50 protein-coding genes and 3 pseudogenes (1 of these 53 cut by a window edge) are annotated in these 56,866 nt (G+C 65.3%); 28 read left to right on the top strand and 25 right to left on the bottom strand.

The genetic code is table 11. The features are described from left to right. On the top strand, positions 1–1,371 hold the 3' portion of the coding sequence (locus tag HG262_RS18585; RefSeq protein ID WP_169272415.1) for a tetratricopeptide repeat protein. Its footprint begins 201 nt before the window's first position; only the last 1,371 of its 1,572 coding nucleotides appear in the window; its start codon lies beyond the left edge, outside the window; the stop codon is at positions 1,369–1,371. 110 nt (positions 1,372–1,481) lie between these two features. On the opposite strand, the gene HG262_RS18580 is transcribed toward HG262_RS18585, so the two are convergent. After that, a complete protein-coding gene (locus HG262_RS18580; protein WP_248293405.1) occupies positions 1,482–2,357 on the bottom strand; it encodes an alpha/beta hydrolase in 876 nt (291 codons plus the stop codon). A 122-nt stretch (positions 2,358–2,479) separates the two neighbouring features. Here HG262_RS18580 and HG262_RS18575 point away from each other — a divergent pair, with 122 nt between their 5' ends. Continuing rightward, on the top strand, positions 2,480–3,364 hold the full coding sequence (locus HG262_RS18575) for a LysR family transcriptional regulator (RefSeq protein ID WP_169272414.1): 885 nt from the start codon (positions 2,480–2,482) through the stop codon (positions 3,362–3,364). An 11-nt stretch (positions 3,365–3,375) separates the two neighbouring features. Here HG262_RS18575 and HG262_RS18570 read toward each other — a convergent pair whose 3' ends face one another. The 4 genes from HG262_RS18570 to HG262_RS18555 all read right to left on the bottom strand — a co-directional run bounded on the left by HG262_RS18570 (position 3,376) and on the right by HG262_RS18555 (position 8,315). Next, positions 3,376–4,776 (bottom strand): MmgE/PrpD family protein, encoded by a 1,401-nt coding sequence (locus HG262_RS18570; RefSeq protein ID WP_169272413.1) that lies wholly within the window; start codon positions 4,774–4,776, stop codon positions 3,376–3,378. 12 nt (positions 4,777–4,788) lie between these two features. Beyond that, on the bottom strand, positions 4,789–5,796 hold the full coding sequence (locus HG262_RS18565; protein WP_169272412.1) for a tripartite tricarboxylate transporter substrate binding protein: 1,008 nt from the start codon (positions 5,794–5,796) through the stop codon (positions 4,789–4,791). 170 nt (positions 5,797–5,966) lie between these two features. After that, complete coding sequence (locus HG262_RS18560; protein ID WP_169272411.1) at positions 5,967–7,301, bottom strand: MmgE/PrpD family protein; 1,335 nt, start codon at positions 7,299–7,301, stop codon at positions 5,967–5,969. A gap of 150 nt (positions 7,302–7,451) precedes the next feature. Next, positions 7,452–8,315, bottom strand: coding sequence for a LysR substrate-binding domain-containing protein (locus HG262_RS18555; protein WP_169272410.1), 864 nt, complete (start codon positions 8,313–8,315; stop codon positions 7,452–7,454). Positions 8,316–8,484: 169 nt separating this feature from the next. Here HG262_RS18555 and HG262_RS18550 point away from each other — a divergent pair, with 169 nt between their 5' ends. The 7 genes from HG262_RS18550 to HG262_RS18520 are packed head-to-tail and all read left to right on the top strand — an operon-like array spanning position 8,485 to position 14,717. After that, entirely contained in the window at positions 8,485–9,456 is a 972-nt protein-coding gene (locus HG262_RS18550) for a tripartite tricarboxylate transporter substrate binding protein (RefSeq protein ID WP_169272409.1), read from the top strand. A gap of 13 nt (positions 9,457–9,469) precedes the next feature. Further along, positions 9,470–10,039, top strand: coding sequence for a carboxymuconolactone decarboxylase family protein (locus tag HG262_RS18545; protein ID WP_169272408.1), 570 nt, complete (start codon positions 9,470–9,472; stop codon positions 10,037–10,039). Positions 10,040–10,072: 33 nt separating this feature from the next. Then, positions 10,073–10,873: an SDR family NAD(P)-dependent oxidoreductase gene (locus tag HG262_RS18540; protein ID WP_169272407.1), complete on the top strand. Its 801-nt coding sequence runs from the start codon at positions 10,073–10,075 to the stop codon at positions 10,871–10,873. Positions 10,874–10,924: 51 nt separating this feature from the next. Next, positions 10,925–11,929 carry a tripartite tricarboxylate transporter substrate binding protein gene (locus HG262_RS18535; protein ID WP_169272406.1) on the top strand — a complete coding sequence of 335 codons (1,005 nt, stop codon included), beginning with the start codon at positions 10,925–10,927 and terminating at the stop codon, positions 11,927–11,929. 13 nt (positions 11,930–11,942) lie between these two features. After that, positions 11,943–12,752, top strand: coding sequence for an amidohydrolase family protein (locus tag HG262_RS18530; protein WP_169272405.1), 810 nt, complete (start codon positions 11,943–11,945; stop codon positions 12,750–12,752). A 29-nt stretch (positions 12,753–12,781) separates the two neighbouring features. Then, positions 12,782–13,720 carry an SMP-30/gluconolactonase/LRE family protein gene (locus HG262_RS18525; protein WP_169272404.1) on the top strand — a complete coding sequence of 313 codons (939 nt, stop codon included), beginning with the start codon at positions 12,782–12,784 and terminating at the stop codon, positions 13,718–13,720. Positions 13,721–13,748: 28 nt separating this feature from the next. Continuing rightward, positions 13,749–14,717, top strand: a complete 969-nt coding sequence (locus HG262_RS18520; RefSeq protein ID WP_169272403.1) for a tripartite tricarboxylate transporter substrate binding protein — start codon at positions 13,749–13,751, stop codon at positions 14,715–14,717. Positions 14,718–14,793: 76 nt separating this feature from the next. Here HG262_RS18520 and HG262_RS18515 read toward each other — a convergent pair whose 3' ends face one another. The 3 genes from HG262_RS18515 to HG262_RS18505 form a co-directional block, all read right to left on the bottom strand. Continuing rightward, positions 14,794–15,729: a tripartite tricarboxylate transporter substrate binding protein gene (locus HG262_RS18515; protein ID WP_248293410.1), complete on the bottom strand. Its 936-nt coding sequence runs from the start codon at positions 15,727–15,729 to the stop codon at positions 14,794–14,796. A 160-nt stretch (positions 15,730–15,889) separates the two neighbouring features. Beyond that, positions 15,890–17,992 (bottom strand): acetate--CoA ligase family protein, encoded by a 2,103-nt coding sequence (locus tag HG262_RS18510; protein ID WP_169272401.1) that lies wholly within the window; start codon positions 17,990–17,992, stop codon positions 15,890–15,892. Continuing rightward, on the bottom strand, positions 17,989–18,795 hold the full coding sequence (locus HG262_RS18505; RefSeq protein ID WP_169272400.1) for an enoyl-CoA hydratase/isomerase family protein: 807 nt from the start codon (positions 18,793–18,795) through the stop codon (positions 17,989–17,991). The genes HG262_RS18510 and HG262_RS18505 overlap by 4 nt, the downstream gene beginning before the upstream one ends. A 126-nt stretch (positions 18,796–18,921) precedes the next feature. Between HG262_RS18505 and HG262_RS18500 the strand changes: the two genes are divergently transcribed. Further along, positions 18,922–19,743, top strand: coding sequence for an IclR family transcriptional regulator (locus HG262_RS18500; protein WP_169272399.1), 822 nt, complete (start codon positions 18,922–18,924; stop codon positions 19,741–19,743). Positions 19,744–19,869: 126 nt separating this feature from the next. Here HG262_RS18500 and HG262_RS18495 read toward each other — a convergent pair. After that, a pseudogene (locus HG262_RS18495) lies at positions 19,870–20,689 on the bottom strand (alpha/beta hydrolase). A 60-nt stretch (positions 20,690–20,749) separates the two neighbouring features. Here HG262_RS18495 and HG262_RS18490 point away from each other — a divergent pair. Next, a complete protein-coding gene (locus tag HG262_RS18490) occupies positions 20,750–21,052 on the top strand; it encodes a metalloregulator ArsR/SmtB family transcription factor (RefSeq protein WP_211187505.1) in 303 nt (100 codons plus the stop codon). Positions 21,053–21,135: 83 nt separating this feature from the next. Here HG262_RS18490 and HG262_RS18485 read toward each other — a convergent pair whose 3' ends face one another. Further along, entirely contained in the window at positions 21,136–21,774 is a 639-nt protein-coding gene (locus HG262_RS18485; protein ID WP_169272397.1) for a LysE family translocator, read from the bottom strand. Between the two features lie 325 nt (positions 21,775–22,099). On the opposite strand from HG262_RS18485, the gene HG262_RS18480 reads away from it, so the two are divergent. Together HG262_RS18480 and HG262_RS18475 are read left to right on the top strand one after the other, a co-directional pair. Continuing rightward, complete coding sequence (locus HG262_RS18480; protein WP_169272396.1) at positions 22,100–22,573, top strand: (2Fe-2S)-binding protein; 474 nt, start codon at positions 22,100–22,102, stop codon at positions 22,571–22,573. Continuing rightward, positions 22,570–24,861: a molybdopterin cofactor-binding domain-containing protein gene (locus tag HG262_RS18475; protein WP_169272395.1), complete on the top strand. Its 2,292-nt coding sequence runs from the start codon at positions 22,570–22,572 to the stop codon at positions 24,859–24,861. The genes HG262_RS18480 and HG262_RS18475 overlap by 4 nt, the downstream gene beginning before the upstream one ends. A gap of 94 nt (positions 24,862–24,955) precedes the next feature. On the opposite strand, the gene HG262_RS18470 is transcribed toward HG262_RS18475, so the two are convergent. After that, positions 24,956–25,813: an IclR family transcriptional regulator gene (locus HG262_RS18470; RefSeq protein ID WP_169272394.1), complete on the bottom strand. Its 858-nt coding sequence runs from the start codon at positions 25,811–25,813 to the stop codon at positions 24,956–24,958. A gap of 199 nt (positions 25,814–26,012) precedes the next feature. On the opposite strand from HG262_RS18470, the gene HG262_RS18465 reads away from it, so the two are divergent. Both HG262_RS18465 and HG262_RS18460 read left to right on the top strand, forming a co-directional pair. Beyond that, a complete protein-coding gene (locus tag HG262_RS18465) occupies positions 26,013–27,650 on the top strand; it encodes a choline dehydrogenase (RefSeq protein ID WP_169272393.1) in 1,638 nt (545 codons plus the stop codon). Positions 27,651–27,726: 76 nt separating this feature from the next. Beyond that, positions 27,727–29,079: an MFS transporter gene (locus tag HG262_RS18460; RefSeq protein ID WP_169272392.1), complete on the top strand. Its 1,353-nt coding sequence runs from the start codon at positions 27,727–27,729 to the stop codon at positions 29,077–29,079. A 39-nt stretch (positions 29,080–29,118) separates the two neighbouring features. Here HG262_RS18460 and HG262_RS18455 read toward each other — a convergent pair whose 3' ends face one another. The 5 genes from HG262_RS18455 to HG262_RS18435 form a co-directional block, all read right to left on the bottom strand. Then, a complete protein-coding gene (locus HG262_RS18455) occupies positions 29,119–30,318 on the bottom strand; it encodes a M20 aminoacylase family protein (protein ID WP_169272391.1) in 1,200 nt (399 codons plus the stop codon). Between the two features lie 64 nt (positions 30,319–30,382). Then, the gene (locus HG262_RS18450; protein WP_248293404.1) at positions 30,383–31,363 is read right to left on the bottom strand and encodes a tripartite tricarboxylate transporter substrate binding protein; all 981 of its coding nucleotides are present in this window, start codon (positions 31,361–31,363) and stop codon (positions 30,383–30,385) included. A 237-nt stretch (positions 31,364–31,600) separates the two neighbouring features. Further along, positions 31,601–33,082 carry an efflux transporter outer membrane subunit gene (locus HG262_RS18445; RefSeq protein ID WP_169272390.1) on the bottom strand — a complete coding sequence of 494 codons (1,482 nt, stop codon included), beginning with the start codon at positions 33,080–33,082 and terminating at the stop codon, positions 31,601–31,603. Positions 33,083–33,087: 5 nt separating this feature from the next. After that, positions 33,088–36,237 carry an efflux RND transporter permease subunit gene (locus HG262_RS18440; protein ID WP_169272389.1) on the bottom strand — a complete coding sequence of 1,050 codons (3,150 nt, stop codon included), beginning with the start codon at positions 36,235–36,237 and terminating at the stop codon, positions 33,088–33,090. Between the two features lie 40 nt (positions 36,238–36,277). Continuing rightward, positions 36,278–37,459: an efflux RND transporter periplasmic adaptor subunit gene (locus tag HG262_RS18435; protein ID WP_169272388.1), complete on the bottom strand. Its 1,182-nt coding sequence runs from the start codon at positions 37,457–37,459 to the stop codon at positions 36,278–36,280. A gap of 216 nt (positions 37,460–37,675) precedes the next feature. Here HG262_RS18435 and HG262_RS18430 point away from each other — a divergent pair, with 216 nt between their 5' ends. After that, positions 37,676–38,248, top strand: a complete 573-nt coding sequence (locus HG262_RS18430; protein WP_169272387.1) for a TetR/AcrR family transcriptional regulator — start codon at positions 37,676–37,678, stop codon at positions 38,246–38,248. Positions 38,249–38,268: 20 nt separating this feature from the next. Here HG262_RS18430 and HG262_RS18425 read toward each other — a convergent pair whose 3' ends face one another. From HG262_RS18425 to HG262_RS18415, 3 genes are read right to left on the bottom strand one after another with little or no spacing between them, the layout of a single operon-like run. Beyond that, the gene (locus HG262_RS18425) at positions 38,269–39,279 is read right to left on the bottom strand and encodes an aldo/keto reductase (protein WP_169272386.1); all 1,011 of its coding nucleotides are present in this window, start codon (positions 39,277–39,279) and stop codon (positions 38,269–38,271) included. A 34-nt stretch (positions 39,280–39,313) separates the two neighbouring features. After that, positions 39,314–40,369, bottom strand: coding sequence for a serine hydrolase (locus HG262_RS18420; RefSeq protein ID WP_211187503.1), 1,056 nt, complete (start codon positions 40,367–40,369; stop codon positions 39,314–39,316). A gap of 24 nt (positions 40,370–40,393) precedes the next feature. Continuing rightward, positions 40,394–41,590 (bottom strand): aminotransferase class V-fold PLP-dependent enzyme, encoded by a 1,197-nt coding sequence (locus tag HG262_RS18415; RefSeq protein ID WP_169272385.1) that lies wholly within the window; start codon positions 41,588–41,590, stop codon positions 40,394–40,396. A gap of 201 nt (positions 41,591–41,791) precedes the next feature. On the opposite strand from HG262_RS18415, the gene HG262_RS18410 reads away from it, so the two are divergent. From HG262_RS18410 to HG262_RS18380, 7 genes are all read left to right on the top strand, one after another. Further along, complete coding sequence (locus HG262_RS18410; protein ID WP_248293403.1) at positions 41,792–42,586, top strand: GntR family transcriptional regulator; 795 nt, start codon at positions 41,792–41,794, stop codon at positions 42,584–42,586. A 107-nt stretch (positions 42,587–42,693) separates the two neighbouring features. Then, entirely contained in the window at positions 42,694–44,265 is a 1,572-nt protein-coding gene (locus HG262_RS18405; protein WP_169272384.1) for an ABC transporter substrate-binding protein, read from the top strand. Between the two features lie 63 nt (positions 44,266–44,328). Further along, a complete protein-coding gene (locus HG262_RS18400) occupies positions 44,329–45,246 on the top strand; it encodes an ABC transporter permease (RefSeq protein WP_169272383.1) in 918 nt (305 codons plus the stop codon). A gap of 1 nt (position 45,247) precedes the next feature. Further along, on the top strand, positions 45,248–46,165 hold the full coding sequence (locus HG262_RS18395) for an ABC transporter permease (RefSeq protein WP_169272382.1): 918 nt from the start codon (positions 45,248–45,250) through the stop codon (positions 46,163–46,165). 2 nt (positions 46,166–46,167) lie between these two features. Continuing rightward, positions 46,168–47,157 (top strand): ABC transporter ATP-binding protein, encoded by a 990-nt coding sequence (locus HG262_RS18390; protein ID WP_169272381.1) that lies wholly within the window; start codon positions 46,168–46,170, stop codon positions 47,155–47,157. Continuing rightward, positions 47,154–48,134: an oligopeptide/dipeptide ABC transporter ATP-binding protein gene (locus HG262_RS18385; RefSeq protein ID WP_169272380.1), complete on the top strand. Its 981-nt coding sequence runs from the start codon at positions 47,154–47,156 to the stop codon at positions 48,132–48,134. Before HG262_RS18390 ends, HG262_RS18385 begins: the two co-directional genes overlap by 4 nt. After that, positions 48,131–49,525 (top strand): M20 family metallopeptidase, encoded by a 1,395-nt coding sequence (locus HG262_RS18380; RefSeq protein WP_169272379.1) that lies wholly within the window; start codon positions 48,131–48,133, stop codon positions 49,523–49,525. The genes HG262_RS18385 and HG262_RS18380 overlap by 4 nt, the downstream gene beginning before the upstream one ends. On the opposite strand, the gene HG262_RS18375 is transcribed toward HG262_RS18380, so the two are convergent. Continuing rightward, complete coding sequence (locus HG262_RS18375; RefSeq protein WP_169272378.1) at positions 49,522–50,406, bottom strand: LysR family transcriptional regulator; 885 nt, start codon at positions 50,404–50,406, stop codon at positions 49,522–49,524. The genes HG262_RS18380 and HG262_RS18375 overlap by 4 nt on opposite strands. 110 nt (positions 50,407–50,516) lie before the next feature. Between HG262_RS18375 and HG262_RS18370 the strand changes: the two genes are divergently transcribed. After that, entirely contained in the window at positions 50,517–50,912 is a 396-nt protein-coding gene (locus HG262_RS18370) for a hypothetical protein (RefSeq protein ID WP_169272377.1), read from the top strand. Between the two features lie 108 nt (positions 50,913–51,020). On the opposite strand, the gene HG262_RS18365 is transcribed toward HG262_RS18370, so the two are convergent. After that, complete coding sequence (locus tag HG262_RS18365; protein WP_248293402.1) at positions 51,021–51,644, bottom strand: TetR/AcrR family transcriptional regulator; 624 nt, start codon at positions 51,642–51,644, stop codon at positions 51,021–51,023. Between the two features lie 48 nt (positions 51,645–51,692). Between HG262_RS18365 and HG262_RS18360 the strand changes: the two genes are divergently transcribed. From HG262_RS18360 to HG262_RS18350, 3 genes are all read left to right on the top strand, one after another. Beyond that, a complete protein-coding gene (locus HG262_RS18360) occupies positions 51,693–52,166 on the top strand; it encodes a carboxypeptidase regulatory-like domain-containing protein (RefSeq protein WP_248293401.1) in 474 nt (157 codons plus the stop codon). Positions 52,167–52,285: 119 nt separating this feature from the next. Next, positions 52,286–52,882, top strand: a complete 597-nt coding sequence (locus HG262_RS18355; RefSeq protein ID WP_211187501.1) for a hypothetical protein — start codon at positions 52,286–52,288, stop codon at positions 52,880–52,882. A 130-nt stretch (positions 52,883–53,012) separates the two neighbouring features. Next, complete coding sequence (locus tag HG262_RS18350; RefSeq protein ID WP_169272375.1) at positions 53,013–53,990, top strand: tripartite tricarboxylate transporter substrate binding protein; 978 nt, start codon at positions 53,013–53,015, stop codon at positions 53,988–53,990. A gap of 22 nt (positions 53,991–54,012) precedes the next feature. Here the strand turns inward: HG262_RS18350 and HG262_RS18345 are convergent, their stop codons facing one another. The 3 genes and pseudogenes from HG262_RS18345 to HG262_RS18335 form a co-directional block, all read right to left on the bottom strand. Then, on the bottom strand, positions 54,013–54,345 hold the full coding sequence (locus tag HG262_RS18345; RefSeq protein ID WP_169272374.1) for a hypothetical protein: 333 nt from the start codon (positions 54,343–54,345) through the stop codon (positions 54,013–54,015). Beyond that, positions 54,335–54,841 carry a DUF523 domain-containing protein gene (locus HG262_RS18340; RefSeq protein WP_169272373.1) on the bottom strand — a complete coding sequence of 169 codons (507 nt, stop codon included), beginning with the start codon at positions 54,839–54,841 and terminating at the stop codon, positions 54,335–54,337. The genes HG262_RS18345 and HG262_RS18340 overlap by 11 nt, the downstream gene beginning before the upstream one ends. A gap of 168 nt (positions 54,842–55,009) precedes the next feature. Continuing rightward, positions 55,010–55,249: pseudogene (locus HG262_RS18335) on the bottom strand (hypothetical protein); the annotation flags it as partial. Positions 55,250–55,347: 98 nt separating this feature from the next. Here HG262_RS18335 and HG262_RS18330 point away from each other — a divergent pair. Then, the gene (locus tag HG262_RS18330) at positions 55,348–56,142 is read left to right on the top strand and encodes a helix-turn-helix transcriptional regulator (protein ID WP_169272372.1); all 795 of its coding nucleotides are present in this window, start codon (positions 55,348–55,350) and stop codon (positions 56,140–56,142) included. Positions 56,143–56,154: 12 nt separating this feature from the next. On the opposite strand, the pseudogene HG262_RS18325 reads toward HG262_RS18330, so the two are convergent. Further along, a pseudogene (locus tag HG262_RS18325) lies at positions 56,155–56,866 on the bottom strand (hypothetical protein); the annotation flags it as partial.

The following is a 56,866-nucleotide window of genomic DNA, read 5'->3' as shown; positions in this document are numbered from 1 at the left end:
TACAGCAATGCGCGGGAAAGGTGGCGCCCTTTGGCCGAGGCGGGCCATGCCAAGGCCCAGTATGGCTTAGGCCTCATGTACGCGAATGCACAGGGCGGAGAAAAAGACGACGCGCTCGCAGTATCGTGGCTGCGCCGCGCCGCCGAGCAGGATGAAGCTGGCGCGCAGTTCAATCTGGGCGTCATGTATGCCAACGGCCGCGGCGTGCCGCAGGATGACGCGCTCGCCGCGCAATGGTGCGAGAAGGCCGCCGTCCAAGGCAATGCCGAAGCGCAAACCATGCTTGGCCAGATGTACGCTCGCGGCCACGGGGTGGCGCGCCGCGATGACCTGGCGTTGCAGTGGTGGCACAAGGCTGCCGCGCAGGGCCATGCCGAAGCGCAGTACCAACTGGGCGACTATTTTTTCGACGGCCCGTCCGCGCAGCGCGACGGTGCCCAGGCCATGCACTGGTTCGCCCTCGCGGCGGCTCAAGGCCATGCGGAGGCGCAGAACAACCTGGGCGCCATCTACGCGGGCGGACTCGCCACGGCGCCGAATCCCGGTAAGGCCGTCGAGTGGTTCAGCCGGGCCGCCGAACAGGGCCTGGCCAAGGCGCAGAACAATCTCGGCGCGATGTATTTCACCGGCACCGGGGTTCCCCAGGACGATGCCCTCGCCGTGCAGTGGTGGCGCAAGGCCGCCGACCAGGGGAACGCCGCCGCGCAGGACCGCATGGGCGGGGCGTATCTTTCCGGCCGCGGCGTGCCCCAGGATGATTCACAAGCGGCGCAGTGGCTGCGCAAGGCCTCGGATCAGGGCCATGCGTCGGCCCAGGACACGCTGGGCACGCTGTATCAACAAGGACGAGGCGTGCCGAAGGACGAGTCGCAAGCCGTGCAGTGGTTCCGCCGGGCGGCCGATCAAGGGCTTGAGACGGCGCAGTACAACCTGGCGCAGCAATATGACTTCGGGCGCGGCGTGCCGCGCGATCTTGCGTCGGCCCGGGAGTGGTACACGAAGGCCGCCGATCAGGGCTACCCACGGGCACAGTTCAATCTTGCGGTCATGTATGCCAATGGCGACGACGTCGCGCAGGACGATGCAAAGGCCGTGCGCCTGATGCGCCAGGCGGCCACGCAGGGCCACCGTTTGGCAACGTTCAGCCTGGGGGTCATGTATGCCGAAGGACGCGGCGCGCCGCGTAACCTGGCGACCGCCTTCGCATTGATCAGCGTCGTCCCCTCGCCGGACGAGGAGATGATGCAGTATCGCGACAGGCTCGCCGCTGACATGGCACCCTCCCAGCGTGAGCATGCGATGCAACTTGCCAATGAGTTGCTCACCGCCGGGGTCAGCGAAGAGACGCTACGACGCGCGGATAGCCAGTGACTTTGACGCGGCGCTGATTGCATCGAATTTTTGGCGTACGTCATGTGGCCGGGCGGTGCCGCGAGCGACCTGCGCCAGATCGCCAAGCAGCAACTCGGAATCATCGACAGTTAGCGCAAGCGATGCTTGCTCAGGTAATGCAACACGGCAGCAACCACTGCCTCCGGTTGCTCTGGCAGCAACGCATGCGCGGCATTGGGAATGGTGATGTCGGTCACGCGTTCCCCCAGCCGATCGCTCAATACACGCGCGAAACGTTGCGGCGCGATCACATCGTATTGCGCCTGCAAGTTCAGGATGGGGGCCACCCCGCCCGCGAAGAAATCGTCCACCGGTGTACGCTTTTGCGCGAGCGTCTGCATGGTCAACAACCGTGTGTTCCATCCGGTCAGCCATACGCTGGCGTCATTGCCCGGTGCAAAAAATACTTCTTGCAGGCTTCTGAGACGTACGTCCGTGGGAAGCGAAGTGTCTCCGCAACGTTCAATCACCGCCCGCGTTTCATGGCTGATCGGCAGTCCCTCAAAGCCCTCGGGCACCTTTCCTGCGGAGCCTGCCAACAACAGCAGCGCACGCACCAAGTCCGGGCGGTCAGAGGCTAGCGTTCTGGCGATCCAGTTCCCATGCGCGTGGCCCAGGATGAACGCAGGGCCGGCCTTCTGGCTTTCCACGACCGCAGCAATATCCTCCGCCCAATCGTGCAAAGTCTTGTCTTCCAGCGGGCCCACGCTGCGGCCATTTCCGCGAGGTTCGGGACGCAGCACTCGATAGCCCGACGCGGCCAAGGGGGTTGATATGTCTTCCATATCTATCGCGCCACGGCCGAGCGACGGGAGCATGACAAGCAAGTCGCCCTGCCCCTGCGCATACACCTCCAGACACACGCCATTCTCACGCTCGACAAAAAATGAGCTTGTTGCGCAGGCGTCAGAATTATCTGCTTTCGTTGCTCGTTCCATGCGAGACTGCTGAACAACCGATTCCATTCGCTCTCCTGATTGCATCTAAGGTTTCCACTTCGAAAGTGAGCCCAAACTCTGCACTCTAGGCGTTTGCCAGGCATCCATCCAATATGGAATTCGGCTAACAGTTATCGGAACACTGACTAATGGACATTCGCCAGCTTCGTTACTTCGTTACCGTCGCGGAAGAACTGAATTTCAGCCGTGCGGCGACAAAGCTGCATATGTCGCAACCCCCGCTGTCTCAGCAGATAAAGGCGCTGGAAGAAGAGATGGGGGTGGTGCTCTTCCTGCGCACGCGGCGCGAAGTGAAATTGACGGATGCAGGGAAGGTCTTCCTGCGCGAAAGCCGATCGGTGCTTGCCCATCTGCAAGCCGCGGTCGACACCACGCTCAAAACGGCAAAAGGCGACATCGGTGAACTGCGGCTGGGTATGGCGACATCGGCCGTGTTTCACGTGATGCCAAAGATACTGGAGCGGCTACAGGCCCAGTTTCCGCAGGTGACTGTGGCGGTCACCGATATGGGGTCCAGAGACCAGATTCGGGCGGTGCTTCAGGACAAGATCGATATCGGCATCATTCACGAACAGCCCCACATCGAAGAGCTGGCTGCGCTGCCGATATTCACCGAGCCGTTCAGCCTGGCCATTCCTTCCAGCCACGCCTTCGCCACCCGTGCGGACATACCCTTGGGCGAAATGCGCGATCAGGCATTCGTGGCGTTTTCGCGCGAGTATGCACCCGCGCTCTTCGACAGCTTCATCGCCGCTTGCGCCGAGGCGGGCTTCAGCCCCAAGATCGCGCACACGGCGCGGCACGCGTTGACGATTTTCCAAATGGTCAGCCTGGGACTGGGCATTGCGTTCGTGCCCAGCTCATTCGCGCAAAGCGCCGTACCGGGCGTGGTCTACCGCAAGCTTGACCAGGTGCAGCAACGCGTCCGCATCTGCGCCATCTGGAACCCCAAGAACCCCTCGAATGTTGTTGCCAACGTGGTCCGAGGCATTCTTGAGCCCCCTATCGCCTGAGCGCGCCGCTGCTACGCCACATGACGAGCCGGTCGCGCCGGTTCCGCCACGTCGTGGATCGTGGCGTTGGCCAGCAACTCGCGGATGGGCGTCTCGCCCAGCGTGTTGAACGATCCGCGCAATCTCGCCGCACCGTTCGCGCCCAACAATGGCGTCAGAAGGGTATCGGCCTTGGCCTGTATCGCCTCGCCACGCGACGCGTTGGCCGCTGACCCGGACGGATTCAACACCGCGTGGCGCTTCCACTCGCCATCCGGGCGCTGCACCTCGACCCAACCGCAAAAGTTGCGCGGGTAAAGCGCGTCCAGGTCCTCGTCGTGGACCAGCTCCAGCTGCCGGGCAAGCGTGACGACATCCTCCGACTGCATCCTGCCCGCTTCAAACTGTTCGGGCAGCACCGCGCCGTCCAGCAGCGCCACCGCCACGCTGTATCGGCCGCTCATCTGTGCATTCAGCGCACTGCCCGGCAGATAGTCGTAACCACACTGCACCCGAACCACGTCGGGCATGCCCACCCGCACGCGGCCGCCCGGCGTCCAGTGGGGCCGCAGCGCGATCGCGGCGTCCACATGCGCGTGCATGCTGCCGCAGCACGCATACGGTTTGAAATTGGTCTCTGGAGCATGCCAACGCGCGCCCAGGCGAGCGGTCAGCGCCGATTCGTCCGGATCTGCCGAAAATGCGCGCAGCCATCCCCCGTCTTCCGCCTCGAACAGCTGAGTGGGGCCACTCAAGCCCAGGTTCGCCAGTTCCGCCGCCATCACGCCGGCATGCGCCGCGCGCCCCGGATGAAAGCGCTTGGAAGACGCGCCGTCCGCCGTAAATGCAAACAGCCCGCCCGACTGCGTCCCTGCCAAGCCCAAGGCCCAACTGGTACGCTCCGCGTCCAACCCCAGCATCACGGAAGCTGCCGCCGCCGCGCCCAAGGGACCGCACACGGCGGTCAGATGCCAACCGTGCAGCCGCGCCAGCGCAGGCTTAAGCGCCAGCGAACTTCGGATGATGAGCTCGTAACCCGCAGCCAGTGCGGTCTCGACACGTTCGGGCGTGGCATCCAGGCTTTCGGCCAGCGCAAACACCGTTGGCACCACCACCGCGCCCAGATGCACCTTGGCGTTGTGGAAGTCATCCAACTCGAACGCATGGGCGGCCGCGCCGTTCACCATGGCGGCGTCCGACGCGCGCAAGCGTCCCGTGGACTCTCCCCAAATTCGCGACGGTCCCTGCAAGCTGGAGCCGGGCGCCAGCGCCCACGACCGGATGGCCTGCGTCCAAGGCTGCGCGCCGCCTGCCATGGCGCACGCGAACGTATCCATGGCCAGCAAGCGCAAGGCACGGCGCACGTCCTCTGGCACGTCATCGCGCCGCAGACCGGAAATCCATTGCGCAAGCGTTTTCGTGGTGGTCGTCATCACGGCTTCTCCTTAAAACGCCACGCGAATGTTTGCGTCCGCGACTATGCCTTTCACCTTCTCGATGTCCTTGCGGATCACCTCTGCAAACGCGGCCGGTGTCGACGGCACGGTGACAAAAGACAGTTCCTGGAATCGCGCTTGCAAGGCGGCATTGCTTTTCACCGCCTCGACTTCCTGCGCCAACCGCTGCACGACGGGCTCGGGCATGCCAGCCGGCCCCCACACGCCGTACCACGACAACAGTTCGAAGCCGGGCAAACCGCTTTCCACAACGGTGGGCACATCCGGCATTTGCGGCAGGCGCGCTGCGCTGGTCACTGCCAGCGGACGCAGCTTGCCGGATTTGACATGCGGATAGACGCCGGGCATGGGCGACACGGCGGCGGACACGTGGCCGCCCATCACGTCCGTCAGCTGCGGCGCCGCGCCCTTGTAGGAGATGATGTCCATGTCCAGCTTCAGCCCGTGTTTGATGAGTTCTTCAGCCAGGTGGCCCGATGTGCCGTAGCCAGACGTCGCCCAGGTGTATTTGTTCTTCCCGCCTTTAACCAGCGCCGAGAACTCACGCAGGTCCTTGGCGGGAATGCCGGGATGCGTCACCACCAGCAAGGGCACGTATCCGACTTGCGAGATGGCGGTGAAATCCTTCTCTGCGTCATAGGTGGCGCGCCCCATCACCAAGGGCATCTCCACTTGGCTCGACGCGTTGAACAGCAAGGTATAGCCATCCGGCGCGGAGCGCGCGACATATTCAGAGCCGATCAATCCCGACGCGCCTGCGCGGTTCTCGACAATGATGTTCTGGCCCAGCCGGGCCTGCAATTGTTCGGCCACCAGGCGCGCCATCGTATCGATAGATCCGCCTGGGGTATACGGCACCACCAGGGTGATCGCCTTCTGCTTCGGATACGCTGTATCGGCCCACGCCGTAATGGGAAGCGCGGCGGCGCCAGATGCGATCAGCGCGGCCAACGGCAGGCTTGCGCGCAGGAACGCGCGTCGTTGATTGGACTTCATGGTGTCTCCAGCCAGGGATGTCGAGTTCATCCGCAGCGCACGCCGCGCTTTCAGGGTTGCGCGTGCCGGCTGCGAATGGCGCGGACGTTCTGTCGCGTCCGTGCAAGCACTCTATCTTTGCGGCCTCGAGACGGTCCAATATCGATTTCGACCAACAGTTATATGTCTGACTACGCCATGTTGCGCAGGTCGGCGCGCTGATCGATGTGCCAAAGATCCGCCAGCTTTTCCTTTGCCGCCGCTGCACCCAGGCACGGGGTTGCAAGCTCGATGAACTTTGACTCAAGCTGGGCGTCGCTGAGCGGATCTTCCGGATCGCCCTTCCGGTTCGCCTGGAAGTGCGTCCGCCGTTGTCCAGAGGTGAATTCAATCTCGATCCGAGCGGAACGATTCGCGGGAAATGCGGCGTCGATATCGGGATCCGCATGCACATCGATACGGTCGATGAGCGCGCCCAGCACGGGGTCGTGGACACGCTCGTCGTCATAGGCGTTCAGGCGGACGCTGCCATGAAGCAAGGCGTGCGCCACCACGTAGCGCAGGCTGAAGCGTGCTTCGTTGGAGCTTGCCGGCTTGCCATAGCAAGCGATGTCCAACGCGGGACGATAGGTGTAGACATGGATTCGGCTGGCGTCCCCGAGGTTGAAGCCTGCGCCCTCGCGCAGCGCAAGCGCGGCATCGATGGCCGCGAATGTATGGCCGCAACCCACATGATTCTTGAACGTCAGCCGGGTAATGTGAAAGTCCTTGCCCAAGGTGTCACCCACGCCATCCCAGGAGGGGCCATCGCTCATGGATTGCCCCAGCCCCCCTTTTCCGTCCAGCATGTCCCAAGCCCCCGTCAGCCCACGCCGTGCCGCCTTGGCGGCAAGCACGCCGGCTTCGGCCGCCCGCGCGGCATGCAGGGGTTTGGACATGGAGTCGCTGCGAAAGGCTTGCTGCAAGCCGGCCGCAAAGGTGGCGGCGGTGCCAAGGCCATGGGCAAATTGCGCCTGATTCAGGCCATAGGCGGAACCTGCCGCAGCCACCGCCCCGAACGTGCCCACCGTGCCGGTGCTATGCCAATACTGATAATGCGCGCGGCCCAGCACCACGCCGATGCGGGTGGACACTTCGTAGCCCGTCACGATGGCCCTCAACAGCCGCGCCCCGCACAGGCCTTGTTCCTGACAGGCGGCTAGCGCCGCGGCGATGGTTGCGGCCCCCGGGTGGTACATCGCGTCCCGATAGCTGTCGTCCAGCTCGGCGGCATGCGCGGCCGCCCCGTTGATCAGGGCGGCCGAGCGCGCCGTCGCCTGCCCCCCCGCCACCAGATCGGCCGCGTCGCAGGCGGGTTCGTCCAGCAGCAACGAACGCAGTATTCCCACTGCGGGGTCAGACGCGCCGGGATAAGCCGCGGCATACCAATCGACAAGCGCGCGCTTGGCGTGCCGGCTGACCTCTGCGGACAGGGGTTCTTGTTGGATCTTGTCGGCAAATGCGCTCAAAAGTTCGATGGCATGCATGCGGCAGCTTCCACGTGATGTTCGGTTTTCTCAGGGGCGTCTGGCTGGATAGCCAGGCCATGACGAGTCTAGGGTCGACCTCGAGGCCACCGCAACGCGCCAATTCCACATAATGGAATTAGGCGCAAATCGCCGCGCAAGGCTCAGGCGCTAGCGCTTGCCGCCCAACAGGTTCAGCACATGAGGCAAGAGCGGCAAGGTATTGGCGGGATTCCATACTGCCGAGTACTCCGCCTCGACCAGCAGGCCATCGATATCCTTAAACACCACGCCCGGGACGCCAGCGCGCGCAAATGACCGTGGCACAAGCGATACCCCGCGTCCCATGGCGACCAAGCTCACCACCGACACGAGGTGTTTGGCGTAATGCATGATCCTGGGGCTGAACCCGGCCTCCATGCAGGCGGCGATCGTCAGGTCATGGAAGCTTGGCCCGCTGTGCCGGGGAATTGCGACGAAGGCATCTTGCGCCAACGCTTCCAGCTTGACGCGCCGATGTCGCGCCAACCGGTGCCCTTCGTCCAGCGCGATCACCAGGTCGACGCGTCCCACCGGTATCGACTTCATGTCACCCACGCCCTGAGAAACCTGGGCAAAGCCGATGTCGATGCGGTCCTGCTCCAGCGCCTGAAGCTGCTCCGACGACCCCATTTCTTCCCATACGCTTTCCAGGCCGGGCAGATCGCGTTCCAGCCCCAGCACCACTTCCCGGATATCCATGAACAGCACCGCCGCCACAAATCCAATGCGCAGGCGCCCCGCATCGCCACGCTCGGCACGCTGCACCGTGCGGATGGAGAGTTCCGTCTGCGCCAACAGTCTGCGGGCTTCCTGGACCAGTGCCGTGCCGGCCACCGTCAGTTTGACGCTGCGTTTGTTGCGGTCAAAAAGGGTGACGCCCAGCCGTTCTTCCAACTGCTGGATGGCCTTGGTCAACGGCGGCTGGGAAATGAAAAGACGCGCGGCGGCGCGCCCGTAGTGGAGCTCTTCAGCAAGCGCAAGAAACATACGCATCGACTTCAAATCCATGGCGCGGGACGTCACAAATGGGAAAGCGTGAATGGGATCATCAAATTCAGTAATTCCAAAGAAGAATTACTGACATCCGAAAAACATATTGGACGGCTATTACACAGAATAAGCAGAATCGCTCCCTAGAACAATATTCATATCGGAGACTTTCATGCGCAGCCCTTATTTTCGATGGTTTGCCGCAATGGGTGCTTGCGTGCTGGCCGCGGCCAGCGGCGTGGCGCAAGCCGACTATCCCGAACGCCCCATCCGCCTGATCGTGACGTTCGTGCCGGGCGGCGGCGCCGACCTGTTGGCGCGATATCTGGGCCAGGCCCTGACGGCGGAAATGAAGCAGACCGTCGTCGTGGAAAATCGGCCGGGTGCGGGCGGCATGATCGGCGTCGAAACGGGCCGTAACGCGCCCGCGGACGGCTACACCCTGACGCTGATTTCCTCCAGCTACACGGTCAACCCCAGCCTTTACCGGATGTCGTTCGACCCGGTCGCGGACATCACGCCCATCGTGCAGGTGTCGCGCGGCCCCTTGTTGGTGGTGGCCAGCCCCGGCTTCGCTCCCAATACCGTGCCCGAGCTGATCGACTACGCCAAGAAGCATCCAGGCGCCATCAACTACGCGTCTTCGGGCCAAGGTAGCGTCATTCATCTGGCCAATGAAATGTTCAACCGCAAGGCGGGCGTCGAGATGACGCACATCCCTTACAAGGGCGGCGGCAACGCACAGAATGATCTGATGGCCGGCCAGGTCCAACTCTATTTCGCGGCCACCGCCAGCGCGCTTCCGCACGTGGCGTCCGGCAAGATGAAGGCGCTGGCCGTCACCACCGCAACCCGCATCGCCGCATTACCCAATGTGCCGACGATTGCCGAATCTGGTCTGCCTGGCTACGACGCCACGCTCTGGTACGGCTTGATCGGCCCCAAGAACCTGCCCGCCCCCATCGTTGAAAAACTCAATGCCGCCGTCAATCGCGCGTTGCTGACCCCGGAAGCCCGGGAAAAGCTGTTGGCCGATGGCGCCGAGCCGGCCGGCGGCACGTCCGCCGAATTCACCACCACGATCCGCAACGAGATTTCCCAATGGGGCAAGGTGGTTCAGGACCTGGGCATCAAGCCCGAATAATTCAGGAGCAAGGATGGCACGCGTCAGCCCCCCGCAAGTTCAGGACATGTCCGCCGAACAGAAGCGTATTTACGACCTTATCGCCTCCGGCCCGCGCGGCCGCGTGCGCGGCCCGTTGGCGGTATGGCTGCACCGGCCATCCATGGCAGCACCCGCCCAGGCGCTGGGCCAGTTCTGCCGCTACGACAGTTCCCTGTCGCCCCGCCAATCCGAATTCGGCATTCTCGTGCTCGCGCGCTGGTGGGGTTCGGAATTCGAATGGTGGGCGCATAAGCCCATCGCGCTCAAGGCGGGCGTGTCCGAAGCGGTGATCGATGCGTTGCGCGATGGCAAGCCCATTCCGTTTGCAGAAGCCGATGAAGCCCTGATCCACGAGTTCTTGACGCAGCTGCACGAGACACGCCGCGTGTCTGACGACGTCTACGCACGCGCCGAAGCCATGTTTGGCCAGCACGGCGTCATCGACCTGGTGGCGCTGGCCGGCTACTACACCCTGATTTCAATGACGCTGAATGTCTTTCAGATAGACCCCCCCGAGGGCGAGCCACACGAGCTGAAAGCCGCCGACAGCGCCAACCCTTAACACTGCATGTCATCAACAGATAGAGCGAAGATCATGAGCAAGAGGCTGGAAGGAAAAGTTGCGATCGTCACCGGCGCGGGCTGCGTCGGCCCGGGTTGGGGGAACGGACGCGCCGTCGCGGTGCGCTTCGCGCAGGAAGGCGCCAAGGTTTTCGCAGTGGACAAAAACGCGGATGCCATGGCCGAAACGCTGCTGCGAGCCAAGGACGCAGGCGGAGACATCACCGCCTGGACGGGCGACGCGACGGTCAGCGCCGACGTCCAGGCCATGGTGCAGGCTTGCGTCGAACGCTATGGCCGCGTCGACATCCTGGTCAACAACGTCGGGGGTTCTCGCCGCGGCGGGCCGGTGGACCTGTCCGAAGCGGACTGGGACGCGCAATTGGACTTCAACCTGAAGAGCGTGTTCCTGGCCTGCAAACACGTCATCCCCGTCATGCAACGCCATGGCGGCGGCGCCATCGTGAACACCGCGTCCACCTCCGGCATACGCTGGACTGGCGCGGCGCAGGTCGGCTACGCCTCGGCCAAGGCCGGCATCATCCAGCTGTCTCGCGTCGTCGCCGTGGAATATGCCAAGCACAACATCCGCGTGAATACGGTAGTGCCCGGGCAGATGCACACCCCCATGGTCGAAGCTCGGCTGGCCGGGCAACGCGCAGGCGGCAACGTGGATGCCCTGCTGGCCGAACGCCAGGCCCGCATTCCCCTGGGCTTCATGGGAGACGGCACAGACACCGCGAACGCGGCGCTGTTCCTGGCATCCGACGAAGCCCGGTTCGTTACCGGAACCGAGATCATCGTCGACGGCGGCATGAGCGTGCGCTGCGACTGACATCGCCCATTGAAAAGAGAGAGGCGCACAAAGCGCCTCCCAGGAGACATCATGAATGAAACGACGCAGTGCTTCTCGTCCCAGCGCAGGCGCATCTTGAACACACTGGCCGGCGCAGCGCTGTTGGCGTGTGGCGGCGCCCCCGCGCTGGCGGGCGCGTTTCCCCAAAAGCCGATCCGACTGATCGTCGCGTTTTCGCCGGGCGGACCGACGGACGTGCTGGCGCGGCTGGTCGCCAAGCGCCTGGGCGATGGACTGGGCCAGCAGGTCGTGGTCGAGAACAAGCCTGGCGCAGGCGGGAACATCGCCGCCGAAATGGTCGCGAACGCGCCCGCCGATGGCTACACCTTGCTCTACAACAGTTCGTCCATTGCGATATCGCCGGCATTGTTCGCCAACGACAAGCTCGATCCGGGGAAGATCTTCACCCCCGTCGCCTCAGTGGCGAACGTACCCTTGGTGCTGATCGTCAACCCCCAAGTCTCCGCCAACACGGCTGTTGAATTCGTCACGCTGCTCAAGGAAAAGCCCGGCAAGTTGAACATGGGTTCGTCCGGCAACGGCACCATCGATCATCTGACCAGCATTCTTTTCGCCCGCCAGACCGCCACCGACTTCGCGCATGTGCCCTACAAGGGCAATGCCGCGGCGCTTCCCGACCTGCTGTCGGGCCGCATTGAATTCATGCTGTCCGGCAGCCTGAATGCATTCCTGCCCTATGTGAAGGAAGGCAAATTGAAAGCGCTGGCCGTCACGACAGCAAAGCGCGTGTCGGTACTGCCGGAAGTTCCGACCCTGGCCGAGACCGTCGCCCCCGGCTTCGATTCCGGCACGTGGCAAGGCATTGTTGGCCCCGCTGGTATGCCCACCGATGTAACGGCCAAGCTGAACCAGGCCGTCAACGACGCCATCAAAGACCCCTCCCTCAAGGCCAGCCTGGACGCGCAGGGCGCCGAAGCCACACCCGGCACGCCTGCCCAGTATGGCGACTTGATCAAGTCGGAATACCGGCGCTGGAGCGCCATCATCAAAGAAACCGGCGCCACCTCAAACTGAATCGAGCCCACCCATGCCCCTGGCCCGTGAACGCTGGGATTGCCATACGCATATCTTTGGCCCCTGGAACGAATATCCGCTTGCCGAGCGCCCCACCTATGTACCCGACGCAGCCCCCTTCCAGGCACTGCAAGCCTTGCATGCCGAATACAGCATCCTGCGTGGGGTCATCGTCCAGGCCACGCCTTATGGCGATGACCACCGCGCTTTGCTGGCGGCGCTGTCAGCCAGCAAAGGCGCATATCGCGGCATCGCCGTCATCACGGAAAGCACGCCCGAGGAAAGCCTGACCCACATGCACCAGCACGGTGTGCGTGGCATTCGCCTGGGGATGATGAAGCATCTGGCCGGCAAGCCGGATGTCTCGCGTATGGGCGAACTGCTGACACGCATCAAGCCTTATGGCTGGCACGCGTTGGTGCATGCAGAGATGGCCGATGTGCTCGCTACCGTGCCCGCCCTGCTTCGGTATGACGTACCGCTCATCATCGACCACATGGCGCGTGCGCCCGTCGCACGCCCGCAGGAATGGCAGCCGCTGCTGGAACTGCTGCATCACCCCAGCCTCTGGATCAAGGTCTCGGGGGCTGACCGCGTGACGGATGGCGCGAACGGTTTCCAGGCCGCGCTGCCGCTGATGTCGGCGCTGATCCAGGGCGCGCCCGGCCGGGCCATCTGGGGCAGTGATTGGCCGCACGTCAACATCCGCTATCCCCAGCCGCGCTTGCCCGACCTGCTTGCCCTGCTGCGGCGCGCCTGCGGCGAAGACCCGGCCGCGCTGGATGCCGTGCTGCACGACAACCCCCGCCGGCTCTACGGCTAAGTCCATCCATCCCTTCTTGTGGAGGCCCTATGTGGGAACCCTCTCAACGCTACCCCGACCCCGCCATTCGAACGCTGGCGCCCCGATTTGAGAAATACCACCTGCTGTCCACCGCGGTGGAACGCCTGGCAACGGGCTGCCGCTGGGCCGAAGGCCCCGTATGGTTCGGAGATGGCCGATACCTGCTGTGGAGCGATGTGCCCAACGACCGCATCCTGCGCTGGGATGAGATCAGTAACTCGGTCCACGCCTACCGCACGCCCTCCAACCATGCCAACGGCAATACGCGCGACCGACAAGGCCGGCTGATCACCTGTGAACACCGTACCCGCCGCGTGACCCGCACCGAGCACGACGGACGCATCACCGTGCTGGCCGACAGCCACGCGGGCCGGCCGCTCAATTCACCGAATGATGTCGTGGTCAAGTCGGATGGTTCCATCTGGTTCACCGACCCGCCCTTCGGCATCGTCGGCCACTATCAAGGGGAACCTGCCCGCCAGCAACTGCCGGCAAACATCTATCGCATCGACGGTGCTTCGGGAGATCTCACCGTTGTTGCCGAGGGGGTGAACGGTCCTAATGGGCTGGCGTTCTCGCCCGATGAAAAGCTGCTGTACGTCATCGAGTCGCGCGCGCGCCCGCGCAACATCCTCGTGTTCCAGGTTCAAGACGACGGCGTCACGCTGTCGCGGCCGGATGTGCTGTTGAACGCCGGTTCCGGAACGCCCGATGGCTTTCGCGTCGATGTCGACGGCAACCTTTGGTGCGGTTGGGGAATGGGCACCGAAGAACTCGACGGCGTGCGGATCTTCTCGCCCGACGGCGAAGCCATCGGACATATCGCCCTGCCCGAACGCTGCGCAAACCTGTGCTTTGGCGGCACGCACCGCAATCGCCTGTTCATGGCGTCATGCACATCCATTTACTCGCTATACGTCAACACCCAAGGAGCATCCGGCGGTTGAATCGCTGGCTTCCAGGAGACCACACACCATGAAAAACAGCATCCTCAGCACCATTCTGGGCAGTGCCTTGGCGACCGCATTCGCGTTTGCCAGCGTCAGCATCGCCGCGCAACCTACGCGCCTGGTCGTCGCGTTCCCCCCGGGCGGTCCCGCCGACTCCTTGGCGCGCATTCTTGCCAAGGAACTTGAAACCGAACTCAAGACGACCGTCATCGTTGAAAACAAGCCGGGCGCCAACGGCGCCATCGCCGCCAACTATGTGATGCGCAGCCCCGCGGACGGCAGCGTACTGTTCCTGAGTTCGGCGGGCGCTATCGCCATCAACCCGTCTCTGTATGCGAGCCTGTCCTACAAGCCTACGGAAGACTTCACGCCGATTGCGCTGGTGGTGCACACGCCCGAAGTCCTGGTGGTGTCTCCCAAGACCCCTATCAAGACCGCCTCGGACTACGTCGCCGCTGCGGCCAAACGCAGTGAACCCGCCACCCTGGCCTCGTCGGGCGTGGGCAGCATGCCGCACATGACCATCGAGCTATTCAAGAACCAGACGAAGGTCGACTTCCTGCACGTGGCCTACAAGGGCGCCGCACCGGCCATCGCCGACACCATCGGCGGTCACGTTGAGGCATTTTTTGGGGATGTGTCGGGCCTGATGCCGTTTATCAATGACGGACAGCTCGTAGCGCTGGGCGTCGCGGCGCCCGCACGCTTGAAGTCCTTGCCCAACGTGCCCACGCTGGCAGAGCAAGGCATTCCGAACGTAGAAGCGAGCAACTGGTATGGCGTGTTCGCGCCGAAGGGCGTGTCGGCCGAGGTCGTGACCACGCTGAACGAAGCCGTACGCAACAGCCTGAAGGCCAACGCCCTGATCGCCAATCTGGCCAGCCTGGGCGTGGAACCCAGCCCCTCGTCGCCCGAAGCATTCCGCGATCTGGTGCAAAAAGACACCGCCAAATGGGCGGCGGTCATCAAGGCGGGTAACGTCAAGGCCGAATAAGGCCATCCCGCAAGACCACGTGCAGCGCGCCCCAACTGGGGCGCGTTTTTTTGCCTTTCAGTGATATCGCCGGCGTTCAAGGGTTGTCGGTGATTCCCGCATCCTTGATGATCTTGCTCCACCGGCTCTCTTCCTGCTTCACGTATTCGCCAAGTGCGGCGGGCGTCCCCACGCTGGCAACCAGGCCCTCCAGTTCCAACGCCGCCTTGAAGTCAGGCTTGCCCGACACCCTTTTGATGGCCGCGTTCAACTGATCGATGACGGCAGTGGGCGTGCCTCGCGGGACAAACACGCCATACCAGCTGTCTACGAAGTATCCCGGCTCACCCGATTCGGCAACGGTGGGCACGCCCGGATACGACGGCGAACGGTCCTTCGTGGTGACAGCCAGCGCGCGCAGCTGACCGTTCTTTATTTGTCCGCTGACGCTGGCAGACGTCGAGAAGATCATGTCGATCTGCCCACCCATAAGGTCGTTGATCCCCGGGCCCGCGCCCTTGTAAGGCACGTGCAGAATATCCACCTTGCCGAGGCTCTTGAAGAGCTCGCCCGCCAGGTGCGCGGACGTGCCATTCCCGTACGAGCCAAAGGTCAGTTTCCCCGGGTTGGCGCGCGCATAGTTCAGAATTTCCTGAACGCTCTTGAACTTGGACTTCGGCGACACGACCAGCACATTGGGGGACTTCCCGATCAGCGCCACGGGCGCGAACGCCTCGTCGGTATCGTAGGGCAGCTTCTTGTGAATGGCCGGGTTCACCGCGTGAGCGAAGGTCGACATCAACAAGGTGTAGCCATCCGGCGGACTCTTGGCCACGTTCTCGGTGCCGATGATGGTGCTTCCGCCGGGGCGATTCTCCACCACCACCGATTGGCCTAATTCATCGGAGAGCCCTTTAGCCAACTGACGCGCAACAATGTCAGTGCCGCCCCCGGGCGTGAATGGCACCACGATGCGTAACGGCCGTTCCGGGAAGGCGGCCCATGCCTGGGGCGCTGCCAGCACACCCATCATCACCCAAGCAGCGCCCAGCGCCTTGACCCGTCGCGTCGCGATCTGGCTAGTTTTCATGCGTTGTCTCCTGATATTTCTTGCGCCAGTCTGATTGCGGCGCATGAGAAAAGTGTAGGAGCGGCAAACCTGCTTGCCACCCCTTCAATTCCACCTGATGGAACTAGCTCGACGCCTCTTGCAAGATGGCGATGCCGTCGGCCGCGCATACCCCTTGGCCTAACGGTTTGACGAACAGCGGATTGATCTCGGCTTCGAGCAATTGGCCTTGCAATGCGCCTGCCATGCGAGAGAAGGCCAGCACGGCCTCGATCAGGGCCGGCACGTCGGCGCGTTCCCGTCCCCGGTATCCGTCAAGCAACGGCCACGTCTTCAGGCGCCGCAGGGCGGCCTCGACTTCGTCGGCCGTCAGCGCCGCGCCGTCTTCCGGCAACAGCAGCAGCGTCGTATCCCGGATCAGTTCGGCCACCACTCCGCCCATGCCCAGCAAAATGGCGGTGCCCAAGGAGTCCTTGTGCAAGCCCACAATCACCTCTGCCGCGCCAGAGACCATTTTCTGAACCAGGTACGCCTCGGGTTCACGGCCGGTATGGCGCTTCACGTCCGCCGCCATTTGCCGCAACCGCCGCGCCATGTCTTGCGGCGCGACGTTGACGGCAACCCCACCCACCTCGCTCTTGTGCGTGATCTCGCTGGACAAGAGCTTCAAGACCACGCGCGGCCCCAGTTGCCGGGCGGCCTCGACCGCTTCGGCTTCCGAGCGCACCGTTATCTCTCTGACGCCAGGCACGCCAAAGCGGGCAAACAACGCCTTGGCCTGCGCTTCATCCAATGAACCCTTTTCCTCGCACACCACCGGGGTCGGCGTCACGGTGCGCGGACGACCCGCAACGTGCGCGCCGCGTGCTTGCACCCGCCACATTGCCGACAAGGCGGCGCTGACGCTCTCTGGCGCATGGAATGCCGGAATGCCGTAGCGGCTGAGCACCTCCGCCGCTTTCGGAGCATGCGGGCTGATATAGGCCATCAAGGGTTTGTCGCTTAGCGCAAGCGAATCCCGGAGCGCACCGGCCATCAGCTCGGGCTGCGCCACCGCCGACGAACCGACAATCACGACCAGGGCGTCGTAGTCGTCGCTTTCCAGCACGATACGGATGGCGCTGCGCAGCAGATCCGGCTGCAACCCCGCCAGCGTCACATCAATGGGGTTTCGGTCCAGCGCCGCGTGATCACCGGTCTGCAAGGCACGCAACGCTGCGCCCGTGCGTGCGTCCGGCGCGGGCAGCGTGAAGCCGGCCACGCCCAGGCAATCCGCCACCAGCGTACCGGCGCCTCCCGTTGACGTCAGAATCGCCACCCGCCGGCCGCCCAGCTTGCGCTCATTGGCCAGCGCGGCCGGAATATCGAGCAGATCCGAGAACGTTTGCGCACGAATGATGCCCACCTCTTCGAACAAGGCGTCATACATGCCGTCGGCGCCCGCCAAGGCCCCGGTGTGCGACGCCGCCGCTTGCGCGCCGGACTCCGATCGCCCGATCTTGAAAGCAACGATCGGCTTGCCGGCGCGGGCCGCCTTACGAGCGGCCGCCATAAAAGTCTTGGGATTGCGGATACTTTCCACGTACAGCGCGATCACGCGGGTGGCCGGGTCGTCCGCCAGCGCATCAACAAAGTCGGCCAGGTCCAGGTCTACCTCGTTACTCGTCGAGATCAGCTTGGAAAATCCAATCCCCCGCGCGGCAGCGCGCGACAGAAGCGCGCCCAGGATGCCGCCGCTTTGCGACACCAGACCAATGGCGCCGCTGTGCAGCAGGTCCACCTCCAGCGCGCCGCTGGCGGACAGGATGATGCGGTCGGTCAGATTGACCAGCCCGATCGTGTTCGGTCCAAGAATGCGCATGCTGCCCGCCGCTTCGCGCAACTCGCGCTGACGGCGGGCGCCGTCCTCGCCCGTTTCCGAGTAGCCGCTGGCCAGCACAATCGCGGCCCCCGTCCCGATGGCGGCAAGATCCCGGATGGCTTGTTGCGTGCGCTCGGCGCCCAGCAGCACGATCGCCACGTCCGGCGCCTCCGGCAAGGACCGCACGTCGGGATAGCAACGCAGGCCATCAATCTCGGAAGCCTTGGGGTTGATGGGATAGATACGACCCTGAAACCCGTGCTTGCGCAGATAGCCCACCGGCCGGCCGGACGTCTTGGCCGGGTCCTCCGACGCGCCCACGACGGCCACGCTTTGGGGTTGCAGCAGTCTGGACAAGCCACTCATTTTGCGTCTCCCTTGGCCGCGGCCATCTTGGCCAGGAACGCCGTCACTGACTCGCGATGCTCCGTGCTGGTGTAGCAAATGCCCTGCGCCTGGCTACCCATGGCAAAGATCTGGTCCGCGGTCAGCTCGGAACTCTGATCCAGGATCGATTTGCTAAGCGCAAGCGCGGTCGCCGACCCTTGCGCCAATTCCGCCGCCCACGCCTGCGCCGCCTTCAGTTCGTCGCCAGCCGGCGCCAGGCGGTCGGCGATGCCCAGCGTGAACGCTTCGTCAGCCGCGACCTTGCGGCCGGAATAAATCAAATCCTTGGCGCGCGCCAGCCCTACCCGCCTGGGTAAAAAGTACATGCCGCCTCCGTCCGGAATCAGGCCGCGAGCGATGTAACTCCAGGTGAACGACGCGCTTTCAGACGCAACAATGAAGTCGCAGCTCAGCGCGGTGTCCGCCCCCAGCCCAGCCGCCGCGCCATTCACGGCCGCAATCGTCGGCTTGGGCATGCGATACAGCAGGCTGACCGCATGGTGCACCCGCTGCTGGCGCGACCAGCCGTTGAAAGCCACCTCGCCTGCCGGCGCATCCATGCGGCGCTGCATGCCGGAGATGTCGCCACCCGCGCAGAACCCTTTTCCTGCGCCGGTCAGGACCAGTGCCTTGACGGCGCGATCCTGAGCAACGGACTCCAGCGCATGGATCAGCTCGGCGCGCATCGGGTCGCTGATTGCGTTGCGCTTCTCCGGCCGGTTCAACGTCAGCGTCGCCACGCCACGATCCGATTGAAGTTTGATGAATTCGTAGTCCGCCATCTCTAAGCTCCCTGATATCGAAAGGCCAGCAGTTCCTGTTGCAGGATTTTTCTTCGCTAGCTCTGACGACACAGTAGGCGGTACAGTCGCTGAAAACACTTCCCTATTTCCACAGAATGGAATTGCATGGCTGCTCCCGCCAAGCCCGAACCCGTCGCTCAAACCCGTCACCGTTTCGATGGCGTCAGCCAGAACCGATCCCTGGAACGCGGTCTGGAAATACTGCGCGCGTTTCGCCCCGGCACCGATTTGTTGGGCAATGGCGAACTGGCGGAACGCACCGGACTATCTGCGGCGACAGTCAGCCGGCTGACGCAAACCCTGGTGACCAGTGGCTTTCTGGAACACGACCGGGCAGCACGCGCCTACCGGCTTGCCGTACCAGTGCTGAGCCTGGGGCACGCCATGCGCGCCGCCTCGCCCGTGCTGAAGGCGGCCACCCCGCTGATGCAGGAGCTCTCCACCAAGCTCAAGGTCAATGTCGGCCTGGCCGCGCCCGATCGCGCCGAGATGATCTACCTGGAATCCATCCGGTACAACCGTAAACCGTCTTTACGCACCATCGTGGGGGGCCAGCGCGTGCCCATCGAACTGACATCGCTGGGACGCGCCTATCTGGCCACATTGGACGCGGCCGTTCGCGATACGCTGATACGCAGCATCAAGCGAGGCTACCGTAGCGCAACCTGGAAGCCCGTCGGCGCCGGCATCGATGCCGCGATCGCGCAAGTCCACGCCGATGACTACTGCATCGCGTCCTGGCAGCCTGGGGTGGTTGCGATGTCAACGCCTCTGAGATGGCCGGGCGGGCGGACGCTGGCGCTGAATTTGAGTCTGACGACCGACGAGCCATGCGCGCGGATGGCGCAACGATATGTTGGAGAGCTGTTGGCGCTGAAGGATCGTATTGCCCATGAATTAGCGCTTTCTGATCCAGGCACTTTGTGATCGGGAAGGCAGCACTGTTTGCGCCTCATTCACCAAGATCCTGGATCGACGCAACATCGCGTCGAGCGGTCGGATGGAATCGGAGGCCGGCGTCCTCGTAGGTCCGCTACAGGCCAATCGCTGCCGTCAGGCGTCGGCGAGCTGTTTCAGGACGGCCGCCACAATGGCTTCCGGTCGATCTTCCTGCACAAGATGGCCTGCATTCCTGATTGGGACACAGGGGCTGTCCGAAATCAGAGAAGCCAGAGTTTCACCGGTCTTGTACGGAATCCAGTTGTCGTTCTCCCCCCCACAAGACCTTTACCGGGCAGTCCATAATGCGATATCTATCCTGAAGCACATCTGTGTACTTCTGATCCATCTGCGCAATCTGCCGATAAAAGGCGGGCTGGCCGATCGGGCCCAACCAGGGCCTGCTATAGACATCGAGCGCTTCATCAGAGAGAGGATTATGCGCTGCCGTCTGCAAATAGGCTTTCAGGAGCGCGCGATGCATGTAATCGGGCATTCCCGAAAAGGCGTGCTCGTGCCTGCGGACGTGTTGGATCAAGGGCGATCCCCAAGGAGCCAGGGCAACGGCGTCAAATATCGTCAGCGAGGCGTAGCGTAGCCCGTCCAGGTAATACGCGCGTAAAGCGGTAGCACCGCCGAAATCGTGCGCCAACACATCAGGGCGCTCAAGGCCCCACTCATTGAACAATGCTGAAAGCACCGTGTTTTGCACGCCGAGTGAGACATCCTGATCTTCTCGCATTTCGGATTGTCCATAGCCCACCAAGTCGAAGAAGTAGACGGTTCTGCGATCGACAAGCTGCGGCACGATCCTGCGCCATACCTGTGACGAAAATGGCGTTCCATGGATGGCGACGAGAGGTGGCCCGTTGCCACATTTCCCCCATCTGACGGCGCTTCCTTCGATCATCGACGTATTGGATAAATCCAGCACAGGCGCCCCTCATATAGTCAGTTAGCTAACTGACGATATACTAGATGGATGAACCGCTCAATGCAAATTAAGGCCATGGCCAGCGAAGTCCGTATGTCTGTGTTGCGGCATTTAGCCGACGCGAAAAAACACTTCGGACATCAGTGGTCAGCAGACCCCGAGGAATTCGGGGTCTGCATGACTTTGATCGCCGAGGCAATGGACATATCGCAGCCGACTGTAAGCAGGCATCTGGATATCCTGAAGCAGGCAGGATTCATCACCGTTCGCAAGCATCAGAAATGGTCATACTGCAAAAGGAATGAAGCGGTGATCCAAGACTACCTGGCATGGTTGCAACAACAATTGTCGACTCCAGCATAGGTCCATTTCGGGCCGGAGACGGGCATCTGCAAGGGCCCCTCTCCGGGCCAGGAACCGTCATTCGGCGCGGATGAGATAGCGCGTCAGCGCGCCGGGCGCGTGCCCAAGGCCGTGAGCACGCCCAAACCGATGAATGATGTTCCCGCGAGCCGGTTACCCCAGCGGCCGCCCCATGCAGCCCGTCTCAGGCGTGGAGCGACAAGACTTGCCATCAGCACGTAGATGACGTCGGTGCAGCAAGCGATACCCACGAAAACACCCCCGAGCGCAACGGTCTGCATCAGCGGGTTGCCGTGAGCGTCCATGAACTGGGGCAGGAAGGCGGCGAAGAACAAGGTGGTTTTGGGGTTCAACAGCGCGACCATGAAGCCGTCTCGAAAGACACGCCACGAGGGCTGCGCCAGCACCTGCGGCGTTGCGTCCGCGCCTGGCAACGTCGTCCTCCACATCCGGATACCCAGATAGACGAGGTAGGCGGCGCCGGCCCACTTCACGGCGGTGAAAGCGGCTGATGACACGGCGAACAAGGCGGCCAGCCCCAGCGCGGCTCCCAATGCATTAGAGAAATTGCCAAGCGCGACGCCCAGTACCGATGCAAGACCGGATGCGCGACCCTGCGCCAAAGTACGGGCCACGATGTAGACGACGGCGGGTCCGGGGGTGATAGCCAACACCAGGCTGGCGCCAACAAAAGCCAGGAGCAAAGGCATGTCGGGAAGCATATGAACTCCAAATATTGAGGTGGCAAGTATCGCTGGACCCCTTCAATTTACAAGGAACCCCCCAAGCATTGGTGAATTTCTTGTCCCAGTGATTGCCGGTATTTCGATCTTGTCCTCTAACTATTTCGATCGTAAAGTGTGGACGGCATCGTCGCTACAAGGTCCACACGCGGGCCTTTTTGTACAGGGGTAACCGGCCCTTATCTGGCTTATTTACCTGACCAATAGATGCACCCAGATTTTTTGGGCAAAATGCCAGTCTGATGACATCGTTCCCGCCACCCGCGGCACGGCAAGCTTGTCGGGCCTCCCTCAGGACTCCGCTATGACCCAACTGCAAATCAACGGCCAGACCAAGGAAGTCAACGTTCCGGACGACATGCCGATCCTATGGGTCCTGCGCGACGAGCTGGGCATGACCGGCACCAAGTTCGGTTGCGGCATGGCGATGTGCGGCGCCTGTACGGTCCATGTGGACGGCACGGCCATCCGATCCTGTCTCACGCCGGTTTCCGTGGCAACGGGCCGGCAGATATCGACCATTGAAGGCATGGAGGGGGACCTTGTCGGCCGGGCAGTGCAGGACGCCTGGCTTACCAACAATGTCGCGCAATGCGGCTACTGCCAGGCGGGCCAAATCATGACGGCGGTGAGCCTTCTCAAGGTCACGCCACGGCCCACCGAACAAGAGATCGCGGACGCAATGAGCGGCAACATCTGCCGCTGCGGCACGTACCCGCGCATCCTGGCGGCCATCCAGCAGGCCGCGGCCCGCCTCGCCCAAGGAGGCACGCAATGAACGCCGACGTTCAACGCTCGCGCCGCACCTTCCTCCAGGGCAGCTTGGGTGCGCTGACGCTGGCCGTCACCGCAAAGGGATGGATCACGACAGCGGTGGCCGCCAACGCCGCCGCTCAGAAATACGGCGCCGACGGCATGCCCGGGGGTACCGTGGATGACCCGCTCGTCTTCGTCAGCATCGCCGCCGATGGCGCCGTCACCATCGTGGCGCACCGCGCCGAAATGGGCACGGGCGTGCGCACCAGCCTACCCATGGTAGTGGCCGACGAAATGGAAGCGCGCTGGGAGCGCGTGACCGTCATCCAGGCACCCGCGGACGAAGCGCGCTACGGCAACCAGAACGTGGACGGTTCGCGCAGCATGCGCCACTTTCTGCTGCCGATGCGGCGCGTGGGCGCGGCGGCCCGCCAGATGCTCGAAGCCGCTGCCGCGGCGCGTTGGGCGGTGCCCCTTGGCGAGGTCAAGGCCGATCAGCACGAAGTGCTGCATCTGCCAACGGGGCGGCGCCTGCCCTATGGCGACCTGGCGGCAGCCGCGGCCCGGCAGCCCGTGCCGGCGGGCGACGCCCTCAAGCTCAAGGCCAGGTCCGAGTTCCGCTACATCGGCAAGGAACAGGTTCGCCTTGTCGACCTTGAAGCCATCGGCAAAGGCCAGGCGACCTATGGCATGGACATGCGCCTGCCCGGCATGGTCTATGCAGTCGTGGCGCGCCCCCCCGTCGTGGGCGGCAAGCTGCGGCGCGTGGACAGCACCAAGGCGCTCGCCGTGCCCGGCGTGCTGAAGGTCGTCGAGATTCCCGCCATGCAAGGCGCGCCGGCGTTCCAGCCGCTAGGGGGCGTGGCCGTCGTCGCGCGTAACACCTGGGCCGCCCGCCAGGGGCGCGATGCGCTCCAGATCGAATGGGATGATGGCCCGAACGGCAGCTATGACTCCGTCGCGTACCACCAGACGCTGCAGGCCGCGGCGCGCGCGCCCGGCAAGACGATACGCAACCAGGGCGACGCCGCAAATGCCTGGGCCAAGGCGCCAGAAGCCGAACGCCTGGCCGCGGAATACTACGTGCCGCACCTGGCCCACGCGTCGATGGAGCCGCCCGCCGCCACCGTGCAGATCCAGGGCGGCCACGCCGAGGTCTGGACGTCCATTCAGAATCCGGTCGCGGCCCGCGACGCCGTGGCGGCCCGCCTTAAACTGGATCCCGCCAACGTCAAGGTCAACGTGCTGCTGCTGGGCGGCGGATTCGGCCGCAAGTCCAAACCCGACTTCGTGGACGAAGCCGCCATCGTCGCCAGCGCCATGCCCGCCGGCACGCCGGTCAAGCTGGTCTGGACGCGCGAGGACGACATCCATCACGACTATTTGCACACTGTGTCGGTGGAGCGCCTGGAAGCCGTCATGGATGCGCAAGGACAGGTCCAGTCCTGGCTACACCGCAGCGCCGCCCCCACCATTGCCTCGCTGTTCGAGGAAGGCGCAAAGGGCCAGCAGATGTTCGAGTCCGCAATGTCGGCGATCAACATGCCCTACCGCATTCCGAATGTGCGCGTGGAAACCGCCGAAGTTGAAGCCCATGCCCGCATCGGATGGTTCCGGTCCGTCGCCAACATTCCCCATGCCTTCGCGGCCCAGTGCTTCATCGACGAGCTGGCGCACCGCGCGGGCAAGGATCCGCAGGCATTTGCGCTGGACCTCATCGGCCCGGCCCGCCAGATCGACCCCGGCACGCTGGCCGACACGTGGAACTACACCGAATCGCCCGAACGCTACCCCTACGACACCGGCCGCCTGCGCGGCGTGATCGAGGCTGCCTGCAAGGGCGCCGGCTGGGGCCGCACCCTGCCCAAGGGGCACGGCCTGGGGCTGGCCTTCTGCTACAGCTTCATGAGCTACACGGCCACCGTGGTCGAGGTGGCGGTGGACGACAAGGGCGAGGTCCGCGTCGTGGCCGTGGACATGGCCATGGACTGCGGCCCGCAGATCAACCCCGAGCGCATCCGCGCGCAAATGGAAGGCGGCGCCATAATGGGACTGAGCCTGGCGCTGATCAGCGAAATCACATTCGAAAAAGGCCGGGTCAAGCAAAGCAATTTCCACGACTACGAGGTGCTGCGCCACAACGCCTCGCCGCGCGTGATCCGCACGCACCTGGTCAACGACGACCACGCGCTGCCGCCGGGTGGCGTGGGTGAACCGCCGGTGCCGCCCGTGGCGCCCGCCCTGTGCAATGCGATCTTCGCCGCGACGGGCAAGCGCATTCGCACCCTTCCCGTCCGCAAGATCGCCTGAGCCGAGGATCGCTGCAGCGGTTGCACTCGCCAGCGGGGCTGCACATCGATACGCGAGGGGCCGCTCTTGGCCCGAAACGGCCGTACGCGCTGCCTCAGCCCCCCGGCCGATGCTGCGCCAGCACCTCGTGCAACGATTGCGCCGCGCGCTGCAGCACCGGCACCGCCCGCAGCAGGTCATCGAGCATGACGCGCGCGGTCGGCGCATGGCAGGCCACCGCCGCCACCACCCTGTCCTCGGCATCCTTGACCGGCACCGCCACCGCGCTCATGCCGCGGACGAATTCCTCGTTGTCGATGCCAATGCCGCGCGCCGCCAGCCGTTCCAGTTCCTCTTCCAGCTGTGCCAGATCGGTCAAGGTACGCGGCGTGTTGCGCGTCAGCGGCAGGCGGGCCAGCACGCGGCCGCGCTCCAATCGGTTCATGGATGCCAGGAACAGTTTGCCGCTGGCCGTGCAGTGCATCGGCACATGGCTGCCCACTGCGAAGAACAGCCGCAACGGCTCGGTGGTTTCCACGCGTTCCATATAGATCACGCGGTCGCCGTCCGGTGCGGTCAGGTTGCAGGTTTCGCCCAGCGTGCCGGCCAATTGCGCCAGCACGGCGCGGCACGCCCGCGTGAACGCCGAGGCGCGCAAGGTGGACAACGCCAGCGACGTCGCTTGGGGTCCCGGCACAAACCCATGTTCGGTTGGCGTCGCGGCGACGAAGCCGGCGCGCTGCATGGCGGCCAATAAGCGCATCAGCGTCGTCTTTGGCATGTCCAGCCGCTGGGCCAACTGCGCCAGCGTGGGCGGATGCTGAGCCCGCGCCAGATGCTCCAGGACCACCAGGGCGCGCAGCGACCGCGCGGACTCCTGCTGCACGGCGGGCGTGTCGGCCGATGCGCCGGCAGGTGCCTGCACCGATGCTGCACTGCGATTTTGAAACCGAAGTTGCATGTTCCGTTCCATTTTGCCGTCCCCGCGCGTGTTGTGCTTTGCGCGACGCGCCCGCTTCCTAGAATCGCCACAGATCCCCAACTGAACGCCGCGTCTCTGGCCGCAGCCGGGATCGCCCCAGTATATAAGTGCGCCCCGCCGCAGCAAGCAGGGAAAACGCGCCGTCCTGCCGATGTGGCGCAGGCGGACGACAACAGGGAGACAAGGCAATATGTCCGACACCGTGGATGTCATCGTGGTTGGCGCCGGCTCGGCCGGATGCGTGATGGCCAACCGGCTGAGCGCCGACGGCGCGCTGTCCGTCTGTCTGCTGGAAGCGGGCCCCAGGGACCGCTATCCGTGGATACACATTCCCATCGGGTACGGCAAGACGATGTTCCATAAGGGGGTGAACTGGGGTTACTACACCGATCCCGATCCCAACATGCTGGGCCGGCGCATCTACTGGCCGCGGGGCCGCACCTTGGGAGGCTCCAGCGCCATCAACGGGCTGATCTACATTCGGGGCCAGCGGCAGGATTACGATGCCTGGGCCCGCGCCGGCAATCCCGGCTGGGGCTGGGACGACTGCCTGCCCGCCTTCCGCAAGCTGGAAAACAACGACCTGGGCGCAGGGCCGACCCGGGGCGTGGACGGCCCCTTGAACGCCACCTCCATCAAGACGCCCCATCCGCTGGTTGAAGCCATGATCGCGGCGGCCGGCGCGCAAGCGGTGCCGCACGTCCAGGACTTCAACACGGGTGACCAGGAAGGCGTCGGCTACTACCAGTTGACCACGCGTAACGGCCGGCGCTGTTCGACGGCAGTGGCCTATCTGCGCCCGGCCGAAGGGCGCCCTAACCTGCGCGTGGAAACCGGCGCCCACACGATGGCCATCCTGTTCGAAGGCAGCCGCGCCTGCGGCGTGCGGTATCGGCAAGACGGCCAGGTCCGCAACCTGCGGGCAAGGCGCGAAGTCGTGCTGTGCGCGGGCGCGCTACAGTCACCGCAGTTGCTGCAATTGTCCGGCGTCGGGCCGGCCGCGCTGCTGCGGCAATTCGGCATCGGCGTGGTGCGGGATCTGCCGGGCGTGGGCGAAAACCTGCAAGACCATCTACAGATAAGGCTGATCTACGAAACGACGCAGCCCATCACCACCAACGACCAGCTGCGCACGCTGGCGGGCCGGGCCCGCATGGGGCTGCAATGGCTGCTGTTTCGCAGCGGGCCGCTGGCGGTCGGCATCAACCAGGGGGGCCTGTTCTGCCGGGTGGACCCGGCCAGCCGCACGCCCGACACCCAGTTCCATTTCGCGACGCTGTCGGCGGACCTGGCCGGCGGCAAGGTGCATCCCTTCTCAGGATGCACGTATTCGGTCTGCCAGTTGCGCCCGTCTTCGCGCGGCCAGGTCCGGTTGCGCAGCGCGGACCCGTTCGAGGCGCCGTCCATGCAGCCCAATTACCTGTCCACCGAGCTGGACCGGCGCATGACGGTTGCGGCCGTCAAGTACGCGCGCCGGTTGGCCGCGACCGAACCCCTGGCCGGGCTGATGAAGCGGGAGTTCCGCCCGGGGCCCGATGTGCGCACGGATGACGAGATCCTGCACTTCTGCCGGGAGTACGGCGCCACTATCTTCCACCCTTCCGGCACGGCCAAGATGGGGCCGCGCAGCGACCCGATGGCCGTGGTGGACGAACGCTTGCGCGTGCATGGCGTGGCCGGTCTGCGGGTGGTGGATTGCTCCATCATGCCGACCCTGGTGTCCGGCAATACCAACGCGCCCGTCGTGATGCTGGCCGAACGCGCGGCCGGCTTCATGCTGGAGGATATGAAGGAAACGCGGCGGCAGGCCGAACGGGTCGCCGCGTAACGCGTAAGAAACCCCGCAGGAAAGCATGGCGAGCGGCAACGCAGAGTGCCCCGCCCCCCCATCAAAGGAGACTGGAATGGCCAAGCAAAATGAAGCCGCGGTACGCCGTGTCGTCACCGCGTCGCTGATCGGCGCCACGATCGAGTGGTACGACTTTTTCCTCTACGGCGTCGTGGCGGGCATCGTGTTCAACAAGCTGTACTTTCCCACGGGCGACCCGCTGGTCTCGACCATGTTGGCCTACACCACGTTCGCGGTGGGCTTCGTGACGCGGCCGCTGGGTGGCCTGATCTTCGGCCATTTCGGCGACCGCATCGGCCGCAAAAGCATGCTGGTGATGACGTTGATGATCATGGGCGTGTCCACGTTCCTGATCGGCCTGGTGCCCACCTACGACAGCATCGGCGTCTGGGCGCCCATCCTGTTGCTGCTGCTGCGCGTGTTCCAGGGCATCGGCCTGGGCGGCGAATGGGGCGGCGCGGTGCTGATGGCTTATGAATACGCGCCGCCGGGCAAAAAGGGCTTCTACGCGTCGCTGCCGCAGATCGGGCTGGCGATCGGCCTGTGCCTGGCGTCTGGCACCGTGGCACTGCTGTCCACCCTGCTGACGGACGCGCAGTTCATGGCCTGGGGCTGGCGCATCGCCTTCCTGGCGTCTGCGGCCATGGTGTTGGTGGGCATGTACATCCGGCTGAACATCAAGGAAACGCCCGAGTTCACCGCCGTCAAGGAAAGCAACGCCGAAAGCCGCATCCCGTTTTTCGACATGCTCAAGCGCTACCCCGGCAACGTCTTCAAGGGCATGGGCGCCCGCTATATCGACGGCGTGTTCTTCAATGTATTCGGCGTGTTCTCGATCTCGTACCTGACGCAGACGGTGCAGATCACGCGGACCGAGGCGCTGACCGGCGTGATGGCGGCAGCCCTGGTGATGTGCTTCTTCATCCCGTTCTTCGGCCGTCTGTCCGACCGCATCGGCCGCGCGCGCGTCTATTTCTGGGGATCGCTCATCACCGCCGCGGCGTCCTTCCCGGGCTTCTGGCTGATGCTGAACAGCGAGGGCAGCGTGATGCTGATCTGGCTGGCCATCATCATCCCCTTCGGCATCTTCTACGCGGCCATCTATGGCCCCGAGGCCGCCCTGTTCTGCGAGCTCTTCGACGCCAAGGTGCGCTACACCGGCATCTCATTCGTCTATCAGTTCTCGGGCATCTTCGCGTCCGGTATCACGCCCATCATCGCCACCGCCCTACTCAAGACCGGTGGCGGCCAGCCTTGGCTGATCTGCCTGTACGTGCTCTTTGCCGGGGGGGTGTCGGCGCTGTGCGCATGGCTGATCGGACGCGGCCGGCCGGCGGAGGAACCCGCCAGCCAACCTGCCAGCCAAACGGCGCCACCGCTGGCCCGCACCGGCTTGCGCAAGGCCTGAGCGCGGCGCGGCGCCGAAGGATCAGGCGCGGCCGCCGCCTCAGGCGCGCGGCGGCCGCGCGAACCAGGCCTCGGCCAGCTTTACGAACGCGCTGGCGCCTATCGGCAACAGCGCGTCGTTGAAGTCATAGCTGGTGTTGTGGACCAGGCACGGCCCCTCGCCGTGGCCAATTTCGCGATGGCCGCCTTCGCCGTTGCCGATGAAGCAATAGCTGCCGGGCACCGCTTCCAGCATGAAGGAAAAGTCTTCCGCCGCCATGATGGGCGTCTGCGCCAGCAGCCGCTCGACGCCGACCACCTGGGCCAGCGCGTCGCGCATGAAGGCCGTCTCGGCCTCGTGGTTGATCGTCGACGGATAGTGGCGCGTGAAGACGAATTCGCATTCGGCGCCGAACATGGCCGCCACGTGATGCGCCACCTCGCCCATGCGCCGCTCGATCAGGTCCAGCGTTTCGGCCGTGTAAGCGCGCACCGTGCCGCCCAGTTCGCAGGTGTCGGGGATGACGTTGACGGCCTCGCCCGCCCGCAACGTGGTCACGGAGATGACGGCCGTCTCCAGCGGCTTCTTGTTGCGGCTGATGATGGTCTGGAACGCTTCGATCATCTGGCCCGCCGCCGGTATGGGATCGACGGCCAGGTGCGGCATGGCCGCATGGCCGCCCTTGCCGCGTATCGTCACGTGGAATTCGCTGTTGGACGCCAGCACGGGGCCGGGCGACGACGCGAAACAGCCCTCCGGGATGCCGGGCATGTTGTGCATGCCGAACACGGCCTCCATCGGAAATCGCTCGAACAGGCCGTCGCGCATCATCTCGCGCGCGCCGCCGCCGCGCTCTTCGGCCGGCTGGAAAATCAGGTAGACGGTGCCGTCGAAATTACGATGGCGCGCCAGATACTGGGCCGCGCCCAGCAACATGGCGGTGTGGCCGTCGTGGCCGCAGGCGTGCATCACGCCCGCGTGCTTGCTGGCATGCGCGAACTGGTTCGCCTCCTGCATCGGCAATGCGTCCATGTCGGCGCGCAACCCCAGCGTGCGCGCCGAGGTGCCGTTGCGGATCACGCCCACCAGCCCGGTCTTGCCGAAGCCGCGGTGCAACTCAATGCCCCAGCCCTCCAGCAGCTCGGCTACCCGTTGCGCGGTGCGGTTTTCCTCGAACGCCAGTTCAGGGTGGGCGTGGATGTCGCGCCGGATGTCCCGGATGGCGGGGGCGTGTTCAACAATCTCTTCAATCAGGTTCATGGCTACCGGTGCCGGCGCCCCGTAGGGCGCCGTTGATTCCAGGGTTGGAGGGAAAGGAGGAGGATCAATCGGGCTTGATGCCCAGCTTGCGCAGCACAGGGCCCGTGGCCTCGCGCTCGTCGGCAACCCGTCGGGCGAAGGCGCTGGCCTCCAGATGGTACGGCAGCGAACCGTGGTTGGCGTACATCTGGCGCATGGCGCCGTCCTGCTGCGCGCGGCCGATCTCGGCGTTCAGGCGTTGGACGATGGGCTCGGGCGTGCCGGCGCGCGCCGCCACCCCCAGCCACACTGCGCCTTCGAAGCCGCGGAAGTCCTGCTGCGCCAACGTCGGCGCGCGGCCGAAGGCGGCGTCGGGCACGGCATCGCTGATGGCCAACGCGCGCAAGCGCCCTTCCTTGACCATGGGTTCGACCAGCGCAGTGCCGGCGAAGTACATCTGCGTGTCGCCGGCCAGCACCGAATTCAGCGCGCCGGTGCCCGTCTTGAATGGCACGTGCATGATGTCGACGCCGGCCTGTTCGCGCAGCATTTCGAACAGCACGTGCGGCGGACTGCCGTTGCCCGAGGACGCATAGTTCAGCCGGCCCGGCTGCTGGCGGGCCAGCGCGAACAATTGCGCCAGCGACTGCGCCGGCACCTTGTCGTTGACCGTCAGCGCCATGGGGATGACCGCCAAGGGGCTGACCGGCACGACGTCGCGGACCGGGTCATACGTCAGCGCGGGAAAAATATAGGGATTCCAGACGAGGTGGGCGTTCGTGACCAAGGCCAGCGTATACCCGTCGGGCGGCGCTGACTTAAGCTGCTGCATCGCCAACAGGCCGCCGGCGCCGGGCTTGTTTTCGACGACGACGGGCTGGCCGAAAGCGTGGTGCAGCCGCTCGGCCAGCGGCCGCGCGAACAGGTCAGGCAAGCTACCCGGGCCCCCGTTGACCACGATGGTCATCGGCCGGGCGGGCCAGTCCGCTGCCTGGGCCGGCACGCCCGCCGCCAGCACGGCGCAAGCCGCCAGACCGCGCCAGGCTCGCCGTAGCCAGGAGCGCAAGACCCCGCCCTCGCGGGCCGACGGCATCTTCCCGGCGCGCGGGGACGCCGCGCGGGATAGGCGCCGGCACGGCCGGCTGTCGCATGGACGTATCACTGCTTGTCTCCTCGTGCGCCTGCCGCCGGCGTAACGCCAGGGAATGGCAGCCGGCTACCTGGCGGCGCTTTTTTTCTACGATAAGCAGCATAAATCTCGACGTCAATACATTTTATCGAGATTTTTTAAAATAGAGCTAAATCACCCCTCCCCGATGCCGTCCGGCACCGCGTCAACCGGCTGCGCGCCTGCCGCAGGCCGCGCGCCCGGCCATCCGCCGCCCAGCGCCTTGAACAAAGTCGCCAGCGCGATCTGGCGCTGGGTGCTGACCTCGATGTAGCTCAACTGGTCGGTGAACGCGCTGCGCTGGGCGTCCAGGTAGCGAAGGTGGCTGTCCACGCCGCCGCGGTAGCGGGCTTCGGACAGACGCATGGCCTCCTGGCTGGACTCGGCCAGCGCGCGCCGCGATGCCTCTTCGCGCCGCAGCGTATCGGTGGCGGCCAGCGCGTCGGCCACTTCCTTGAACGCCGTCTGGATGGTCTTTTCGTACGCCGCCACCGCGATGTCCTTGCGCACGTGGGACAGGTCCAGATTGGCGGTGTTGCGGCCGCCCGCGAAGATCGGCAGCGTGATCTGCGGCGTGAATGACCAGGCGCGCTGGCCCCCGTCGAACAGGTTGGACAGGTCGGCACTGGAAGAGCCAAACAGGCCGGTCAGCGAAATGCTGGGGAAAAACGCCGCGCGGGCCGCGCCGATGCTGGCGTTGCGGGCCTGCAGCTGATGTTCGGCGGCCAAGATGTCGGGCCGGCGCTCCAGCAGTTCGGAGGGCGCGCCCGCCGCGATCTCTTGCAGCAGCACGGGCGACGTCGCCAATTGCTGCGGCAGGTAGGGGCCCAGGTCGTTCACGCCCACCAGCAAGGCCAGCGCATTGCCGGCCTGGCGCACATCGCGGTCCATGCGTTCCAGTTCCGCCCTCGCCTGCTCGGTCAAGCCCAGCGCTTCCTGGTAGTCCAGCGCCGTGGCCGCGCCGGCCTGACGCCGCTTGGACGTCAGCGCCAGCGACGATTCGCGGCTGGCCAGCGTCTGGCGCGTGACCAGCAGGCGGCGCTGCGCGCTGTCGCGGGTCAGATACGCCTGGATCACCTCGGCGACCAGGCTGATTCGGGTGCTGTGAGCGGTTTCCTCGGTAGCCAGGTATTCCTGCAGCGCGGCGTCCGACAGGCTGCGCACGCGTCCGAACAGGTCGATCTCGAAGGAGGTCAGCCCGATCCCGGCTTGATAGGTGCTTTGCACGCCGGCGCTGCCGGTGCTGCTCAAGTCGCCCGGCACCCGCTGGCGCGTGCCCGTGCCTTGGGCGTTGATGCCCGGCAGGCGGTCCGCGCGTTCGATCCGGTACTGCGCCCGCGCCGCTTCGATGTTCAGCACGGCCTGGCGCAGGTCCCGATTGTTTTCAAGCGCCAGCGCCACTAGCTGGCGCAAGGGCGCATCGGTCACGAACGACTGCCAATCCAGCGTGGCCGCCGCCGACGGCGCGGCGGGCGCGGCCGCTTGATTGAACTGCGACGGATATTGCGCGGGGATCGGCGCGTCGGGCCGCTGGTGCACGGGCGCCAGCGAGCATCCCGCCAGTACGGCGCTCAAGGCCAGGGCGCCAAGGCGCAAAGGGAAAGAGGTTTGCATCATGAGTCCTATTCCTCGGCCGTGCGGGGGGCCGGCAAGGCGTCGGATGCCGGCTTGGCGCGTTTCTTCGACACCAGAGACAGCACCCACACGAAAAAGATGGGCACGAAGATCACGCCCAGCAACGTGGCGGTCAGCATGCCGCCGATCACGCCCACGCCCAGCGCGCGCTGGCTGGCCGCGCCCGCGCCGCTGGCCAACGCCAAGGGCACCACGCCCAGGATGAACGCCAGCGACGTCATCACGATGGGGCGGAAACGCAGCTTGGCGGCCTGGATGGCGGAATCCATCAGCGAATGGCCTTGCTCGCGCAGGCTCTTGGCGAATTCCACGATCAGGATCGCGTTCTTGGCGGACAGGCCGATGATGGTGATCAGGCCAACCTTGAAGTACACGTCGTTCGACATGCCCAGCACCGTCACGGCCAGGACCGATCCCAGCGCGCCGATCGGCACGATCAGCATGACCGACGCGGGAATGGCCCAGCTTTCGTACAAGGCGACCATCAGCAGGAACACGACCAGGAAGGCCAGCGCGAACAGCATCGGCGCCTGCGCCCCCGCGAACCGCTCCTGGTAGGACAGGCCCGTCCATTCATAGCCGATGCCGTTGGGCAGCTCCGACACAATGCGCTCGATTTCAGCCATCGCTTCGCCGGTGCTGCGCCCGGGCATGGCGTCGCCCGCGATCTTGAACGCCGGATAGCCGTTGTAGCGCGATATCTGCACCGGCCCGGTCTCCCAGTCGGTCTGCACGAAGGCGCTTAGCGGCACCATCCCGCCCGACTTGTTGCGCACGTTCAGCATCAGGATGCTTTCCGGCGTCATACGGTCGCGCACGTCCGCCTGCACCACTACGCGCTGCAAGCGCCCGGCGTTGGCAAAGTCGTTGATCGTGGCGGACCCGTAGGCCGACGAGATCGCCGTGCTGATCGTGTCGAACCCGATGCCCAACGCTTCCGCCTTCTGGCGGTCGATGTCCAGGCGCAATTGCGGCGCGTCGGCCAGGCCTTCCATCATGGCGTAGGCGATCACCGGCGAACTGTTGGCGCGGGCCAGCAACTGGTTGCGCGCGTCCGTCAGGGCTGCGCGCCCCAGGCCGCCGCGGTCCTGCAGACGCAGCGCGAAGCCGCCGGAGTTGCCCAGGCCGTCGATGGGCGGCGGATTGACCGCCATGACCGTGCCGTCGTCGATGGCGGCAAAGCGCGCGTTCACGCTATCGGCGACGTCGGTGGCCGCCTGGCCCTTGCCGCGTTCGGACCAGTCTTTCAGCGTCGGAAACGCGATGCCCGCATTCTGGCCCGTTCCCGAAAAGCTGAAGCCCATCACGGTAAAGGCGTCGCCCATGGCGTCCAGGGACATCAGATGCTGCTCGACGTCGGCCACGACCTTGTCGGTGCGGGTATGGGTGGCGCCCGGCGGCAGCTGCATGTCGACAATGACATAGCCCTGGTCTTCCGGCGGCACGAAGGATTCCGGCACGCGCACGTACAGCACGCCCAGCACCGCGACGATCGCCACGTAGATCACCATGTAGCGTCCGGTGCGCTTGACCAGCCGCGAATTCAGCGCTTCAAAGCGCGCGGTCAGGTGGTTGAAGCGACGGTTGAACCAGCCGAAAAATCCCTTCTTTTCATCATGGTGACCCTTGGGGATGGGCTTGAGAAACGTGGCGCACAGCGCCGGCGTGAAGGTCAGCGCCAGGAAGCCCGAGAACAGGATCGACACCGCCAACGACAGCGAGAACTGCTGATAGATGACACCGACCGAACCGCTCATGAAGGCCAGCGGCAGGAACACGGCGGACAGCACCAGCGTGATGCCGATGATGGCGCCCGACACCTGCTCCATCGCCTTGACCGTGGCTTCGCGCGGCGGCAGGCCTTCTTCGGCCATGATGCGTTCCACGTTTTCGACCACCACGATGGCGTCGTCCACCAGGATGCCGATGGCCAGCACCATGCCGAACATGGTCATCATGTTCACCGAGAAGCCCAGCACGGACATCACGGCGAAGGTGCCCAACAAGCACACCGGCACCACGATCGTCGGGATCAGCGTATAGCGGATGTTCTGCAGGAACAGGAACATCACCAGGAAGACCAGCACCATCGCCTCAAGCAGCGTGTGCACCACCTTTTCGATCGCCACGCTGACGAAACGCGACGTATCGAACGGCACCGAAAACGCGACGTCTTCGGGGAACGACGCGGACAACTCCTGCAGGCGCGCCTTCACGGCCTTGACCGTATCGATCGCATTGGCGCCCGGCGCCAGCTGCACCGCCGCGCCAACCGACTTCTTGCCGTTCAGGCGCGTTTCGAAATCGTAGCTCTGGCGGCCCACTTCCAGGCGCGCCACATCTGACAAATGCACGGACGAGCCGTCGTCATTGGCGCGCAGCACGATCCGGCCGAATTCATCCGGCGAATCCAGCATGCCTTTCACGGCCAGCGTGGCCGTCAGCTCCTGTTCGGGCGAACCGGGGCGGCTGCCGAAGCTGCCGGCCGGCACCTGCACGTTCTGCGCCGCGATGGCCGCGTTGACATCGGCCACCGACAGGCCCAGGCCCAGCAGCTTCTGCGGGTCGATCCACACGCGCATGGCCGCTTCGGCGCCGAAGAACTGCACCTTGCCCACGCCGTCCACACGGCGGATTTCGTTATTGATGTTGCGCGCTGCGTAGTCGGACAGGCCCACCACGTCCTTGTGCGCGTCGTCGCCCTTGTAGGTCAGCGCGTAGATCATCAGGAAGTTGGAGCTGGCCTGCTCGACTTGCAGGCCCTGCTGCGTCACTGCCGACGGCAAGCGGGCTTCGGCCTTCTTGATGCGGTTCTGCACGTCGACCTGGGCCAGGTCGGGGTCCGTGCCGGGTTCGAACGTAACGGTGATTTCGGCGCTGCCGCTGGAGCTGCTGGACGACTCGTAGTACAGCATGTGCTTGACGCCGTTCAGCTCTTCTTCGATGACGCTTGTCACCGAATCGACCAGCACCGACGCGGATGCGCCCGGGTACACGGCGGCGATGGTCACCTGGGGCGGCGCCACCACCGGAAACTGCGACACCGGCAGCGACGGGATCGCCAGCAGGCCGGCGAGCGAAATAAAGATGGCCACCACCCACGCGAAATTGGGGCGGCCAATGAAAAACTTGGACATGATCTATCCTTGGGAAGGCATGCGGGGCGCGGACGGCCGGTCAGTTCGCGACAGGGACCGAGGCCTCGTCAGCGGCCGCGACCTTGGGCTGCACCAGGGGGGTCACGCTGACTTTCTGGCCAGGCACGGCGGCGTTGACGCCGCCCACGATCACGCGGTCGCCCGCGCTCAGGCCTTCGACGATGTGCCAGTCGCCGCCGCGCATCGTGCCGGTTTGCACCAGGCGGGACTCCACGACCTCGTCCTTGCCCACCACCATCACCTGCGGCTTGCCATCGGTGCTGCGCAGCACGGCGCGCTGCGGCACCAGAATGGCTTCGGGGTCCACCCCTTGCCGCGTCCGCACGCGCACGTACATGCCTGGCAGCAGCAGCACGTCGGGGTTGGCGAATTCGCCGCGCACGGACACCTGCCCCGTGGTCCGGTCCACCGCAATGTCCGAGAACAGCAGGCGCCCATTGCGCTTCTGGTCGGTGCCGTCGATGGTGAGGGAAATGTCGGCGCCCTCGCCCTGCCCCAGGCTGCCGTCCTGCAGCGCGGCGCGCATGTGCAGCATGTCCGCCACGGGCTGGGTGAAGTCCACGTAGATCGGGTCCAGTTGCTGGATCTTCGCCATGACCGTGGCCTCGTTCTGGCCCACCAGTGCGCCCTCGGTGACCTGGGCGCGGCCGATGCGGCCCGAAATCGGCGCCTTGACCGTGGCGTAGTCCAGGTTCAATTGCGCGGTTTCCACGTCGGCCTGCGCCGAGCGGCGCGCGGCCTGGGCGCTCTTGAGCGTGGTGGTGGCGGTGTCGAAGTCCTGCTGGCTCACCGCTTCTATCTTCACCAGCGGCGTATAGCGCTTGACGATGGCTTGGGCGTCCGACACGGCGGCATCCGCCTTGGCCAGTTCGCCCTGGGCGCGCGACAACGCCGCCTTGAAGGGCGCCGGATCAATGCGGAACAGCACATCGCCCGCCTTCACGTCGGCGCCTTCCTCGAAATTGCGGCTGAGCACGATGCCCGCCACGCGCGCGCGCACTTCCGCCACCCGCATGGGTTCCACCCGCCCCGGCAACGCGCTGGTCAGCGCGTAGCGTTCGGGTTGCACCGCCAGCACCTGAACGGCCCGGGGTTCGGACGCCTGCGAATGCGCATCCTGATCGGCCCCGCAACCTGCCAAAACGATCGACATCACCAACGCCGTCAGGGGCCATTGCCACCTGGTTTGATTCTTCAACATTTGCAATCCCCGCCTGCGGCGTCCTGAATTCAACAAGTCGCTGATGCTACTCGATTGCTTAATTTGAATCAATAACGATTCATTTGGTTCTGTGAAGTTTATTGAACGCAGCTTCACAAGTTTTTACTTGCCAACTTCCCCAAAGTTTGTACAAAGTGAATCACGCATGATTCAATAGCGTCTGATCAAGTTCTATGACAGAAACGGGGGCAGAGCATGTCTGACGAGGCGGGGCACGAGAAACTTCTGGTGGCGTTGGCGATGGCAATGGTCGACCAGCCCAGGGGCACCCTGCAGGAACTGGCCAAAGCCGTGGGGGTGAGCAAAGCGACGCTATACCGCTTCTGTCAGACGCGGGACCAACTGGTCTTGCGACTCACGACCCATAGCGCCCACGTCATGAAGAAGGCACTGGCGGACTCGCATCTGGATACGGCGCCGCCGCAAGAGGCGCTACGCAACCTGATCCATCAGAATCTGGCGCATAAGGAATTGACGGCTTTCCTGATGTACAACTGGAAGCCTGACAACGAACAGCAGCCCGACATCATGAACAGTTGGTCGGGGTATCAGGAATCGCTGGACGCGTTCTTCCTGCGCGGGCAGCGCGAAGGCGCCTTCCGCGTGGACATGACGGCGGCGGCGCTGACGGAAATGTTGTTCGGCGTGCTGACCAGCATGGTGGATGCCGAACGCCGCGGACGCGTCGCCCGGCTGGGCATTGCGTCCGTGGTCGAGCAGATGATGCTGCACGGCATCGCTGCCGAACCGATCCGCGCCCCAGCCTGAGGCGCTTTCCCGGGATACCTTTATGCAGCGGCTACCGGCCGCCCGTAGAACGGGTAGTTCGGGTCGTTGTAGCCGTGCGCCGACGCATGGCCGGGCGTCACCCAGCCATCCACGACGGCTTCGTCTTCCGCCGTGATCTTCACATCCAGCGCCGCATAGTAGTCATCCATCTGCGCCAGCGTGCGCGGACCGGCGATCACGCTCGTGATGACGGGGTTGGCCAGCACCCAGGCCGTGGCAAAGTGGCCCGCCTGCACGCCGCGCGCCGCGCTGTGCTGAACCAGCTGCTGCGCGATCTGCAGGGACTCTTCACGGAATTCGGTGGCCAGGATGCGGCGGTCGCCACGCCCGGCACGGGTGTCGGCCGCTGGCGCCTGACCGGGCAGGTACTTGCCCGTGAGGACGCCCCGCGCGATGGGGCTGTACGGCACCACGCCCAGTCCGTAATGCTTACAGGCGGGCAGGATTTCCACTTCCGGACCGCGATTGAGCATGTTGTAGTACGGCTGGCATACGACCGGTTGCGGTACGCCCAGCTTTTCGGCGAGGCGCATGACCTCGGCAATGCGCCACCCGCGGAAGTTCGACAAGCCGAAGCTGCGCAGCTTGCCCGCGCGGATCAGGTCGCCCAGCGCCCACAACGCCTCTTCGAGGTTTTCCTCGTGGTAGTCGCGGTGCAGGTACAGGATGTCCATGAAATCCGTGCCCAGGCGCGAGAGGCTTTGCTCCACCCCGCGCGTCAGCCACTGGCGCGAATAATGGGCCTGGTTCGGGCCCTTGCCCACCGGGTTGCCGATCTTGCTGGCCAGCACCCAGTCGTGGCGCTGCCCTTGCAGCAGCTTGCCCACCACTTCTTCCGAACGGCCTTCGTTGTAGACGTCGGCCGTATCGATGAAATTCAAGCCATGGTCGCGCGCCGACGCGACAATGCGCGCCGCCTCGTCATCAGGCGTCTGTTCTCCGAACATCATGGTGCCCAGGCATAGCGGCGACACGCGCAGATTGCTGGTTCCCAGTCGGCGGTAGTTCATGGCTTCGTTCCTTGGTCGGTAAGAGGTCAGAATGTTACGCCTGTGGCGCGTCCACCGCTGCAAGGATCTTGCCGAACAGTGCGTCCGCATGGGCGGAATTCAGCCAGCGCACGATCACCACCATCTTGCGCTCGGGCTCCACCCAGGTAAACGAACTGCCCGCACCCACGCCGAAGAAGCTGCTGGCCGGCACGCTGGGGAATACGCGGCCTTCGTGGTTCAGCCAGATCAGGTAGCCGTAATACGGCGCGATGGCGCAGGGCGTGCGCATCGCTTGAATCCATTCCCGCGATAGGATCTGTTTGCCATTGGCCTGGCCGTCGTTCAGCAGCATCTGGCCGATCAGCGCCTGGTCGCGCGCGCTGATGGACATGCCGCCGCCCCAGTGGGATCCGCCCGGTACCGACGGCATGCGCTGGCCATCGATCTCGACCCAGGCGGTGTCGTAGCCCACCCATTGCCAGTCTTCGCTGGCGCCGATGGGCCGGGTGACGGCTTCGCGGAACACGTCCGGCAGCGGCTTGCGGAACAAGTGCAGCAGCGCATAGGACAGCTGGTTGATGCGCACGTCGTTGTATTCCCAGTACGTGCCGGGGCGCTGCAAGGGGCGCGCGTCGCCCTTCTTGCCATCGGGCGGCACGCCGAACGTGACGGCGCGATAGCGGTCCGCCTGGTCCGACACGCCGAAACGCTCGCCTTCCCATTCGCTCGTCTGCTGCAACAGGTGACGCCAGGTGATGTCGGCGTTCTGGCCTTCGTCGAAACCAATTCCCGGCACCCGCTTGCCGACGGGCTCGTCCACATCGGGCAGCAGGCCGCGGTCGTGCGCCACGCCCGCCAGGATCGCCAGATACAGCTTGGCCACGCTGAAGGTCAGATCAGCGCGCTCGGGCTCGCCCCAGGACGCGACGGTCTTGCCGTCGACCACGACCACGCCCGATACCGGGCCGCGATCGTGGATCGGCCCCAGCAGGCGGTTCCAGGGCGGCGGATCATTCAGGTGCACGCCGAAGTTGCCCTTGACGCTGCGGTCCCAGGTGGATTCGTGGTCATTGGCGAATTGGATCGCCTGCTGCATAAGCGTGTTCATCGTTTCCCTCGTTATTGTGGTGTGTCAGGCCGTGGCGCCTTCAGGCGTGCGGGCCAGGAATTCCATCGCGGCCTGCATGCCGCCGGCGCGATGCGGCACGCCAGCGGCCGCCAGGCCCATCTCGACCCCGGCGAGCGTGCCGCACAAGGTCAGGTCGTTGAAGTGGCCCAGATGGCCGATGCGGAAGACGCGGTCAGTCAACTTGCCCAGGCCCTGGCCCAGCGACATGTCGAAGCGGTCCAGGATGATCTTGCGCAACGCGTCCGCGCCATGGCCATCGGGCATCAGCACAGCGGTCAACGCCGGGCTGTGCGCGGACGGCTCCAGGCTCAGCAATTCCAGCCCCCACCCTGCCACGGCCAGACGCGTGGCGCGCGCATGGCGTTCGTGCCGCGCGAACACGCGCGGCAGGCCTTCGGCTTGCAGCATGGCCAGGGCTTCGTGCAGCCCATACAGCAGGTTGGTCGACGGCGTGTAAGGGAAATAGCCGTTGGCGTTGGCGGCGAGCATGTCGCGCCAGTCCCAGTATGCGCGAGGCAGGCGAGCGGTGTCGGCAGCTGCCAGCGCCCGTGCGCTGACGGCATTGAACGCCAGTCCCGGCGGCAGCATCAGGCCCTTTTGCGATCCAGCCACTGTCACGTCCACGCCCCATTCGTCGTGGCGGTAGTCGATCGACCCCAGCGAGGAAATCGTGTCCACCATCAGCAGCGCGGGATGCGCCACGCGGTCGATGGCGGCGCGCACGGCGGCGATGTCGCTGGTGACGCCGGTCGAGGTTTCGTTATGCACGACGCACACCGCCTTGATGCGGTGCTGCGTGTCTTCGGCAAGGCGCGCGCCGATCACGGCGGCGTCCACGGGGTGGCGCCAGTCGCCTTCCACGTAGTCCACCTCAAGCCCCAGGCGCCCCGCCAGCTTCTTCCACAGGCTGGCGAAGTGGCCCGTTTCCACCATCAGCACCCGATCGCCAGCCGACAGCGTATTGACCAGCGCCGCTTCCCACGCGCCGGTGCCCGACGACGGAAAAATGACCACGGGGGATTGCGTCTGGAAGACCTGCTTGACGCCCGCCAACACGGCCAGCCCCAGCGCGCCGAACGCCGGCCCGCGGTGGTCGATGGTGGGCTGGTCAATGGCCCGCAGCACGCGATCAGGCACATTCGTCGGCCCCGGAATCTGCAGGAAATGCCGGCCGGACGGATGGGAGTTCAGGGTAAGCATGCGTAGCCCCAGAGTGGAATTTTTTGTATACCAACGAAAGACGCGCGACGGACGAACGATGTTTGCCGCGCAGGCGGACTTGCGGCATGCGCCACTCTATCCCATTGTTTTTACATCGATAACCTAGGGTATACACCCATGATTGTTCCGCTTGCGGCAGGTTTATAGTCTAGAAAAATATGGGGAAAAGTTGGTATACAAATGAGCAGCAATCCTAGCCTGATGCCGAATCTGGCCGGGCCGGCGCATGCTGGCCCCAAGGGTTCCGACGCGACGCCCGCCGCCGTGGCGCAGCCCCCGGCGTCCCGCGCCGCCGGCAACGGGCGCACGCTGCCCGGCGCGGTGGCAGGCCAACTTCGCGAACGCATCATCCAGGGCGAATTCCCGCCCGGTTCCCGCCTGAACGAACGCGCACTGTGCGACCTGCTCGGGGTGTCCCGCACCCCGATGCGCGAAGCGTTCCGCGTGCTGGCCGCCGAAGGGCTGGTCCAGATCGAACCGAATCGCGGCGCGCAGGTGGTGGCGCTGTCGGAAGCGAACATCCGCGAAGCCTTCGAAGTGATCGGCGGACTGGAGGCCATGTCCTGCCGGTTGGCCTGCGAACGGGCGACGGATGTCGAGATCGCGGAAATTCGCGCGCTGACCTACGAAATGATGGCCAGCCACGCCCGCCACGACCTGCTCACCTACTTCCGCACCAACCGCGACATCCACGAACGTATCAGCCTGGCCTCGCACAACAGCCTGCTCAAGCAGCTGTACGACGCCCAGAACGCGCGCGTCCAGAACCTGCGCTTCGTGTCGAACGAAAACCGCCAGAAATGGGATCTGGCGATGCGGGAACACATCGAGATGGCCGACGCCCTAGACGCGCGCGACGCGGACCGGCTGGCGGGCATCATGCGGCAGCACTTGCAGCGCAAGTGCGAGGCCGCGCTAAAGACGTTGAACGCAGGGCAGGCCCCCGCGACCGCGCCGTCGTCCGATTCCGGTTGAAGCCCTTCCCGGCGCACGGACGACAACGATAAGAACCAGGGTGGCGCGGCCCGGAGCGAGATGATGGATACGCAGTACATGTAGTGCCTTCCAGAGGAGCCTTCACCATGGCTGATTGTCGCTTCACACCTGTCTCACCCGCCTTGCCCTCCCGCCGCACCCCTGCCCTGCACGCGCTTGCCGCCGCCCTGCTGGCCTGCGCCACGCTTGCCTCCCAGCCCGCGCTGGCCGGCAAGAAGGACGACACCCTGCGTATGGCCTACGACCAGGCGCCGGAAAGCGTGGACCCGTATTTCAATAACGTGCGGATCGGCGTCATCATCGCCGCCAACGTCTGGGACACGCTGCTGTACCGCGACCCCGTCACCAACGAATACAAGGGCCAACTGGCCAAAAGTTGGAAGCAGGTCGACGACAAGACCATGGAATTCGAACTGCGCGAAGGCGTGAAATTCCATAACGGCGAGGAGTTCGACGCGGACTCGGTCGTGTACACGCTGAACTACGTGGCCGACCCGAAGAACAAGGCCGTCACGCAGCAGAACGTGGCCTGGATCGACAAGGTCGAGAAGATCGACAAGTACAAGGTGCGCCTGACCACCAAGGAGCCCTTCCCCGGCGCCAAGGAATACCTGTCCACCACCGCCGCCATCCACCCGGCCAAGTACTACCAGGAGGTCGGCCCCAAGGGCATGAACGCCAAGCCGGTCGGCTCGGGCCCCTACAAGGTCACCGACTACCAGCCCGGCAAGTCCATCACGCTGGAACGCAACGCCGACTACTTCAAGGACTCGCCCAAGGCGCAGCCCAAGATCGGCAAGGTAGTCATCCGCTTCATCCCCGACCGCCAGACCCAGATGGCCGAAGTGATCTCGGGCGGCGAAGACCTGATCATGAGCGTGCCCAAGGATCAGGCCGAACAGCTGGGCCAGATGCCCAACCTGCAAATGGTCACGGGCAACACCATGCGCATCGTGTTCATGCAGATGAACATCCAGGATGGCACGCCGGCGCCCCAGCTCAAGGACGAACGCGTACGCAAAGCGATCATCCACGCGATCGACCGCGACGCCATGCTGAAGAACATCGTGGGCGAAGGCGGCGGGCTGATCAACACCATCTGCACGCCGTCGCAAGTGGGCTGCACGCAGGACGGCGCACCCACCTACAAGTACGACCCGGCGCTGGCCAAGAAGCTGCTGGCCGACGCCGGCTATGCCAATGGCTTTGACATCGACATCGTGGCGTACCGCGAACGCAACCAGACCGAAGCCATCATCAACTACCTGCAGGCGGTGGGCATCCGCGCCAAGCTGAATTACCTGCAATACGCCGCCATGCGCGACATGATCCGCGCCAATAAGGCATCGCTGACGCACCAGACCTGGGGCTCCAACCTGGTCAACGACGTCTCGGCCTCCACGCCGGTGTACTTCGCCTTCGGCAACGACGACGTCACGCGCGACGCGCAGGTGCGCGACTTGCTCAACAAGGGCGACCACACGATCGACCCCGCCCCGCGCAAGGCCGCCTACAAAGAAGCGCTGGACCTGATCGCGCAGAAGGCCTATGCGGTACCGCTGTGGACGCTGCCCGCCTACTACGTCGCCACCAAGGACGTGAACTTCAAGCCTTATTCGGACGAGCTCGTGCGCTTCTGGGACATGAGCTGGAAGTGACGCGGGGTTGCGCCGGGCGGGCCCAGCGCCGGCCCGGCGCGGTGAAACGATAGAGGAAGTCCTATGCTTTATTTCACGATCAGGCGCCTGGGCCTGGCGGCGCTGGTGGCGCTGACCGTTTCGATCCTGGCGTTCCTGCTGCTGCACCTGTCCGGCGACCCGGCCCTGGCCCTGGCGGGCGAAGGCGCGCGCCAGGCGGACATCGACATGATCCGCAAGACCTACGGGCTGGACCGGCCGCTGGCGGTGCAGTACGCCGACTGGCTCTGGCACATCCTGCAAGGCGATTTCGGCATGTCGGTGTATTTCAAGACTGAGGCCGGCCCGCTGATCCTGTCCAAGCTCAAGACGACCTTGCTGCTGGGCATGGGCGCGCTCGGGTTCGCGCTGCTGATTTCCATTCCGCTGGGCGTGCTGGCCGCGCTCTATAAAGGTAGCCTGATCGACCGCATCTGCCTGGCCATCGCGGTGCTGGGCCAGGCGCTGCCCAACTTCTTCTTCGCGCTGATCCTGATCATGCTGTTCTCGATTTCGCTGCGTATCCTGCCCGTGTCGGGCAGCGGCACCTGGCAGCATTTCGTGATGCCGGCCATCGCCCTGGGCTATTACGTGGCGCCCGCCTTCATGCGGCTGATCCGCGCCGGCATGATCGAAGTGCTGGGCGCGGACTACATCCGCACCGCGCGCGCCAAGGGGCTGCCTGCGCGCAAGATCATCTTCAAGCATGCGCTGCGCAACGCCATCGTGCCGGTCGTGGCACTGGCCGCGGTGCAACTGGGGTACCTGCTGGGGGGTTCCGTCGTCATCGAAACCATCTACGCGCTGGACGGGCTGGGCTACCTGGCCTATCAGAGCATCACGTACAAGGACTATCCCGTCATGCAGCTGATCGTGCTGCTGCTGTCCGTGCTGTACGTGCTGCTGACGCTGGCCGCCGATATCGCCAACGCGTGGCTGGATCCGCGCATCCGGGTGTCCTGACATGAACACGCCTATCCTCACCCCCGCCGCGCCCGGCGCCCCCGCGCCGGCCCCGCTGGAACTGTCCGCCTCCGCCCTGCGCTGGCGCCGTCTGCGCCGCAATAAGGCCCTGCTGGCCGGCGGTGGCATCCTGCTCATCATCGTGCTGATCGCGCTGCTGGCGCCCTGGATCTCTCCGCACGACCCCTACTTCCAGGACCTGGCCTACCGCACCGCGCCGCCCGTCTGGTATGAGAAAGGCACCTGGCTGCATCCGCTGGGCACCGACCAGCTGGGCCGCGACTATATGTCCCGCCTGTTCTATGGCGCGCGCATTTCGCTATTGATCGGCATCAGCGTCGCGCTGATATCCGGGCTGATCGGCACCGCCATGGGCATGGCCGCGGGCTATTTCGGCGGCAAGGTCGACATGGCGGTGTCATTCCTGATCACGACCCGGCTGTCGATGCCCGTCATCCTGGTGGCGCTGGCCACCGTGGCCATCGTCGGCGGCTCGCTGTGGGTGGTGATCCTGGTGCTGGGCCTGCTCAAGTGGGACCGCTACGCCGTCGTCATGCGCAGCGCCACGCAGCAGGTGCGGTCGCTGGAATACGTGGCCGCGGCGCAAGCCGCAGGCGCGTCGACTTGGCGCATCGTCTGGGGCGAGGTCCTGCCCAACGTGGTGCCGCAGCTGATCGTGATCGCCACGCTGGAAGCCGCCAGCGCCATCCTGCTGGAGGCGTCGCTGTCGTTCCTGGGCCTGGGCGTGCAGCCGCCGTTGCCGTCCTGGGGCCTGATGATCTCCGAGGCCAAGGCCTACATGTTCTTCTCGTTCTGGCTGATCGCCATCCCGGGCTCGGCGCTCGCGCTGCTGATTTTCGCGATCAACCTGGCCGGCGACGGGCTGCACCAACTGCTGACGCCTGAGGAGAGGGCCTGACCATGACGACCCAGGAAATCGTGTTGGACGTGCAAGGGCTGACCGTCGACATCGCCACGCCGCGCGGGCCGTTGCATGCGGTGCGCGACGTGTCCTTCCAAGTCCGGCGCGGCGAAACGCTGTGCCTGGTGGGCGAATCGGGCTGTGGCAAGTCGATGACGTCGCTGGCCATCATGGGCTTGCTGCCCAAGGCGGCCACGCGCAGCACGCGCCGGCTGTCGGTGCTGGGAGAAGACCTGTCCGCCGCGCGCGGCCGCCGCATCAACGCGCTGCGCGGCAGCAAGATGGCGATGATCTTCCAGGAACCGATGACGGCATTGAACCCCGCCTACGCCATCGGCGAACAGCTCACCGAGCACTACATCCACCACCGCCATGCCACGAAGCAGCAGGCGCGCGACCGCGCCGTCGAGCTGCTGGAGAAAGTCGGCATCGCGTCCGCCGGTCAGCGGCTAACGCAGTACCCGCACCAGTTGTCGGGCGGCCTGCGCCAGCGCGTGATGATCGCCATGGCGCTGATGTGCGGCCCTGAACTGCTCATTGCCGACGAACCCAGCACCGCGCTGGACGTCACCATCCAGGCGCAGATCCTGCGCCTGCTGGCCGACCTGCAGGCCGAACTGGGCATCGCCATGGTGCTGATCACCCATGACCTGGGCGTGGTGGCGCGCATCGCGCGGCAGGTCGCCGTGATGTATGCGGGCCAGATCGTCGAAGAAGGCCCGGTCGAGAGCATCTTCGCCACGCCGCGCCATCCCTACACGCAGGGGCTGCTGGGCTGTATCCCCGTGCCCGGCCGCACACCGCCCGGCGAATCGCTGGGCACGATCCCCGGCGTCGTGCCGTCGCTGGTGGGCGATCTGCGCGGCTGCGCCTTCGCCGACCGCTGCCGCTACGCGCAACCCCAATGCCGCGACACGATCCCCGTCTACGGCCACCCGCCCGAACAGCAATGGCGCTGCATCCGCCAAGAGGAAGGAGTCCCGGCATGAGCGCGCTCTTGCAAGCCGAAGCCGTCAGCCGGCAGTTTTCGATCCGCGCGGGCATGTTCAAGCCGCGCAGCACGCTGCATGCCGTCAACGGCGTGGATCTGGCGGTCGAGCGTGGCGCGGTGCTGGGCATCGTGGGCGAATCGGGCTGCGGCAAATCCACGCTGGCGCGCATGCTGCTGGGCCTCACGCCCCCGACCGACGGCGCCATCAAATTGGACGGCCAGGATATCCGGCAAATGGACCGCCGCGCGCTGGCGCGCCGGGTGCAGCCGATTTTTCAGGACCCGTACTCGTCCTTGAACCCGCGCCGGTCCATCGCGTCCATCGTGTCGCTGCCGCTGGAAGTGCACGGCATCGCCAACCCCAAGCTGCACAAGGCGATCGAGATGCTGGAGCGGGTCGGCCTGCCGCCGCGCCTGGCGCACAACACACCGGGGCAATTGTCCGGCGGCCAGCGGCAACGCGTGGCCATCGCCCGCGCGCTGGTCATGCACCCCGAGATCGTCATCTGCGACGAGCCCACCTCGGCGCTGGACGTCTCGGTGCAGGCGCAGATCATGAACCTGCTGATGGACCTGCGGCGCGAGTTCAACCTGACCTATGTCTTCATCAGCCACAACCTGGCGGTGGTGGAACACATTGCCACCCACGTTGCGGTGATGTACCTGGGCCGCGTCGTGGAGTCCTCGCCCACGGCACAACTGTTCCATGACCCGCGCCATCCCTACACGCAGGCGTTGCTGGCGTCGGTGCTGACGCCGGAGCCCGGGCTTGGCATTCCCGACATGGGACTGGGGTTGTCGTTTCCCGACCCGTTGCATCCGCCGCCGGGCTGCCCCTTCCATCCGCGCTGCCAACACGCCATGGCGCAATGCAAGACCGAGCGCCCGGCGCTGGCGCTGCGCGACGAATCCGTGGTGGCCTGCCACTTGTACCCAACCTCTTCCTCTCATCCCGACGGAGCCCGACCATCATGACCCGTGAGCAAGCCATCGCCCAAGCGGAACACTGTTTTGATTCGGGCGCCTTCCGCGCGCTGCTGGCGCGCCGGCTGGCGCTTCCGACGGAAAGCCAGAACCCGGAGCGCGCCGCCGTGCTGGCCGACTACCTGGAATCCGAGATCCGTCCGGCGTTCGAAGCCCTGGGATTCACGTGCCGCACGCTGACCCACCCCAAGGCGCTGGCGCCCTTCCTGTATGCCGAGCGCATCGAAGACCCCGCCCTGCCCACCGTGCTGGGCTATGGGCATGGCGACGTCATCCGCGGGCTGGAAAAAGAATGGAAGGACGGCCTGTCGCCCTGGGCATTGACCGAAGCCGAAGGCCGCTGGTACGGCCGCGGCATCGCCGACAACAAGGGCCAGCACACCATCAATATGGAGGCCTTGCGGCTGGTGCTGGAAACGCGCGGCAAGCTCGGCTTCAACGCCAAGTACCTGATTGAAATGGGCGAAGAGACCGGCTCGATGGGCCTGCGCGAATTGTGCGCCGAGCATCGCGACCTGCTGGCCGCCGACCTGCTGATCGCGTCCGACGGCCCGCGCCTGGCCGCCAAACGCCCGACCATCTTCCTGGGTGCCCGCGGCAGCCTGAACTTCGACCTGAGCATCGAGGCGCGCGCAGGCGGCCACCATTCCGGCAACTGGGGCGGGCTGATCTCCAACCCCGGCATCCAATTGGCGCACGCCATCGCCACGATCGTCTCGCCCACCGGGCAGATCCGCATCCCGGAATGGGTGCCGGCCGAATTGCCGGCCGCGGTGCGCCGCGCGCTGGCCGATTGCCAGGTGGACGGCGGCGCGGACGGCCCGGAAATCGAACCGGAATGGGGCGAACCCGGCCTGTCGCCCGCTGAACGGGTATTCGGCTGGTGTTCCTTCGAAGTCCTGGCCTACAAGACGGGCAACCCCGAAACGCCCGTCAACGCCATCCCGCCTCGTGCGTGGGCTCGTTGCCAACTGCGCTTCGTGGTCGGTGTGAACCCCGACGACCTGATCCCGGCGCTGCGCCGGCACCTGGATCGCCAGGGTTTCCCGATGGTCAAGATCGCGCTCACGCGCGAATCCATGTTCTGCGCGACCCGCATCGATCCCGACGACGCCTGGGTGCAATGGGCGGTGGATTCGCTGGAACGCACGTCCGGCGAAAAGACCGCCTTGCTGCCCAACCTGGGCGGGTCGCTGCCCAACGACATTTTCACGGATGTGCTGGGCCTGCGCACGATCTGGGTACCGCATTCGTACCCCGGCTGCTCGCAGCACGCCCCCAATGAACACCTGCCGCCGGAACTGCTGCGCCAGGCGCTGGGGTTGATGACCGGGCTGTACTGGGACCTGGGCGCGGGCGGCACGCCCGCCGTGGCACGTTAAGGCCGTTCCGGCTCCCGCAAGAAATCGATGAAGCGCCGGACCTTGGCGCTGACATGGCGGGTGTCCGGATAGACCGCGAACACCTGTTGGGGCGGCAGCGAGTACGACGGCAGCACCCGCCGCACGGCGCCCCGCGCCAAGGGTTCTTCCAGCAGCCAATCCGGCAACGCGGCCACGCCGCACCCCGCTTCGGCAAACGCCAGCAGCGCCGACGCCGTGTCCGCATGCGCGACAGGCGCGACGCGTAGCGCGTGCTCTCGCCCCTTGCCATCGGTCAGGCGCCACTGGGCGCTGCGCCCCGGACGGTTGGCCAACCAGGGCATGGCCGCCAGGGCCTCGGGCGTGCGCGGCGCGCCGTGCTCCGCCAGCAATGCCGGGCTGGCAACAAGCAGAAGTTTGAATTGACCGATCGGCGTCGCGCGATAGCTGGAGTCCGCCAGCGTCCCCACACGGATCGCCAGATCCAGCCGGTCCCCGATCAGGTCGGCGTGCGCGGAACTGGCCTGGTAACTGACCCGCAACGCAGGATGCCGCCGCGCGAAAGCCGCCAGGGCCGGCGCCACGATACGGTTACCGTAATCCACGGTGGCGGTCACGCGCAGGCTGCCGGACAGGGTGGTCTGCCCCGACCGCGCCTGATCCACGGCCGCGTCGGCATCGCGCAGCAGGTGCGCGCACGCCGCATGGAAGCCTTCGCCGGCCTCGGTCAGCGCCAGCCGTCGGGTGCTGCGGGTCAACAGCGCCACCCCCAGCTCTTGCTCCAGCAGCTTGACGTTGAAGCTGACGACGGCTTTGGTCGTGCCCAGCGTGTCGGCAGCCGCCGTGAACGAGCCGGCTTCAACGACCGCGACGAACATCCCCAGACGATTCAGGTTGATCACGGGACGACTCCATTGTCAAAAAAATACGAACAGTATATCGATGCGTTCGGTCTTTTTTTGGAACGTCGGCCTGCCTAGAATGGCGCTCCTTATTGTCTTTGAAGCCCCCCATGACGGACCTGCCTACCTCTTGCCTGCGCCTGACGCTGGACGCCCACGCCCTGATTGAACAATGGATCGGCCAGCCCGACGCGCCGGACCCCGTCCTGGCTGACCTGTTGTCGCGCTTTGCGCCTGGCTTCACGATGATCACCACCGACGGCCAACGCCTGGCCGGGAATGCGCTGCCCGCCTTGTTCGCCAGCCTGCGCGGCGCGCGGACGGACCTGAAGATCGACATCGACGAGATGGCGGTGCGGCATGCGGACGGGGTCTCGGTGCTGCTGAGCTACCGCGAACGGCACACCTGGCGCACCGGCGCGACCCAGCGGCGCGCCACCGTCCTGTTCACGGCCGGCGCCGATGGCCAGCCGCAGTGGGCACATCTGCACGAAACCTGGGCGTGAGCGGACCGGGGCGGACAGGGAGGCCGCCGGCAAGCTCGTGGCGGCTTCTGACGCGCGGGTCGAGTCGCCCCGGCAGCCCGTCGCAAGCGTCAAAAAAAAAGCCTCCGGCTAGGAGGCTTGGCGTGGCGGTTGCCGGCCGGGGCGGCGATCCGGATCGGGCTCCCGTATGCCGTCCAGCAGCAGGTCAGTGATGAATTCCGCCAACGCCTGCTGCTGCGCGGCGTCCGGCAGTTGGCGCGTGAAGCGTTCAATGATGCCCATCAGCGACTGCGCGAACCAGTCGGCCGGAATCGCCTCCCGGAACAGCCCCGCCTGCTGCTCGGCGCGAACGTTGTCGGCGATCATCGCCACCAGTTCATCCTTCAGCGCTTCAGCCGCGGCCACCTGGAAAAAGCCGATGCGGGTCAGGTTGGGATCTTCCTGCAAGATGGCAAGCAGGCCGCGGACGCCACGGCAGATTCGGTCCGACATTTGCGTGCCGTCCAGGTCGGCAGGCAAACGCGCCAGGGTGATGGCCTGCCGCAAGCGCTGCGCGAACATGCCGACCAGTTCGTCGTAGGCCGCTTGCTTGCTTGAGAAGTATTGATAAAAGACAGGTTGAGTCACGCCGGCGCGCGCGACGATGTCGCTGATCCGCGTTTGCTGGAATCCACGCTCGGCGAACTCCGCCGCGGCGACCTGCAGAAGCTGTAACCGAGTGCGTTCACCTTTCGTGAGCCGCTTGTCTTGCAATAAAGAAGAGGGTCGTGCCGTAATCATCGCGAGAAAGTACTACCGTTCATGGCTTTTCGCCACTACTTCAAAAGGACCGCTCCCCACCCGATGTCGGCTTCGTTACGCTTATTGCAGTTTGTACTGCCCACCGCGCTTGCCGCCACCCTTAGCGCTTGCGTGCCTTATCCCGTTTATAAGACGCTGCAACCGTCGGCGCGCGCCACCGTACAGGACCCGCAATCACAACCGCTGGCGGATGCGCGTGTCGTCCTCATTTCCAGCTCCTATCCCTATGGCAGAGAGCGTTCGCGCCAAGAAACCCAGACAGCGGCCAACGGTATTGCGCGCTTCGTCTCGCAATCGGAATGGCGCGTCGAATCGATGATGCTGCACGGATCCGAATCGTATTTCTGGAACTGGTGCGTCGAGAAGCAGGGTTACGAGACTTACGAAACCCTGCACACCGTAGCGTCGCGATTTGACGACAATCTTGTGCTGCGGCTGCAACCGGGTCTGTCGCGCTCCTGCGACAAACCCTGAAGTCAGTTGAAATACCCGTAGCTTTTGCAACAACCTTTGGTGCTCGCGCAGCAGTAAAGTGACGCTATCGCCTTGGGCCCTTGCAATGGGCCGGTTTCAGGCGAATCAGGAGCAAGATCATGAAACGGTTTACAGCCCGGATGGTAGTCGTGGCGCTGGCGCTCGCCGTGGCAAGCGCCCCCGTGATGGCGGGCGGACGCGGTGGCTGGGGCGGTGGCGGTTACGGCGGCGGTGGCTATCACGGCGGCTATAACAACGGCTATCACGGTGGCGGTGGCTACCACCACCATGGCGGCGGCAGCAGCTCGGCCGGTTGGTGGGTGGGCGGCGCGTTCGCCCTGGCGGCCGTCGGCTTGCTGCTGGCGGCGGATTCCGGTCCGACCTACGCGCAGACCGGCATTTACGCCTCGCCCGGGGTGGCCTATACCAGCCCGCCCGTGTACGCCGCGCCGGTGTACGAAGCGCCCCCGGTCTATGCCGCGCCGCCTGTCGCCTATGCGCAGCCGCAGCCGCAGTATGCGCCGGTGCAGTACGACGCCGCGCCGAAGGTCAATCAGGCGCAGGCGAACGCCACCACCGATTGCCAGCGCTGGGCCATGAACCAAAGCGGCTACGACCCGGCCACCATCTCGCAATGGACCACGCAAGTCATGGTGGATTCCTACAACCATGCCCTGGATTCCTGCATGACCAGCCGCGGCTACCGCGCCAACTGACGCCGCAACCCCGGATATTCCCCATTGCCCCGACGCGCCGACCTGCACACACTGCATGCCGGCGCGCCGCATTTGATGGCCGCCAGAACGCGCGGCCGCCCAATGCGGCGCCGGGCATCAAGGGGAAGCCATGCTCGACTTCAAACGGTTCGCCGGCCTTTGCGCATTCAGCGCGATCTGCGCCGCCTCGTTCGCCGTCCACGCCCAAACCGACGCCAAGTCGCAAGCGCTGACCATCGTGGTGCCGTATGGCGCGGGCGGCATCGTCGACAACACCGCGCGCGCCTTTGCGCAAAAGCTTGCCGCCGAACTCGGCCGGCCTGTCGTCGTTGAAAACCGCGGCGGCGCGGGCGGCATGATCGGCATGAACGCGGTGGCCCGCGCCCACGACGAGAGCACGTTGGGCTTTACCGCCGTCAGCCCGGTGACCCTGTCGCCTCACGTAATGAAGACGCTGTATGACCCGTTAAAGGACCTGGCGCCGGTGGCCGCCGTCATGTATTCGCCGGTGTACCTGGTGGGCGGCCCGAAGTTCACGGGCAAGGATTTCAAGGACATGCTGGTCCAGGCCAAGGCGGACCCTGACGGGCTGTCACTGGCGACGGCCGGCGTCGGGTCGCTGGGACATCTGATGCTGGAGCAGATCAACGGTCAGGCCAAGGTGCGCATCACGCACGTGCCGTACAAGGGCATGGCCCAGATGGTGCCCGATGCCCTGGGCGGCCAGTTCACCCTGATGCTGGTCAACGCGTCGGCTCCCGTCAACACGCTGATCGATGAAGGCAAGCTCAAACTGCTGGCGGTGGGGTCGCCGGCCCGCTTGCCTGGACGGCCCGACGCGCCGACTTTCGCGGAACTGGGCTATCCGATGGCCAACATGACATCCACCTTCGGCTTCTTCGCGCCCGGCACCTCCAGCACCGAATTCCGCCAACGCATGAACACCGTGATCAACAAGGTGGCCGCCCTGCCCGACATCAGCAAACCGCTGACCGACGCGTTGAACATCATGTCGCCCGGCAGTGTCGAGCAGTTCGCCGAACAGGTACGGCGGGAATACGCCGACAACGGCAAGATCGTCAAGGCGGCGAACATCCGCAGCGAATGACCGCCCCAGGCGCCGGGCGGGTTCAGCGCCGCCAGCCGCGCCAGGCGCAGAGCAGCCCGGCAGCCAGCAGCAGGCCCGCCGGCACCACCCAGACGAAGCCGGACGACGTGTAGACCACCTGGTCGACGGGATCGTAGTAGCGGCCCAGTTCGTTGAAATCCCACTTCCAGTAGAACGCGTACCAGGCATAGAAGAAGAAGGCGGACAACGGCAGGAGCAGCGCCGCGGCGATACGTGCCGGCCACCGGCGGACTCGCGCCCCCGGAACGGACCGGGCGGAACGCGGGCCGGCACGCCAGGCGAATGCCGCAGCCGCCAACAGCGCCAACATCAATGCGCCTGCGCTAATCCACATGCCGCGCCTCGCATTCCACCAGACAGGCCTCGGCCTCGGCCCATTGCTTTTCACTGAAGACCCGCAAGCCCGCGCGGGTCAGCAATTCCGCCGTCACCCCCACGCCCGGCTGACGGCGGCCCACGAAATGGCCGTCATACACATAGCCGCTGCCGCAGGACGGGCTTCCTTCCTTCAGCACCGCCACGCGGATGCCGCGTTCCCGCGCAGCCGCCAACGCCGCCTGCGCGCCGTGCACGAACGGAAGCGTGACGTCCTCGCCCGTCACCGCCACGACCCGCGCCCCCGCGTCCAGCACGGCGGCGGCAAGCCTGCCGGGTTCGATCTCCGCGGGCGGCCGGGGGATGGGCATGCCGCCCGCCACTTCCGGACAGACCGGCACGACGCGGCCTTCAGCCAGCCACCGCGCCAACACGGCGTCGCCATTGGGCACGCCGCGCCCATCGTAGCGCACGGGGTTGCCCAACAGACAGGAACTGATCAGTACGTATTGCATGGAGAATCCGGCGGGCAGGACGCCAAAGGCGGGCCGCAGGATGCGGCACAGGTTCAAAACGAGGCATCATAGACCACCGGGCCCGCGCACCTGCCCGGCGCCTGATGCCTGACCGCCTTGGCGCCGGCCGGGTTCCGTTCCGGCTTCTGCATCTGCTTCTGCCTCCCGCACCCAGGCGCGCAGCCCGGCATCCCGGACTTGCAGGATGTCGAACAGCCCCAGCGCGCGCAGCGCCGGCAGCGCGTCCCGGATATCCCGCCGGGCCGCCACGACGGCCTGCGGCGTGGCCGAAGCGTCCAGGCACACCCGCGCGTTCGCCAGAAAGGCGCCCACCGTGCCCTTGCGCACGGCAACGCCGTTGAAGTTTCCTTGATCCATGCCATCCGGCAAAACGTCCTGTGCTTGCATCTGTCGCTCCTGACTATGTGGGACACAAGCGCTACGATAGACGTCCCCGCCTGGCAATTCTGCGGCGTTTACGCCTATCGATACGGTATTTCGGCCATATGGACCCTTCGGCTTCCCCCCTGCCCTTGCTTGCGCCCGAACGCGCCCGGTCACAGCGCGGCCCCCGGTTGATCGCCATCCGCCGCGTGGACGGCGCACTGCGCGACACGGCCATGCATCGGCATGCGCGCGGGCAACTGCTGGGCGCCTATCAGGGGTTGTTGACCGTCTACGCGGGCGACTTGCAGTGGGTGGTGCCGTCGATGCATGCCGTCTGGATTCCGCCCGACCAACCGCACGGCCTGCGCTCCCATGGCCCATATGCTGGCTACAGCGCCTACCTGAGCGCGGCCGCCTGCGCCGGACTGCCGGCTTCGCCCAGCCTGCTACGGGCCTCCGCCTTGCTGGTGGCCGCCGTGGACCGCGCCGCGTCGTGGGAGGACGGCGCGCCCGACACGGCGCGGCGCCACATCGAGGCATTGATCCGGGAAGAAATCCGCACGTTGCCGCCAGCAGGCGCAGCACTGGTCCTGCCGCGCGACAGCCGGCTGCGGCGTCTGGCGTTGGCGCTATCGGACGAACCGTCCGACACGCGCCAGCTGGACGCCTGGGCCAAGACCATCGGCATGGCGCCGCGGACGCTGGCGCGCCGCTTCCTGGCGGAAACCGGCATGACGCTTGGCGCTTGGCGGCAGCAAGTCCGATTGATGCGGGCGCAGGAAATGTTGGCGGCAGGCGCGCCGGTCACGACCGTAGCGCTGGATCTGGGCTACGACAATGTCAGCGCGTTCATCGCCATGTTCAAACGCGAATTGGGTGTCACGCCGGGCCGCTATCGCAGCCCGGCGATCTGAACCGGCCGCGCCTCAGGATTCCGAGGCTGCCGTCTTGCGCGGCTGGCGCGCCCGGGTTGCAGTCTTGCTCGCCGTCTTGCTGGCCGTCTTGGCCGGCGCCTTGCCTGCCGTCTTGGCGGCCGGCTTGGCAACGGCATCGGAAGCCGTTTCAGCTTGGGGCGCAGGCGCCGCCACGGCCTTGGCCGGTTCGGCAGCCGCCGCGGCGGCCTGCGACGTACGGCCTGCCTCGCGTTCACCGGCCTTGCCCGCGGCCGTCTTGGTGGCGCTGCGGCTGCGGGTGGTGGCACGCTTGGCCGCCGGGGCGGCCGGGGCGGCCGGCGTCTCTTGAACCGCTCGGGCCGGCGCGCCGGAGAACGGGTCAGCCGCCTTGACCGGCACGTTGCTGGCGGGCTCGCGGCGGGTTTCCACGGCAGGTTCGACAAAGGTCCATTCGGCGATGTCCACCGCGGGCAGCGGCTGGCGCGCCTGGGGCAAGGGCGTGGGCATGGGTGGCAGCCGCGAGGCCTGGACAGGCTTGGGCGCCTGCGCGCGGGCCAGCGCATCCGCGCGCATGGCCTCCAGCTTGGCCGCTTCCTTCGCAAGTTCCTTGGCGGTTTCCTGGTCAGCTTCCGCCTGCTTTCGGGTTTCCGCCTGCTTGTTGGCTTCCGCGTGCCTGTCGACCTGAATCGAGGCCTCGGAGGGGGCCGCGGGCGGCGCAGTTACAGCGGCTTGCGCCGCGACGGGT

This window comes from Achromobacter sp. Bel, assembly GCF_012928505.1.
GTDB lineage: Bacteria > Pseudomonadota > Gammaproteobacteria > Burkholderiales > Burkholderiaceae_B > Achromobacter.
Note: the sequence above shows the minus strand (reverse complement) of the source record. Positions and strands in the feature narration are given on the sequence as shown.

Coding starts and splice junctions, on each gene's coding strand:
- HG262_RS18470 (WP_169272394.1), bottom strand. CDS start 25,813: ATGGAACGGAACATGCAACTTCGGTTTCAAAATCGCAGTGCAGCATCG.
- HG262_RS18410 (WP_248293403.1), top strand. CDS start 41,792: ATGAGCAGCAATCCTAGCCTGATGCCGAATCTGGCCGGGCCGGCGCAT.
- HG262_RS18505 (WP_169272400.1), bottom strand. CDS start 18,795: ATGGCGGACTACGAATTCATCAAACTTCAATCGGATCGTGGCGTGGCG.
- HG262_RS18385 (WP_169272380.1), top strand. CDS start 47,154: ATGAGCGCGCTCTTGCAAGCCGAAGCCGTCAGCCGGCAGTTTTCGATC.
- HG262_RS18355 (WP_211187501.1), top strand. CDS start 52,286: ATGAAACGGTTTACAGCCCGGATGGTAGTCGTGGCGCTGGCGCTCGCC.
- HG262_RS18490 (WP_211187505.1), top strand. CDS start 20,750: ATGCAAATTAAGGCCATGGCCAGCGAAGTCCGTATGTCTGTGTTGCGG.
- HG262_RS18380 (WP_169272379.1), top strand. CDS start 48,131: ATGACCCGTGAGCAAGCCATCGCCCAAGCGGAACACTGTTTTGATTCG.
- HG262_RS18340 (WP_169272373.1), bottom strand. CDS start 54,841: ATGCAATACGTACTGATCAGTTCCTGTCTGTTGGGCAACCCCGTGCGC.
- HG262_RS18440 (WP_169272389.1), bottom strand. CDS start 36,237: ATGTCCAAGTTTTTCATTGGCCGCCCCAATTTCGCGTGGGTGGTGGCC.
- HG262_RS18575 (WP_169272414.1), top strand. CDS start 2,480: ATGGACATTCGCCAGCTTCGTTACTTCGTTACCGTCGCGGAAGAACTG.
- HG262_RS18515 (WP_248293410.1), bottom strand. CDS start 15,729: ATGATGGGTGTGCTGGCAGCGCCCCAGGCATGGGCCGCCTTCCCGGAA.
- HG262_RS18520 (WP_169272403.1), top strand. CDS start 13,749: ATGAAAAACAGCATCCTCAGCACCATTCTGGGCAGTGCCTTGGCGACC.
- HG262_RS18395 (WP_169272382.1), top strand. CDS start 45,248: ATGAACACGCCTATCCTCACCCCCGCCGCGCCCGGCGCCCCCGCGCCG.
- HG262_RS18530 (WP_169272405.1), top strand. CDS start 11,943: ATGCCCCTGGCCCGTGAACGCTGGGATTGCCATACGCATATCTTTGGC.
- HG262_RS18545 (WP_169272408.1), top strand. CDS start 9,470: ATGGCACGCGTCAGCCCCCCGCAAGTTCAGGACATGTCCGCCGAACAG.
- HG262_RS18390 (WP_169272381.1), top strand. CDS start 46,168: ATGACGACCCAGGAAATCGTGTTGGACGTGCAAGGGCTGACCGTCGAC.
- HG262_RS18555 (WP_169272410.1), bottom strand. CDS start 8,315: ATGCGTATGTTTCTTGCGCTTGCTGAAGAGCTCCACTACGGGCGCGCC.
- HG262_RS18405 (WP_169272384.1), top strand. CDS start 42,694: ATGGCTGATTGTCGCTTCACACCTGTCTCACCCGCCTTGCCCTCCCGC.
- HG262_RS18420 (WP_211187503.1), bottom strand. CDS start 40,369: ATGAACACGCTTATGCAGCAGGCGATCCAATTCGCCAATGACCACGAA.
- HG262_RS18400 (WP_169272383.1), top strand. CDS start 44,329: ATGCTTTATTTCACGATCAGGCGCCTGGGCCTGGCGGCGCTGGTGGCG.
- HG262_RS18485 (WP_169272397.1), bottom strand. CDS start 21,774: ATGCTTCCCGACATGCCTTTGCTCCTGGCTTTTGTTGGCGCCAGCCTG.
- HG262_RS18480 (WP_169272396.1), top strand. CDS start 22,100: ATGACCCAACTGCAAATCAACGGCCAGACCAAGGAAGTCAACGTTCCG.
- HG262_RS18350 (WP_169272375.1), top strand. CDS start 53,013: ATGCTCGACTTCAAACGGTTCGCCGGCCTTTGCGCATTCAGCGCGATC.
- HG262_RS18430 (WP_169272387.1), top strand. CDS start 37,676: ATGTCTGACGAGGCGGGGCACGAGAAACTTCTGGTGGCGTTGGCGATG.
- HG262_RS18425 (WP_169272386.1), bottom strand. CDS start 39,279: ATGAACTACCGCCGACTGGGAACCAGCAATCTGCGCGTGTCGCCGCTA.
- HG262_RS18360 (WP_248293401.1), top strand. CDS start 51,693: ATGGCTTTTCGCCACTACTTCAAAAGGACCGCTCCCCACCCGATGTCG.
- HG262_RS18460 (WP_169272392.1), top strand. CDS start 27,727: ATGGCCAAGCAAAATGAAGCCGCGGTACGCCGTGTCGTCACCGCGTCG.
- HG262_RS18535 (WP_169272406.1), top strand. CDS start 10,925: ATGAATGAAACGACGCAGTGCTTCTCGTCCCAGCGCAGGCGCATCTTG.
- HG262_RS18525 (WP_169272404.1), top strand. CDS start 12,782: ATGTGGGAACCCTCTCAACGCTACCCCGACCCCGCCATTCGAACGCTG.
- HG262_RS18550 (WP_169272409.1), top strand. CDS start 8,485: ATGCGCAGCCCTTATTTTCGATGGTTTGCCGCAATGGGTGCTTGCGTG.
- HG262_RS18565 (WP_169272412.1), bottom strand. CDS start 5,796: ATGAAGTCCAATCAACGACGCGCGTTCCTGCGCGCAAGCCTGCCGTTG.
- HG262_RS18435 (WP_169272388.1), bottom strand. CDS start 37,459: ATGTTGAAGAATCAAACCAGGTGGCAATGGCCCCTGACGGCGTTGGTG.
- HG262_RS18445 (WP_169272390.1), bottom strand. CDS start 33,082: ATGATGCAAACCTCTTTCCCTTTGCGCCTTGGCGCCCTGGCCTTGAGC.
- HG262_RS18345 (WP_169272374.1), bottom strand. CDS start 54,345: ATGTGGATTAGCGCAGGCGCATTGATGTTGGCGCTGTTGGCGGCTGCG.
- HG262_RS18560 (WP_169272411.1), bottom strand. CDS start 7,301: ATGCATGCCATCGAACTTTTGAGCGCATTTGCCGACAAGATCCAACAA.
- HG262_RS18370 (WP_169272377.1), top strand. CDS start 50,517: ATGACGGACCTGCCTACCTCTTGCCTGCGCCTGACGCTGGACGCCCAC.
- HG262_RS18500 (WP_169272399.1), top strand. CDS start 18,922: ATGGCTGCTCCCGCCAAGCCCGAACCCGTCGCTCAAACCCGTCACCGT.
- HG262_RS18415 (WP_169272385.1), bottom strand. CDS start 41,590: ATGCTTACCCTGAACTCCCATCCGTCCGGCCGGCATTTCCTGCAGATT.
- HG262_RS18330 (WP_169272372.1), top strand. CDS start 55,348: ATGGACCCTTCGGCTTCCCCCCTGCCCTTGCTTGCGCCCGAACGCGCC.
- HG262_RS18465 (WP_169272393.1), top strand. CDS start 26,013: ATGTCCGACACCGTGGATGTCATCGTGGTTGGCGCCGGCTCGGCCGGA.
- HG262_RS18570 (WP_169272413.1), bottom strand. CDS start 4,776: ATGACGACCACCACGAAAACGCTTGCGCAATGGATTTCCGGTCTGCGG.
- HG262_RS18510 (WP_169272401.1), bottom strand. CDS start 17,992: ATGAGTGGCTTGTCCAGACTGCTGCAACCCCAAAGCGTGGCCGTCGTG.
- HG262_RS18475 (WP_169272395.1), top strand. CDS start 22,570: ATGAACGCCGACGTTCAACGCTCGCGCCGCACCTTCCTCCAGGGCAGC.
- HG262_RS18455 (WP_169272391.1), bottom strand. CDS start 30,318: ATGAACCTGATTGAAGAGATTGTTGAACACGCCCCCGCCATCCGGGAC.
- HG262_RS18540 (WP_169272407.1), top strand. CDS start 10,073: ATGAGCAAGAGGCTGGAAGGAAAAGTTGCGATCGTCACCGGCGCGGGC.
- HG262_RS18580 (WP_248293405.1), bottom strand. CDS start 2,357: ATGGAATCGGTTGTTCAGCAGTCTCGCATGGAACGAGCAACGAAAGCA.